Raw genomic sequence first — 57,671 nt, 5'->3', positions numbered from 1 at the left:
CAGCTGCGCGGCGCGAAGGATCCGCAGGGCGACGGGGGCGCTCATGGCCAGCATGCTGGCGTCACCGGCATCGAGGTGGTCAGGGACGGCGGCGAGCCATAGTGCTTCGGCGACGACGTAGTCCGCGTACGCGTCCTCGGCGAGCGCGGCGACCCGCCGGCCCACAAGCTGCGGTTCGACGCCGGGTCCCACTCGGGTGACCGTGCCGACCACGTCACCGGTCGGGCGGCCGGGCAGAGGGCGATGGAAGATGCTGCCGCTGCCGGGTCCACTGCGAAACCGGGTGTCGACGAAGTTGACGCCGATCGCCTCGGCTCGCAGCAGTACCTGTCCCGCCTGGGGGACCGGCTGATCGACATCTTCGGCGGTCAGTACCTCCGGCCCGCCGTACTCGTAGTACCGGACGCGTCGCATGGCCACCCCTCGCCTAAACTGGACCGGCAGTCAACTTCGGTCCGGGACGTTACTGGACCGACGGTCCAGTTGTCGAGGTGTGCCATGACCGAGCCCGAACGACTCCGCGCCGACGCGGTCCGTAACCGCGCGGCCATCCTGCGCGCCACCGAGGAGTTGCTGACCCGGCATCACCCGCAACAGATCTCGATGGAACAGGTGGCCACGGCCGCCGGCGTCGGCAAGGGCACGGTGTTCCATCGGTTCGGCAGCCGGCACGGGCTCATGCGCGCACTCATGCAGGAACGCGCGCAGGACCTGGAGATCGCGATCACCACCGGCCCGCCGCCGCTGGGTCAGGGCGCCCCGCCGCGCGCACGACTCCTGGCCTTCCTCACCGCTGTGGTCGAGTTGGTCGCCCGCAACAAGGGCCTGCTCGCCGCCCTCGGCCCCGCCGCGCCCGTCACCGCCGCGTCGGAGCAGGAACCGCGTGAGGAGCATCCGGTTTACCGGTCCTGGCACGACCACATCAGCCAACTGGCCCATCAGCAACGGCCGGACCTCGACGCTGACATGCTCGCCCACATCCTCCTCGCCACCCTGCACAGCGAACTGATCCTGAACGCACTGGAGCGTGGCGACGGAAACCGCCTCGACCGGACATTGCGCGACCTGGTGACCGCCCTGATGCCCGAGTAGCCCTCGCAATCCGCTCATGCCGCGATCCGCGCTCGTCGGTCGCGGTGAGCGCTGCTAGTAGCGATCAGTGCCGCAGTGACTCGGTAGCTCTTGACGGCGGCGCAGGCTCATCGGTGAGCTTTCTGATCGAGGGAGGCGTGGCCATCCGCCGCCGGTACTGCCATACCGCCGGCGCTGAGTCTCACCGCCGCCCAGACGCAGAGGGCGAGCGCGGCGAGCAGGTAGGCGTTGCCGATGATGTGCTCGATCGGACCCCAGCGATACTCGCGGCTCTGACCCCATGGTGGCCACACAAACGGGCGGGCCACGAACACCGCGGTCCACACGATGCTCGCCCACCAGTTGTACGACCACAGTGCCAGCCCGATGGGCGCGGCCCATACCCAGTGGTGGGACCAGGAGACCGGTGAAGCGAAAAGCATGGCCAACGCTGCGAAGCCGGCGCCGAGTACCCGGTCGCCACGGCGCCACCAGAGGGCGCCGACGACCACGATCGCCAGTGCGAGCGGTCCGGCGACCGCGAGCCACAGCAGAGTCGGCGCTGGGACGTCGAGCAGCCGGGTGAGCGCGCCGAACACCGACTGGTTGTGGGCCAGTTCCGGGGGACCGACCCGGCCCGCCTCGATGAGATTGTCGGTCCAGTACGCCTTTGCCGAGCCCGGGATGACCGCGAACCCGATCGCAATGGTGGCGAAAAAGGCCAGAAGCGCTCGACCGGCCGCTGCACGACGATGGATCAGCACCAGCAGGACGACGAACACGAGCGGGGTCAGTTTCACCCCGGCTGCGATGCCTACGAGCACGCCCGACCAGCGCCGATCCGGGTGGACCAGATCGATGAGCACTGCCAGCATCAGCAAGAGGTTGATCTGGCCGAAGGTGAGGTTCTGCCACACCGGTTCCAGGGCAAGCGCACCCACGGTTAGCAGCGCGACCAGCCGGTGCGGAACGGGACGGCCGAGCGCATGCCCTGCTACCAGGATGGTCCCGGCCATCGCGCCGACCGACGCCGCCGTCCACCAGGCCGTGGCGAGCCAGAACGGAACCGGCTCCAGCGCCACCAGCGCTACCGCCGCGAAGGGCGGATAGGTGAAGGCCAGACCGGTTGCCGGGTCACGGGAGCCGTAGAGCGGCAGACCGTCAAGAATCAACCGGCCGCCGTACCGGTAGACGGAAAGGTCTACGAACTCCCCATGGACACTCAGCTTGGCGGGTATTTCGGCCCAGGCCGTCGCACCTGCCAGGACGGCGGCGGCGCCGATCACGGCCAGGATCGGACCGAGCCCTCGCATCGCGCGTGGCTGCCTCACCGGATGCACGGCCTGCGACATCTAACCTGCAGCGGCTCCTTCGCGACCGCTGTCCGAAGGCAAATCATGATCGAACCTTTCAGGCGGTGACAATCCCCCCAAGCACCGCCCACTGAGCTGGAGGTTTCCACCCTCCCGTGACCGTTCCGCGCTGTGCCGGGGCGCGCCGATGGGGCCGGGGCTGCGGCGTACCCGGAATGGCGTCCACGAATCGTCCTCGTCCGGTCGAGCTCGTGTCCGTCGGTCGGGAGATGCCGGCGCGGAAGGTGCGTTCCTTCGCTTCAGGCGCGCCTCGTCCTCGCCGCCCAGATCAAAGCCCCCGCAGCAATGAGGAGCGCCGACTCGGCGACTCGAGGGCTCAGCGGTTTGCGTTACACGGATCGCACGGCGTCGATGAAAGCCTGTCCACGCGTCGAGGGCGGACCGTCTTTCGTGGGAAACAGCAGCATGCGAAGGTCGGTGGTGAGTTCGAATTGGACCCCGGCGCCGTCGGCGTCCTTGTTGACGAAGTTGTCGATCGAGGTCCCGGCGATGTCAGCCGGCGCAGGCTGTTGAACGCTGAAGCCAGCCGATCGCAGAGCCGCCCCCAGGTCGGCGCCCGTCGCGGTGTCACGCCCACCGATGTAGGCGATCTCACCTGGCTTCGACGCGCCGTGGATCGACAGGGCGTGGGGCCGCTGACGGATCAGGATCAAGCACTCTTCGGTGTCCCAGTTCTCGCTGGTCACATGCAGTCGCGGAAAGTTCTGCCCCGCAGGCAGCTTGCCCTTGAACTGACACTGCGTGTGGTCCGCACCCGCGACCGCGCTCGCAATTTCGCTGGTACGCAATTCGATCGCGCCACCGTGCGGAGCAACGACGATCAGCGGTGAGTCGGTGACCGTCCACGTGAGGTCAAAAGCGACGCCGGCCTGTTCGACCTTGCGCAGCGCCGTCATCGACGGATATTCCGCGACCTTGCCGGACGTGGCGGCCGCCGAAAGACCCGGCGTCTGCTCGACCGGTGTGACGCCGCATCCGGTCAGGATCCCGAGCGTGATGGTCATCCCGGCCAAGACCCATCCTGCATTTCTCACGCGGTTTTCCCCGTTCCGGTGGTCGATCGATCCAGTGCTGCCGATACGTTTCGGGATCCTACGCAGTCCCGTCCACCGAGAACCGTCCGCTGCCGTCGGTGGGCGGGCGAGCCGTTGGCCCGTTCCGCAGCACGCCGGTAGGCCCATAGGTGCGATCAATGTGCCAGAGCAGCTTCTGCATCGCAGGCAAACAGCGCGGGTGTCACCCACCGGATGCCGGTTACGCGCCGAGGTCGCTGACCCAGCACGAGTGCGCCGTCAACGGGGGCACTCGTAGTCCGGTCGAAGGCCGACAACGGCAACCGCTGGCCGACTGGTGCGCTCTCATGCCGAGTTGAGCGCATTCACATGAAAGGCCGCGGCAAACCACGACGCCGCGGAGGTTGCATGGGGATGGGTTGTAGTAAGAGATACTTGCAATGCGACGAGTTCAGCCGAGAGGATTTACGTGAATGAGTTTCGTTTTGCGATCGACGGCGTCGGCGACCCGGGTTCGTCTTTGCTGAACTGGCTACGGCAGGAAGAGTTGATCAAGGGCTGCGTCAGTCGACACATACCGCCGATCCAGCCGGGCGAACTCGGTGCGTTCTCTGAACTGGCCGTCGCGATTCCGACCATCGCTGGTGCCGCAGCAGTCGTCGCCCGATCGATTGCCCTATGGATGGCACAGAATCGATCGGATGTGACGCTCACTGTCAAGGCGGAGGATGGAACTGATCTCGTCACCCTGGAAGCCAAGCGTGTTCGCGATCCGCAGCGCCTTATCCAGGCGGTGCTGGAAACCGCACGTCCGATCGAAGGAAGCCCAGATGAAGCGATCGAGGAGTAAGGGTGCGACTTCCCGATCCTGAAAGCTCCCGTGCCGTCCTGATCGGCGTGAGCCGCTACGATTCGGACGGCTTTCCGGATGTGCCCGCGGTAAAAAACAACGTGTCCGCTCTCGCGGATATTCTGATGAACCCCTCACTGTGCGGCCTGCCGCGAGCCAATTGCATCAGCGTTCCGGATCCGAGCAGTCCCGCATTGCTCTACAAAACCCTCTTGGACGCCGCGACATCCGCTCTGGACACTCTCATATTCTACTTCTCCGGGCATGGTGCGACCGGGGGAAACTATAACGAACTCTAACTCGCGCTCAAAAACTCCGAAAAGGATGTGATCGAGGCCAGCGGTTTCTCCTATAACCTGATTCGCCAGGTCTTGGCCGAGTCGCCCGCCAAGAACAAAGTGGTTATCCTCGACTGCTGTTTCAGTGGCCGTGCCATCGCTGATCTGGGCGGGCTCGATGAGGCCATCATCGCGCAGGTGGGCATTCAGGGTTCTTACATTCTGACCTCGGCACCACCGAACCATTCTGCGCTCGCTCCGCTCGGTGCGACCTACACGTCCTTCAGCGGCCATCTACTCAATTTGCTGCAGGAGGGCGTACCGGGTGGACCCGAGCTCCTTTCGTTCGCCACCATTTACCCGCGTGTCCGGCAACATCTCGCGGAGGTCAATTTCCCCCTACCACAGCAGCGGGGCACCGGTACGGTCGAGCATCTCGCGCTTACCCGGAACAGGGCATACCTCGGTGCGGTTCCCGACGTAACCTATCCACTCAGTCGAGCACAGCCTGGCGCGGACGCGATCCTGCGACTGGAGTTGGACCTACCTGAAACGGTTTACGGAGTCGACGCACCAGTCACCGTCGACACGGCGGTATTGTGCCCGACGTGCGAAGGTGCTTTACACGCCCCGGGATCGACGCTTCAGGCATGCGGGACCTGCCGGAATACAGGGCTGGTCAACGGCAACCAGTGTCTCGAATGCAGAGGATTCGGCAACACCATTTTCCAGCCTTGCGCGAACTGCGACGGCGACGGCCGCATACGGCTCACTCGTGCCCTCACCGTAGACATCCCGGCCGGCGTCGAGGACGGGATGCGTATCCGCCTGGCGCGTCAGGGCGAAGTCGGTCCCGGCGGTGGCACTGCCGGCGATCTTTATATCGAGATAGCCGAGTTGCCGCATGACGTCTTCAGCAGGGACAACAACGACTTGCATTGTCAACTCAGCGTCGACGTGACCGACGCCATTCTGGGCTGCGTCGTATCGCTGCACACGCTGGACAAGCAGAAATTGTCAATTCGCATTCCAGCAGGCAGCCAGCCGGCCACCAGATTGCGCCTCAGGGGATACGGCGTGCCGCACCTCAGAGCGGATGGTGCCGGTGACCTGTACGTACGCTTGAACGTCGTGATTCCCGCAAATCTGTCCCCGGAACAGCAACGCATGATTCGACAATTTGCCGACAACCGCGGTACTACTCCCTGATCGAGCTGAATTCGCCATACTCATTTTGCCGCGAGGCGAGCACCGCAGCTGTCTGTGCTGTCCTCGGCCGGCGGGCGCCGCAACGATGCTAGTGTTCGACTACCCAACCCCATTCGGAATATCGATCAGCTCCCGGTATGCGCGAAGGACAGCGTCCATCTCGTCGGCCAACGCCGTGCTCGGCTCTGGTTCAAGCCGCGAGGTCAAGGTTTCTTGATCCAGTTCGGCCAGCATCTGCTCTGCGTGTTGAGTCGCCCGGCGAAGTGCCTCCTCGTTGACAAACATTTCGCCCACCTCGGCCGTTTTTTCCAGCGCAGCGATTCTCCGGGAGATCTCCGCGTCGACTTGTGAATACGCACGATTGATCCGATCAATCTGGGCTGTTAACGACCGCACGGCAGGATTACTCGCCGGCAATCCGCCGTTTGGCAGAGTCTGGAGATCGTCCCTGGTTCGGCGTAGTCGCTCCCGACGTTCGAGAAGACCCGCGAGATCAAAAGTCGCGCGCGCCACGGCATGTTCCGCGGACACGACGTCGATCATCACGTCGAGTTCTGACCAAGTGGCCGAGATGCGTCCGACCACCTCGACGACTTCTGACATCGTCTTCCGCTCCTGGCTGGCTACGAGCAGCCGATGCTCCTCTGGTTGTACCTCGAAGTTGGGCGCGAAAACGGTGCCAGGTTGGCGCCCGGGACGAACAAAAACTGAGACGACTATCAGCACCGCGCCCAGGGCGGCGAACATCGGCCACCACTCGCCTCCAAGGCAGTTGACCATGCTAGCCACCAGCAAACCGAGCACCCCGAACCCGCGAACCTCACGGGCCGTCCATCGATGTGAACTCAACTGAATCGAAGAAGTGATGGCCAGCGGACCCTTCCGCTGGACCTCCGTTCGGCCGGCAGAAGGTTTCAGCGGCCGGGACGAGACGACGACAACAGTGTCATCCTCGGCCAAAAACAGCAGAGGCGGCCTAACAGAACCCACGCTTAGTGCTCCCCTCTGGGGATAAAGATTCGCATGTCTAACCGACGCAACTGCGGGACCGTAATGGCCTAAAGGGTGCACGTCCAGCCATCGGGGCTGACGCCCCTCATTTGCCGCCGAGAAGGCGCGCCTGACGGCGCAATGCCCGAAGGTTCAGAGCCGTTCGGCAGCATCGAGAGCCGTTGTGCGAACGAGTGCGGTCGCGCCAATAACCTCCACCCCGAGCAGTCGTCCGGCAGCATCGAAGTCGAGGATGATGTCGCCTCTTCCCGGACGCTCAACGACGACGTTCTCGACGGCAGTCCCCTCGGCGATGTCCTCGATCTCGAGGTAAGCAGCATTAGCTTCGTCGTCGTACGTAAGTCGCATGCGGCATTTGACCACGTTCCAGGGTTGCCAGGCCGTGCTTGACGCACTGATCTGCCGCGCTCCGGGCGGACCAGGAACGGCGCACCACCACGCAGCGTACGGGCTGACCGACTGGCGCTGGGTTCTGCATCCCGCCGATCCCGGCGTGAGCGGCTTGGTGACTACATCCCCTATTCGTTGGCGTCCGTTCCGGAACGTTCGGAGAGGTCAGCAAGCCGAGCGGGTGACAACCATCACCGTCCGGCACCTACGCCTCGCCCTCCCGGGCTGGAGGACGGATCATGAACACATCTGCAATTCCACCCTGGTTCACGCAGTCACGGGCGAGGTCATGGACCTGCCAGTAGAAGTCAAGGTCGGGGCCGGCGGCGTTCGCAGCGGTCTCCACAGGTGCGTATCGGTGAAGAGGGACCGACCCTGCGTCATACACGTGGCCCATGTGATCCCTGGTCACCAGCAGGAGCGGCTGCCCACCGGTCCATTCGACTTGGACACGCACGTCGTACTCGTCGTTATCGGTCGCTTCCGCGGTGGTTCGGATAAGCGCCATGAGGTCGGCAATTGCGCATTCGATGGCAGCGGATTCGATCTGCCAGCCGTCGAGGTACTGGTCGTGGCTCAGGGGACGCCCGCCAACCGCGGAAGCCACCGTGACCGAGCCGTCATGGTGAATGCTCACCCACGCCTCCTTCCATAACGAATGGTCGCCTATCGGTAGGCTCAAGGCGACCCATCGGCGTAGCCCCGGTCGAGGGTTTAACCGGTCCACGGATTCCAGAGGATGATTGCCACCGCGCCCCGCGTAGTGCAACGCCAGGGGCTCGGCTTCCGACAAGATCAATCGGGCGGCATCGCGGGTCATGCGTTCACGGAAGCGAGGGATCCGGGGGTGAGCGACAGCGATCAACCAGGCTCGCTTGCTGGCGTCGCGGCCGGCGGAGGCATCGCTCGACAATGCGTCCAATGCCTCCGTCGCATGGCGGCGTTCCTCGAACCTAGAGCGGTACATGGCCTCGATCTGCCGCTCTTTCATCCACACGGTGTCCGAGTCGTTGCGTACGGGTGCACCGAAGTAGTCGTTTCTGTAGATCAGATGCGGTCCGGCGACGCTCGCGGGAACCTCCACTACGACGGTGCGCTTCTCGCCTCCGAGGCGATGCACGTTCAGCCCAAACACGGGCGGGGAGATTGCGGTGATCGCGGCGCTGCGCAGTGAGCGCTCGTAGGTCTCGTCGAAGTCGCCCACGTCAACGCGCTCGGTAGCCGCCCGCTGAGCCTCGCGAACGCCGTAAACGATAACGCCGCCACCGCTGTTCGCCATCGCCGCCACGTCCTTCGGAAAGTCCGTCTGCGGCAACCCCTTGGCCGGCGGCAGCTCCGACTTCCAATCCAGGTCGCTTGTTTCAGCTACGCCCGCCGTTATCGCTGCGTCGAGGAGTTCGTCGGTCAGTGGTCCTGGTCCGACACCGAGAGCGCGGTGGATTGCCGTGAAACTCATGCGCCAAGCCTAGTGCAGCCCCGTATTCACCCACACCGTCGACGACGGCGACGGGTGAGGCGCAGTGCTCAAATCGGCCAATGATGACATGTCGACTCAGGCACAACCGCGCCAAGGAATCGTCAGAACTGCCGAAGGGATTCAAGGCCGGCTTGACTTATTATTCCGCAACCGGGTCGCCAGGAGCAAGGGTTCAGAGTTACCGGCTCTTCCGGTCTCGCGCTTTCTCGGGACCGTGCTGGGCCAGGCGCTTGCTTCCGCGAGCATCAACTAGGATGTCGCTATGAGTCGCATCTCGCCTCGCCCGGTCTGCGTCGTAATCGACTGCAATACTTGGACCTCGCAATATTGGCTTGGTAGCCCGGTTGGGCAAACGTTTATCGCAGCGGTTAGGCAATATCCGCAGCTCTGGCTGGCAATCCCTGAGGTGCTTGAAACCGAGCTAAATAAACACCGATCGCGGACCGCGTCCGAGTTTTTAAGTAAGCTGATCAAGGCTACACGCGATGTAAATACAGTGATGGGCGAGCGAGGCGCTAGGATCGTAACTATCGATGAGGCCGAGATTGAGGTAGGAATTCGCAACCGGATCGCGCCCATTCTCGACAAGATCAAGTACCCCGAGATTACGCTGGGCGAGGTTAGGCGCGCACTCGTGATGGTCAACGCCGAGGTCCCACCTAACGGACCAAAGGGCCAGCAGATGAAAGACAGCCTGCTTTGGGAGGCGTGCGTTTCGCTGGCGGACGAACACCACGTCTACTTTGTTTCTGCTGACAGCGACTTCTACTCAGGCAAGGACCCTAAGAGCCCCCTTGCCCCCAACCTTGCCGAATCCGCGGCCGTATCAGAGGGCCGTCTTAGGGTTTTCAGGTCACTCAATGAGGCCCTTCGCGAGATTGCGCCGGATTTTGCGGTCGACTCGACCGTTGAGCTTCAGGGTGTAGATATTGACGGACCGGCTACAGGACTTGCAGAGGAGGCACTGAGTCGAAGCAGCGTAGCCGCCACGATCGAAGGCGTACGCGATCTGAGAGGAGTGCACAAGGATTATCTGAAGACCGGGAACCGATCGTCCTTTGCCGTCTCTTTCACCGTATTCTACGACTTTCGCCAACACTCCGGTGACGCGAATATCCAAGATGAGGTCGCCGTCTCCGGCGAGTGCATGCTCGATATGCAAAACGGAACGGTAGATAGCCTGACGCTGAAAACGGTGAATTGGAAGCGGCGAGACCCTAGCGGGAAGCGCACCTGGGTTGAAGAGGATCTCGCGGGCCTTGAGTCAAATTCTGGTGACGCTTAGAGCGATTCGTGACGATAGCCGATGGGCAGCGGAAAACTATAGAACCGACGCGATCCGTGACTTCACTCTTCTGCCGCATTACGCGCGCGTGCCCTCTGCACCGCCGCCGGCGACCGCAACGCTCACGCGGCAGCGGTGGTCGGGTCAGCCGACGTTCCTATTTGGGGTTCCAAGTTTGAAAAACTCGACGGACCTCTTGCGGCCACTCTCGACTCCCGTTGGTCCAACCAGCACCCGGCTCGCCCGTCTCCTTATTGACCACGAGGGCAGCGAGCGAGCAGTCCTAGCCTCTGGTTCGGCAATCCTCCGATAAGTCGTCGAGTACGCGTCGAAGGTGGTTCCGCAGGCTGACGCCCTCCATGTCCAGAGCCATTCTAAGTTCACCGTAGGTAAGGAGGGTCCGCCGAGTCGCAGCGATGATCAAGGCCGCACGTGCTTGTGAGACCCATAGGTCCCGCTTTTCCGAAGGCATTAAGCGACGATGTCGCACCGCATGCTTGAGCGCATCCTCAATGAGGCCAAGCTGGGCGACCGATCGTCCGAGGTGTTTACTGTCATGCCGCAGACAGCGCGCGTCGGCTGAAAAGTGGAGGTCTTGGGCGAGCGAGTAGCTGATCTCTCGTCGGGTCGACTAACACCATAAGTGCCCTAGTGGCGATAGACCGCGCCGCCGTACACCATCTCGCCCACGAAAGGGGTCCCGTCCGCCGAAACCCAGACTGCCCGGCGCTTCGTCCATAGGATCTGACGGTCAGCCGGCATTGCCAGGAGTCGAGGATGCATACCCCCAAACCCCATCACGAGTTCTTCAAGGTTTCTCGGCTCGTGCCCGAGGACCAGAACCTCGCGACCGTCGACACCCAGACAAAGGTGCGGGACGCGCTGACACTGATGGCCGGGTCCGGCTTCGACCAGGTCCCGGTCACACACGGCTCACGAGTTGTTGGCGTGTTCAGTCATCGGTCCTTGTGCGCAGGGTTGAACGCCGTCCGTCGCACCGACGACCCGCAGGACCATCTCGTCGTCGACTTCCTGGAGGATCTGTCATTCGTCCGGACGGGCACCGACTTCGGCGACGTGCTGCGAGCCATGGAGAAGACCGACGTTGCACTCCTCGGAGACGAGGAGAACCTCTCGCTGTCATCACCAGCGGCGACATTGCGCGGTTTCTCTGGAACGCCTCACGACCGTTCATCCTCCTGCAGGACGTCGAGCTGGCCCTTAGAGCCCTGATGCGCCGAGCCTGCCCTGACCAAGCGGTGCTCGCACAATGCATCGCGGCGGTCATGCCGGGTCGAGACACGACCAAGACCAAAGACCGGCTCGAAGATCTCACGCTGTACGAGCAGATCCAGGTCGCCACCCACCCTGAGTCGTACGGGAAGATTTTCACGAAGACGCTCGGCGGAAGCCGGCAGATCGCCTGCTCCGTGCTAGGCCAGCTCAGCGAGATCCGGAACAAGGTCTTCCACTTCCGCGACGAACTCACGTTGGAAGAACTCGACTCCGTCCTGGCAGCCCGGGTCTGGCTCCACCGGAAGATGGCGATCGCCTCATGAGAGAAGCGAGTATCGAGACGCTGCGCGACGAACTTGCGGTGGCCGCAGACACCGCAGTTCAGAGGCCGGTCCTCATCCAGTCGCCGGGTCGGCAGACCATCCGAGCTGCGCTCGCACCGTGGGTCAGGGAAGCGGCCCGCCAGAGGCAGGTGACGATCATCGCGTCGGCGAATGAGAGCCTGATGCGGTGGGTCGACTGGTTGTCGGACTACGAAGACGTCAGCCTCCACAAGCTGAACGCCGCCACCGCGCTCGAATCACTTGACGAACACCTGGACTCAGCCCGAGTCACCCTCGCGACCTTCGCCGCCCTCCGGCGGCAGGCGGTCAAGGAAGGCCTGGCCGCGAGTCATCGCGATGTGGTCATCGTCGACACTCTCCCTCTGCCCGGCGGCCAGGCGTACCAGCTGGTCGCTGAGCTCACGGCAGGAGCCCGGTACGCTGTCGCGATCAGCGACTCTCAGGCGCCCGAGTCGTTGCCCGGCGCGGAGACGATCGTCGTGCCGGCTCAAAAGCTCTATCCAGGGCACCGGCACGATGTTGTAGTCAAGCCGATCAATGTGCTGCAAAGCACTGCCGAGAGGCAGATCTTGGCCGAGGCCGCGCCGCTGCTCGCCGGTGATGCCGACGTCAGCCGATCGGCTGCACACGCGAAACTGTTGGTGGCGGCTGCGCAGATCACTGATGGTGACTTCGGCCGTACCGATGCCATCTGGGGACTGATTGACCGGATTGAGGCTCTGACCGCCGACGAGCGACTTTCCGCCTTCACCGACCTGGTTGCACAGTATGCCGATCGCGGCCCGGTCGTCGTTCTTACCGGCCCGCTGCGCGCCGAGGCCGAATATGTGCGGAGTTATTTGGAGTCGGCCGGGATCGCGGTCGTCGCTCAAGGGCGGGCTGAACTCCGGTTGGGCCGGGTCACCGAAGAGATTCCCGACCATGTCAGGCCCGTCATCATCAGCTCCTGGCAGTCCATCGAGCCTGATGAGGTGTGGCTACGGGATTCGACGGTCATCTTCTGGTCACAGCCGGCTATCCGGCAGGCCCCTCTCATTTCGCTGCTGTCCGATATAGGCGCGGTCCGGGAAATCATTCATCTGGTGGACACGCCGGGCTGAGGCTAGAACTGCGCCGCTGGCTACGATTCGGGTTGACCGAGTCCGCTTGTGTGACCACCCTTGTACGCTAGGTGATGGCTCCGCATCGATCGCTGGCGATGCTCCATCTGCGGCTGGCGGAGGGCCGATGGATCTCACGCGGTTCGTCACCACCGGCGCTCAGTCGGTACCGCTAAACCGATAGCTTCCCGTCTACGCGGGGACGAGGTGTGGTTGTGGGAGCAGCACCACACTGTCATGCCGCAGACAAGGCTCGTTCCACCTTCGGCGTTCGAACCGGGCTCCCTGGGGTGTAATACCGCACAGCTCAGGCGTCGGTCCTGCCAAAGTGGGCCTTGCCGAACTTGCCCGCCAAGAATCGGTCGCGCCTGGAAAATCGTGACGGCCGACTTGTCCTGATGAAAGGCCGGATGAACGAGATTGCCGGCTAGCATCCGATCGACGCACCGCATGCCCGGCCACGCCAAGCCCCGCGCCCAACCCGATCAACGCCCTGATTGCCCGGCCACGCTAACCGCTTCGAGCAACTCGATCGCGAGCGCTGGTCCGGATCAACATGGACCCGCCTTCGTATCCTGAGTCGCGATGCTCATCCATGCTGCTACCGCTGAAGCGCCGAGCTGGACCGACAAGCTCGAAGCCTGGTCCACCTTCGGTGCGGCCATCTTCACCGCCACCGCCGTGGTCGTCGCCTTCTTGGTCTGGCGACATGACCAGCGTCTGAGGCGCGAGGACAAGCAGGATGCCGACGCTGCTCAAGCGCGCCTCGTCTTCGTCACCATGATCCAAGCCTTGGGGAGCAAGGAGGAGGGCTGGCTCGGCGTCAAGGTGGCGATCAGGAACAACAGCCCAGGCTCGATCTCGAGTGTGCGGCTGAAGGCCGAGGCTGCGGCCAGTTCTACGCTGATCCGCCTGGTCAGGGCGATCGGCCCCGGTGAGGCACCGCAGCAAGAGCTGATGTTCACCACACCGCGCCCTTGGCCTGCTGCGACGGTCAGGCCCAGCTCCGAGAAGTTCCGGCGACGCGTCCGGTGCCGCCTGAGTTTTCATGACAGCGCCGGGCTGTCCTGGACCAGATGGGACCGCGACGAGCCCTTCCGCGGTTCCTCCACGGTGAGCACGCAGCTCAGAGTCCTCCCGCTGCTGGCCGAGTATCTACGCCTCATGGAGCCGATCGAGTGGATCAAGACTCGAATCTGGAAACTTCACACGCTGGCGGCGATGGCGCTCCAGCACAAGATCAATGCCCGATGGGAACTCGACATGGACGACGAGGAACTGTCCTCCGCCAAGCCGGAACAGATCCAGGCGCCGCAGCTCTGACACTCTTCAGACCCGCGGGCACGTGGACCGAAGTCAGTTCCTGCGCCAGACCGCGAGGATTTCGGCCAGACGCCGGGCGGCCCGCGGATCGCGGCCGAAGACCGCCGCGGTCACCAGCGCCAGCAGACCGGCGCTCCCACCGGCCAGAGCCCATTCCGGTACGCCCACCGCAGCCCCCGCCCCCAGCGCCGCAGCCACCTCGGAGGCCAGCCGTGGATCCGCCCTGCGCATCGCGGCCAGCACGCGCAGGCGCCGCGTCTCGGCACTGTCGCAGGTCAGGGCGTCCAGCGTCGCGCAGGCCAGGTCGGCCAGTTCGGTGGCCAGGGCCGGCTCGTCGAGGCGCTGGGCCAGCGGCACGTGGAACACCAGGGTGTCGAGCGAGGCCCGCTGCCGGCTGGCCGCAGGCTTGCGCCGCAGCGTGCGCATATTGTGCAGCCGGTCCGCGATGGTGACCAGCGTCAGCTCCGGCGCAGCGGTCTCATCCTCGCGAACCACCTGGTCGGTCAGCGCCTCGACCAGCGCGGCGATGTCCGGCCCGAACTCATGGCGCAGTTGCGCGGCAGTGAACGGCGTGTCCTCGATGACATCGTGCAGCAGCGCGGCGCAGACGGCGGGGACCGTCCCGCCGTGCCGGGCGACGATCGTGGCCACCTCGATCGGGTGACTGATGTACCGGTCGCCGTTGACGCGGCGCTGCCCCCGATGGGCGCGCTCGGCGACCTCGTAGGCGTTCCAGACCAGCGGGATGTCCTGATGGCGTTCGGTGTCGCTGAGGACACGGACCAGAGAACCCATCGCGGCACTCATCTCTCCACTGTAGGGAGCCGTGCACACGACGCAGAGTGAGTGAATGCCGCATATGATCAACTCCGGGAGGCGACGCGATGCTGCAGAGTTATGACGAGCGCAATGCCGGGATCAAGTACTGGGTCAACGGGGTGCTTCGGCACCGTGACGAGCCCGGGATCTCGCCGTTCGACTCGGCCGTGCAGGGCGGGGACGCGGTCTGGGAGGGCCTGCGGGTCTACCAGGGGTCGATCTTCGGCCTCGAGGCGCACCTGGCCCGCCTGCGGCGCTCCGCCACCGCCTTGAACTTCGCCGACATCCCGACCGACGACGAGATCATCGCCGCGGTCGTAGCCACGCTGCAGGCCAACAACATGGTCGACGGGGTGCACATCCGGCTGACACTCACCCGCGGCGTGAAGGTCACCAGCGGGATGGACCCGCGGCTCAACCAGGCCGGCCCCACCCTGATCGTCCTGGCCGAGCACAAAGCCCCCGTGTACGACACCAGCGGCCTGAGCCTGATCACCGCGAGTGTGCGGCGACCCGGACCCGACGTGCTGGACCCCAAGATTCACCACGCGAACCTGCTCAACTCGATCCTCGCCAAGATCGAGGCGACCGTCGCCGGCGCCGACGACGCGCTCATGCTCGACGGTCGGGGGTTTGTCGCCGAGACCAACGCGACCCACCTCTTCGCGGTGATCAACGGTGCGCTGGTCACCCCGACCACGGCCGCCTGCCCGGAAGGCATCACCCGCCAGACCGTCCTCGAACTGGCAGAAGCAGCCGGGATCGCAGCGGAGGTCCGCGACATGTCCCTCGCCGAGATGTACTCAGCCGACGAGGTGTTCTGCACGGGCACGATGGGCGAGATCGCCGGCGTCACCCGCATCGACGGCCGCACGATCGGCTCCGGTCAGACCGGCGAGCTTACCGCGAGGATCGCCGCGCTCTACCAGCAGCATGCCCGCACCCATGGCACCCAAGTGCTCAGCTGACGGAAACGTAAACGAGACGTCGGTGCCGCCGTTTTACGGAAGCGGTCCGCCAGATGTCGGCTCCCGTCGCGGAGAGGTTGCAGCCTTGCTTGCTCTGCGCCGCAATTCAAGCGCAAACCCGTTCCGGCGACAGATCGGGAAGTTCGGCCACAGGCTGGATTTCCACCATGTCCACCAGCAATACACCGTCGATAGTAACAACAGCACTAAGATCAATTATCGATAGGTGACCGAGGTTAGAGTGTGTCGGGAGCTTCAGGAAGGGATTCAGATGCGCAAGGTGATCCGTCGATCGGTTCGAGGGCTGCTCACCGACGACACCGGACGCCTTCTGCTGATCCGGAGGACCAGGCCTGGCCTCGCCCCGTATTGGACGGTTCCGGGCGGTGGCGTCGAGCCAGGTGACGCGACATTGCAGGACACCTTGGCACGCGAGCTTCGCGAGGAGCTCGGCGCAGTCGCAGATGATCTCGAGCAGGTGTTTTTGCACAGCTCGTCGACACCGGAAGGTCTCGCGGTTCAGCACTTCTTCTGGTGCCGGCTGGTCAGTCTGGACGAGGAAGCACGCACCGGCGAGGAATTCACCGATGCGTCTCGAGGCGGCTACGACCTTGAGCGAATTTCTCTCGATGAGGTCGAGCGGGTGGATCTGAAGCCGAAGGAGTTGAAGGACTTCGTTGTCCGCAATGCTGAGGCCCTGCTGTCGGTTCGTGTTTGACCTGAACGACCGCAAGATCATCAGGCCGGTCAGGCGTTATCGAAACTGCGGCCAAGGCAAAAACCTGCCTGAGGTATGCACTTGCCGGAGTCATCCATCCGGATTGCGCCATCGGGATATTCGGCTTTCATCAGGATGGGCGCCTCCTGCTGAGGTCGAGCCCGTGCGGCTGCGAGCTACAGCCGGTGCGCAGCCAGCTCGTCGTAGTACGGCTGCGCGGCTTCAACCAGCGGCCGCAGCCGCGCAGGCACCACAGGCGGTGCCGGGTTGTACGGCGCGAAACCCGTCGACGCCTCAACCGTGGCGTACCAGTGCGGCGCCCACACCCCGTCAGTGGCGCGCGGCCCGGCCGCCCAGTGCAGCATGGCCGGGTCGAAGCCGATCCCCAGCGCCGCACACAGCCGCCCCAGCACCCCCGCTGGATCACGCAGCACGTCAGCCGCGTCGACCACCGGCCCGCCGTACGCACGGAAGATCTCCACCTGCTGCGGGTAACCGAGGTCCTCCAGGGTGGGCTCACCGCGGACCCGGGCGTACGAGGCGACCACATGCGCCGGGTCCCGGATCAGGTACGCCTGGGTGAGCGAGCCGAGCCACGACCGGCCCATCTCCGGCAGCAGGTGATGCGCCATGTGCTTCTGATAGAAAACATCGCCGGACACCGGCCCGGTCAGCGAGGCGGCGACGTCTTGCCAGCGGTTGGGCTGACTGGCCAGCACCGCGTCGCGGCCCGGGTGATCAAGCCCGGTCACCGCCAGATAGTGCGCGTAGAACGGCTCGTCCACCACGACCGTGTCCGCGCGCGAGCCGAAACTGCGCATCATCGCGGTCGAGATGTTGCGCGGGCCGGACCACATCGCCACCCGTGTTGTCATCGCCTCATGATCACACCTTGCGGGCCACCGCGCCGTATGCGTCGATGCGCTCGGGGTTGGGTTCCTCCGCGCGCCACCGGGTGATCTGCTCGAGCCCGGGCTCGACCATCGTCAGGCCCGCGAAGACGCTGGCCAGCTCGTCCGGGCTGCGCAGGATGTACGGAACACCACCCATCTCAGCCAGCCGCTTGGCCCCCTCGACCACCGCGGGTGTGGTGTTGGTGCCGTCCCACAGCACCAGCGCGCTGCCCGGCACGGTGGCCGCCATCGTGTGCCCGACCAGCGAGCGCACCACGTCCAGATCGGGCTCGTAGCCCATCACGCCCATGTACATCACCGCGACCGGCTTGCTGAAGTCGAGGATCTTCGCCGCTTCGTCGAGAATCGTCTGCGGCGAGTGATAGTCGGCCTGCACGTACGTCGTGGCCGTACCCGCCGGCAGCGACTGCGCGTGGGCCAGCACCATCGGGTCGGCGTCGACGTAGACGATGCGGGACTCAGGCGCGAGCGCCTGCGCCACCTCGTGGGTGTTCTGCATCGTCGGCAGACCCGTACCGATGTCGAGGAACTGCCTGATCCCGGCCTCGGCGGTCAGATGCTGCACGACCCGGATGAGAAAGCGCCGCGACTCGCGCGCCATGTCGACGATCTCGGGATAGACCTGCGCGACGGCGTCCCCGGCCGCGCGGTCGGCGGCGAAGTTGTCCGTGCCGCCCATCCAGTGGTTCCAGATCCGCGCCGCGTGCGGCACCTCGGGCTGCAGATGGGCCGATCGGGCCTCGTCCGGGTAAGTCATGGCCCATTCTGGACCTCCGCGCCGTGACACTGTCCACACCCGACAGCAATTCGCTTCAGAAAGATCCGCTCGCCGGCACGCGGGGCGCGCTCACCTGTCGCCAGCCCGAACCGGTCAGCGCCGCCCACCAGTCGGTGAAGGTCAGCGTCGACTCGCGCTCGGCGCACTCACGCTCCACCGCGGCCCTGGCCGCCGCATCCCAAAGAATCCGCCGCCCCGGCGTGCGATGCAACCTCAACAAGGTCTTCTCCAGCTGGTACGCGTCCTGCGCCGCACTGTGCGCCGCCACCGGCGCCGCCGGATCAGGGGTGACGTCGCGCCGCCAGACCCAGACCACCGGCCCGTCGTCGTCACCGGGCGCGTAGAGCCACACCCGCTGCTGAGCTACCTCTTTGATCACGGACGCGCGCAGTTCCTGCCGCACCCGGCGCTGCTCGGCCTCACGTTCCAGCCGGGCCCGCAAAGCACGCTGCTCCGACTGGTGCTCGGCCAGGCGGCGCTCGATCTCCGTGCGTACCGGATCATAGGTGGCGTCCGCGGCCCGGACCCGGGCCAGGAAACGCTGCTGGGCCTCACGGGAACGCCGGGCCAGCCGGCCCGCCCGGCCCGGCCATTGGGCCGGCTGACGGGCCCAGGTCAGCGAGGTGGACCCGGTCTTCAGATCGATCTGCGCGTCGGGGGAGCCATGGTCGCGCAGCAGCGCAACATAGGCCGCGGAGATCTCGTCGAGGCAGCGCGCCCCGGCGTCGGTCCACCGCTGCCACTCCTCGGCGGTGCAGCAGACACCGTCACGCTGCGACTCCAGGCAGTAGACGGTGTGCGGCTCATCGATCGGCAGGTCGTCGGCGCGGACCAGCCGGGCGCCGAGCACCCGGTCGAGATCGAGGAACTCGGCCGGGTTGCGGACCCGGACGCGGGCGTGGACCGTCGACTGTGACATATCCACCTCCCCGGGCCGATCTCGTCATGATGTCACCGATAGTCAGGGCGCCACAACAAATCGTTGCGACGGTGGTGGGACGCGTACCGAAGCCATGCCGGCGGCGGTGGCGGCCTGGATGCCCAGGTCGGTGTCCTCGAAGACCACACAGTCCGCGGGCGCGACTCCGAGGAGCGCGGCCGCGGTCAGGAACGCCTCCGGATCCGGCTTGGGCCGCACATAATCGCCCGCACAGACCAGAAACTCAAACTTCTCCCGCAACCCGAGGGCGTCCAGCGAGGCGGTCACCGACTCCCGCGTGCTCCCCGAGACGACCGCACACGGTACGCGGCCAGCAGCGTCGACGATGTGCTCGAGCACGCCCGGCACCGCGCTGATCTGCGGCAACAGGGCCCGGAAGATGCGTTCGCGCTGCTCGGCGACCTTGGCCACAGGCATCGCCAGACCCTGCTGGGCGTTGAGATCGGCGATGATGTCGGCCACCGTGCGCCCGCCCCAGGCATAGAAGAGGTCCTCGGGAAAAACGGCACCCCAGGGCTCGAGCGCCTGCCGCCACGCGACGTGGTGCAGCGGCATCGAGTCGGCGATCGTGCCGTCGCAGTCGAACAGGTACGCCTGGAAGTCACCCGGAGGCAGAGGCAGGATCACCCCAGCAGGATAGTGAGCCGTGCGATCCTGACCCGATGTGGGAGATCGTGACGACGGGCCAGTCGGGTGCGACGGTCAGCCGGCGTGACGGCGTCTACCGCAAGACCTCCAATGATCCGCGCGACGACCTGCCCGGTGAGGCCGCCCGGCTGACCTGGCTGCGCGCCCACGGCATCCCGGCGGCGCAGGTCCTGTCCAGCGCACCCGGCCTGCTCGAAACGGCCGAGGTCCCCGGCCTGCCCGCCTCCGACTACCGCCACGGTGTGGTCGACGCGCTCGCTGACTTCACCCGGGTGCTGCACGCGCTGCCGATCGCGGACTGTCCCTTCGACCGCCGGCTCGCCGTGACGATCCCCGCGGCGCTCGCTGCTGACGTCGACCTCGACGACCTGGACGACGAACGCGCCGGCTGGACCCGTGACGAGCTGGTGGCACAACTGCACGCGACTCGTCCCGTACAGGAAGATCTGGTCGTCTGTCATGGTGATCTCTGCCTGCCCAATGTGGTGCTCGACCGTGAGGGCTCCCAGGTCACCGGCCTGATCGACGTGGGCCGGCTCGGTGTCGCGGACCGCTGGACCGACCTCGCGCTGATGACCCGGTCGCTGTCCGACCCCGGCCTCAATCCCGGCTACGGACCGTGGGCGGCCGATCGCTTCCTGACCCGCTACGGCATCGCGCCGGACCCCGCCAAGAACGACTTCTACCGGCTGCTGGACGAATTTTTCTAGCCCGAGTTACCGGATGATCTCCGCAGCGTTGACCTTGGGGGGAGTTGTTCTTGAGCGTGCGGGGGTAAGGCAGTGAGCCAGGAACAGCTTGTCGGACCCGTGGACTACCGTCATCACGTGCCTGATCAGCCTGTCCCTGCCGTGCCCGCCGACGTCGAGATGCCCGACGCCGCGGTCCCCGAGGTCGACTCCGGCAAGTTCACGGTCCGGCTGACCAACTTCACCGGCCCGTTCGACCTGCTCCTTCAGCTGATCGGCAAGCACAAGCTCGACGTCACCGAGATCGCCCTGCACCAGGTCACCGACGACTTCATCGCCTACATCCGGGCCATGGGCGACGACTGGGACCTCGGCGAGACCAGCGAGTTCCTCCTGGTCGCGGCCACCCTGCTGGACCTCAAGGCCGCCCGGCTGCTGCCCGCCGCCGAGGTCGAGGACGAGGAAGACCTCGCCCTGCTCGAAGCCCGCGACCTGCTCTTCGCCCGCCTCCTGCAATACAAGGCCTACAAAGAAGCCGCAGCCGTCATCGCGGACCTCGAGGGGATCGGCACCCGCCGCTGGCCGCGCGCGGTCTCCCTCGAGCCCCGGTACGCCGAAGCCCTGCCCGACCTGGTCCTGGGCATCGGCGCCGAACGCCTCCTCAAGCTGGCGCTCAAGCAGTTCCTCCCCAAACCGGGTCCGCCCGAGGTCTCCATCGCCCACATCCATCAGGTACGCGTCAGCGTCCGCGAACACGCCACCCTGATCCGCGACCGCCTGCGCCGCGCGGGCAGCGCCACGTTCAGCCTGCTGATCGCCGACTGCGAGAACACCCTCGAAGTGGTGGCCCGCTTCCTGGCGCTGCTGGAGCTCTACCGCGAAGGCCTGGTCGACTTCGAGCAGCCGGTCTCCCTCGAGGAGATGACGGTCCGCTGGATCGGCGGCGACCACGTCGAAGGCGACCTCGACATCGACGACTACGAGGGCACCCCCGCCGAACCTGACACCGCGGCCATGGACCTCGACGACCTGCCCGTCGACCCGGACGACGAGCGCCGCCCGGGCGCGGTCCTCGAGGAGGAAGAAGAGGTCGACGACGACGCTGACCTCGACGGCTTCGAGGTCAAGCCGATCGTGGAGTTCGAGGACCGAGACCAGGGCGACGAGCGTCGCCCCGGCGCCGCTTTCGACGAAGACGACGAGGTTGATGACGACGCTGACCTCGACGACTTCGAGATCAAGCCGATCATCGAATTCGAGGACCGGGACCGGGGTGAGGCGGGCGAGCCGGCGGACCCGGATTCGGATTCGGATTCGGATTCGGACGACCTTGAGTCGGCGCCGACGGCGAGAGGCTTGGCCGTGTCTGGCGGCGTTGATCTCGATGCCGAGCTTCGGGCCCTCGAGACCGAGGCGGGTTCCGACGTGAGCGATCTTGCTGAGGCCACGCCGGCTCTGACGGATCTCGACGCGGACGTCGATGACCTTGACGCCGACCTCGCCGAGCCCGGCATCACCGACCTCGATGCCGACGACCCGGCCGAGGTCTACGAGGAGCGCCCCGCGGTGGAGCGCGACGTGCTCGCGGCGGCCGTCGACGAGCTCGAAGCCCGCGCCGAGCTGCTCGATCTCCACGAGCCGGACACTGGCTTCCCGGACACGGCCTCACCAGCAGGGACACCCGCCGACGGCATCACCGTCGTAGAGCCGTCCTTCGGTGACCCCGACCGTGCCCCCGCCGCCGATTCCACCGACCCCGGAGCCGATCTTGCTGGCGCCTCCGACGTCGGCTCGGTGCCGGATGCTGTCCTCACTGATGCGGCCGGTGCAGGCCCAACTTCATTGATGTCGGGGCTTGAAGCGGCCGAGGGTGACGCGGTTGCTCTCACCGACGCGGCCGGAACGGGCCCAACTTCATTGATGTCGGGGCCTGAGGTGCCCGAGGCTGACGCGGTTGCGGACGTTGCCCCCACCGACGCGGCCGGTACAGACCCAACTTCATTGATGTCGGGCCCTGAGGCTGACGCAGTTGCGGACGCTGTCCTCACCGATGCGGTCGGTGCCGATGATGTTCGCGAGACCAGCACCGACGGTGAAACGGCCGTGGGTGGCGGCACTGACAGCGGCCGCGCCGATGCTGAGGCGCCTCACGGGGCTGAGGCCGGGGGCATCGGTGGCGATGAGTTTGGCCCTGATGGGCACGGGCAGGAAAACGCGATCACAGCTTCGAGCGACGAGGAACAGCGATGAGCGACGAGCGTCCCGAGTCCCTGGCCGCGCAGGCGGCTTCCTGGGTGCCGCCCTGGGAGCGGACGCAGCGCCCGCCCGACCAGAACTACGCCGCCGAGCAGCGGGCTGCCGCGGGGGAGAGCGACGACGAGGCGCGCTCCGAGGCCAATCTTTCGGATGACGACGACGACTTCGATCCCGCTTTCGAGGGACCGAACCCGGCGCCGGCCGAGTTGCCGCCGTTCCCCGAGGAGACCGGTGGCTCGCCGACCGTCGATGCGCCGACCGAGGTGCCCGGTGAGGAGGAACTCGACCCGACCGACGTCGGTGTCGGGCCCGAGGTGGCGATCCCCGGGGCGATCGAGGAAGCTGCCGAGAACGAGATCGGTTCGGCGCCCGTGGTCGACGCGCCGCTGCCCGAGGACGGCGACGATGCCGGGGACGTGTTCGACGCCGCTGCTGATGACGATGTCGCTGATGACGACGAGGTGGACCTGCCGTTCACCGAAGAGGTCCCCGGTCCGGAAGCAGACGAGCCCGAGGACGGCGACGGCCCGGCCGCGTCGCTGACCACCGCGTTGCCGGGCACTGATGACGTCGGCGAGCTGAGTGCTGAGGCTGCTGCGGCCATCGGGGCTGCTGATGTTGACGCGGCGGTCGCCCGGGGGGAAGCCGTCGCTGGAGCGCGGCCGAGTTCGGGGATTCCTGCGCAGGGGAGGCGAAGTAAGGGCGCCCGTGCTGCTTCTGAGGCGACCTCGACCCGTACGGAAGAGGAAGCGGAAGTAAAGCCCGAGCCGGAGCCGATCGCGGACGAGGAGTTGCGGGCGGCTCTCGAGGCGATCTTGCTTGTGGTGGATGAGCCGGTGGCCGAGATGCAGCTCGCGCAGATCATGGAGCAGCCGACCGAGCGGGTCGGGGTCATGCTGGAGGACATCTCGGCGCGTTACACGGCGGCGGGGCACGGGTTTGACCTGCGGCGGGCTGCGGGTGGCTGGCGTCTCTACACCAGGCCGGAATATGCGCCGTATGTGGAGCGGTTTGTACTGGACGGGCAGTCTGTGCGGCTTACGCAGGCCGCTCTGGAAACGCTCGCTGTAGTCGCATACAAACAGCCTGTGACGAGGTCACGCATCTCGGCCATCCGCGGTGTGAACTGCGATGGCGTCATGCGTACGCTTAACACTCGCGGCCTCATCGAGGAATGCGGCACTGAGGGCGAGACCGGGGCATTCCTGTACCGCACCACGGCGCTGTTCCTGGAGAAGCTCGGCCTCAACTCGGTCGACCAGCTCCCTCCGCTGGCCCCGTTCCTACCCGACGACGTGGAAGAAGTGCTCGATGCCTCAGGCTGATCAGGATACCTCCATACGGCTGCAGAAGATCCTCGCAACCGCCGGAGTCGGATCCCGCCGCGGCTGCGAAGACCTGATCTTCCGTGGCCGCGTGACCGTGAACGGCAAGGTCGCCAAGCTGGGCGACAAGGTCGACCCCGCCACCGCCGAGATCCACGTCGACGGGTCGCGGATCGTCACCGACACCAAGCTGGTCTACCTCGCGATGAACAAGCCGCGCGGTGTCGTCTCGACCATGGACGACGAGAAGGGCCGCACCGAGCTGGCCGACTTCCTCGGCACGTTCGAGCAGCGCATCTTCCACGTCGGCCGGCTCGACGCCGACAGTGAGGGCCTGCTGCTGCTGACCAACGACGGTGCGCTCGCCCACAAGCTGATGCACCCGTCGTACGGCATCGCCAAGACCTACCTGGCCGAGGTCGCCGGCCCGCTGCCGCGCAACGTCGGCCGGCGGCTGCTGGGCGGCATCGAGCTCGAGGACGGCCCGGCCAAGGTCGACGCGTTCAAGCTCATCGACGCCATCGGCAAGACCGCACAGATCGAGCTGGTCCTGCACGAGGGCCGCAAGCACATCGTGCGGCGGATGATGGACGAGGTCGGTCACCCGGTCTCGCGCCTCATCCGCACCGCGGTCGGCCCGATCCGGCTCGGCGACATGCGCCCCGGTGGCTTCCGCCGGCTGTCCAACGCCGAGGTCGGCGCCCTGTTCAAGGCCGTCGGCGACTGAGCTTCACCCGCCCGGCACAATAGGTAGGTCTGTTCTTCGGTTTCAGGTTCGGTCTTCAAGGAGGTAACGGTGGCGGAAGCAGTGCGGCCCGAGCGGTGTGTGGTGGCCGTCGACGGTCCTTCGGGGTCGGGCAAATCCACCGTCTCCCGGCGACTCGCCACCGCGATCGACGGCATCTACCTCGACACCGGCGCGATGTACCGCGCGATCACCTGGGCGGTCCTGCAGTCCGGTGCTGATCTCAGCGACGTCGACACCGTCGTGAAGATCGCGATGGAGACCGACCTGTCGATCGGGACCGACCCCCAGGCCCCGCACTTCGAGGCCAACGGTGTCGACGTCGACGCGGCCATCCGCGGCCCCGAGGTCACCGGCGCGGTCTCGGCCGTCGCCGCGATTCCGCAGGTACGCGCCATGCTGGTGCAGTTCCAGCAGGACATCATCTCGGGCGCTCCGCGCATCGTCGTCGAAGGCCGCGACATCGCCTCGGTCGTCGCGCCCAACGCCGACCTCAAGGTCTACCTGACCGCGTCCGCCGCCGCGCGCGCCCAGCGCCGCAGCGCCGAGGACGCCACCGACGTGGTCGCCACCGAGGCAGACCTCGCCCGCCGCGACCAGCTCGACTCGAGCCGCGCGGCCGACCCTCTGCGCCAGGCCTCCGACGCCACCACCCTCGACACGACGGGTATGGGCATCGACGAGGTCGTCACGCAGCTCTTGAGCATGTTGAACAGCAAGGTGAGTCCGTGAGTTCCGAGTACCTGGTGGACGCCCCGGAGGAAATCTCCCCCGAGGGTCCCGTTCCCGTGGTCGCCGTCGTCGGCCGCCCCAACGTGGGCAAGTCGACGCTGGTCAACCGCATCATCGGCCGCCGCCAAGCGGTCGTCGAAGACAAACCCGGCGTCACGCGCGACCGCGTCCCGTACGACGCCCAGTGGAGCGGTCGCCGCTTCACGGTGGTCGACACCGGCGGCTGGGAGCCCGACGCCAAGGACCGCGCCGCCGCCATCGCCGCGCAGGCCGAGATCGCCGTGCAGACCGCCGACGTGGTCATCTTCGTCGTCGACGCCATGGTCGGCGCCACGGACGTGGACGAGAAGGCCGTGCGGATGCTGCGCCGCAGCAGCAAGCCGGTGATCCTGGTGGCCAACAAGGCCGACAACCAGAACATCGAGAACGAGACGGTGTCGCTCTGGGGCCTGGGCCTGGGGGAGCCGTTCCCGCTCTCCGCCCTTCACGGCCGCAACGCCGGCGACCTGCTCGACAAGATCCTGGCAGCCATGCCGCCCGCGCCGGGCATCATCGAGGACGGCCCTCGCGGTCCGCGCCGGGTGGCGCTGGTGGGTCGCCCGAACGTGGGAAAGTCGTCGCTGCTGAACCGCCTGGCCCGCGAAGAGCGCGCCGTGGTGGACTCGGTGGCCGGCACCACGGTCGACCCGGTCGACAGCCTGGTCGAGATGGACGGCGAGGTCTGGCAGTTCGTCGACACCGCCGGTCTGCGCAAGCGGGTGAGCCACGCGTCGGGCACGGAGTACTACGCGTCTCTCCGCACCGCCGGCGCCGTTGAGGCAGCTGAGGTCGGTGTCGTGCTGCTGGACTCCTCCGAGGTCATCAGTGAGCAGGACCAGCGGGTGCTCACGTCGGTGGTCGAGGCCGGGCGTGCGCTGGTGATCGCCTTCAACAAGTGGGACCTGGTCGACGAGGACCGGCGGATCTACCTCGACAAGGAGATCGACCGCGAACTCAAGCGCATCCCCTGGGCGCTACGGGTCAACATCTCGGCCAAGACAGGCCGTGCCGTCGACAAGCTGGCGCCGGCTCTGCGTAAGGCGCTGGCGTCGTGGGAGAAGCGCATCCCGACGGGTGCTCTGAACCAGTGGCTGACGGCGTTGACTCAGGCCACGCCGCACCCGGTGCGGGGTGGGCGGGCGCCGCGGATCATGTTCGCGACGCAGGCTGGGGTGGCGCCGCCGCGGTTCGTGCTCTTCACCACCGGGCCGCTGGACGCCGGCTATCAGCGGTTCATTGAGCGCAAGCTCCGCGAGGAGTTCGGCTTCGAGGGCAGCCCGATCGAAGTGTCGGTCCGCCCCCGCAAGAAGCTCGGCCCGGGTGGCCGCGGTAAAGCCCACGGCTGAGGTCGGCATGCCGGTGTGAAGTCGCTTGAGCGACTGGGGTAAGGTTTGGTTGTTGCCGCGCACTGGGGTTCCGGGGCGTGGCATCGGGCTGTAGCGCAGCTTGGTAGCGCACTTGACTGGGGGTCAAGGGGTCGCAGGTTCAAATCCTGTCAGCCCGACCAGTGTTTTGAAGCCGCTGATGAGGATGAAAGTCCTGGTCAGCGGCTTTTTTCATGGATGCACGTCGTTCGGCCACGATCGCTCTAGTGGATCTTGTGGTCACGGCCGTGGCCACAGTCACGGTTTCTCGTGGTCATATAGAAAGCCGTGAAACGGGCATAGGTTCTAGGCACCTGGACTTATGTCCGATACTTCGCTTCGCGCAAGCGGCACTTGACAGATTCGCAGGTGCGCTCCCTGACCCAGCTGCCGTTAAGTGCCGGCTGACCCATTCGGGGACGGGGCGCGGGTTTACGCCTCATCAAGTACGCCCTGCGCGGCCTCTCGATAGTCTCCGCCGCACTCTGCCCCTGCGCGGCAGGTGGGCGTGGTGTCGTCTCCGGCAAAATTGACGGAGCGGGATCAGTGCGCGCGGCCCTTGCCTTCGTGGTAATCGTACGCAGGCAGACGTGCTTTCTCTCCTGCGAGGGCGTCAGTGCGATGATCAGCTGGCGATGAAATGAACGGCCGACAACTCGGCCTCTCGGGCCGTCGGAGCCGAACACTTGCATCGGTAGATTGAGGGCGTCGGCCTTGGACGGGTAGCAGAAGTAGAGGATCTCCCCGCTTGCCACCGCACCGTCCGCATGCATGGAGCCTGCCACCAATAGGATCCCTGTCATGCAGGAGGGCCGGTGGACCACGATCACGCCGTCGCAGTTTGCCCATGAGCGCGAGGCGCTGGCGTACGTACAGCAGCTACTGCCGGACACCGAGCCGTACCGGGCCTGGTCGAACTTCACGTTCACCGCGCAGACCGGTCACCCGTACGAGGTGGATCTGCTGGTCGCAGCGCCGAGCGGCCTCTACCTCATCGAGATCAAGAGCTTGAACGGGCGGCTGGTCTCCAGCGGCTCCAACTGGATCCAGCACGGTCCCAGCACTACGCGCACGTTCGACAACCCGTTGCACCTGGCCGATGCCAAGGCGAAGAGGCTCAAGTCGCTGCTGCAGGTGGCTGCCTCCAGGCGGCGGGGAATGCCGGTGCGGATCCCGTTTGTGCAGGCGGCGGTGTTTCTGTCGAAGCCTGGCCTGCAGGTGGAGCTTTCCGAGCATCACCTGCACGGGGTCTACGGGCCGGAACCGGTAGGCACCAACCGGCCGAACCGGCTGCCGACGATCGGTTCGCTGCTGCAACGCCCGCCGCAGGACGAGCGGCAGCGGCTCACCGCCGAGACGTCCCGAGCCCTGCCCGATCTGCTGGCCGAGGTCGGCATCGCCCGTAGCCGCCGGCACTACCAGGTCGGGTCGTGGGAGCTGGAGACCCGCCCGTTCGATGTGGGCCCGACCTGGCAGGACCATCTTGCCAAGCACCGGGACCTGGAGCGGGAGCGCCGCCGGGTGCGCATCTACCTGGTCGAGCGCAACGCGGTGCAGGCCGAGCGGGCCAGCATCGAGCGCGCGGCCAAGCGGGAAATGCTGGTGCTGCATGGCATCAACCACCCCGGCATCGTCCAGGCCGACTCGATGGAATCGCACGAGGCCGGCCCGGCGCTGATCTTCCGGTACGACCCGCGCGCGATGCGGCTCGACCATTACATGGCCCAGTTCGGTGATCGTCTGGACGCGCCCGCCCGGCTCACCATGATCCGCCAGCTTGCGGAAACGGTGGCGTACGCGCACGGCCGTCGTCTGCATCACCGGGCGCTATCGGCCCGCAGTGTTCTGGTCAACCCTGGCCGGAAACGTCGGGGCGGCACCGACGAGGAAGCCTGGCTGTTCCCGCAGTTGCAGATCAGCGACTGGCAAGCGGCCACCCGGGGCGCGGATTCGGCAGCCGGCAGCGACGGCAGTGGTGGATCAGTCGCTTTGTCGTCACACGCGGCGTCGCACCTGGAGCGGTCGGCGGAGGCCTACCTCGCGCCGGAGATGATCGCGCCCCGGCCCGACCCGGTGGCGATGGATGTCTTCGGGTTGGGCGCTCTGGCGTACCTGATTCTCACCGGTCAGCCGCCTGCCACAAAGCGGCCCGAGCTGCTGGCCCGCCTCGCCCGGGACAACGGTCTGCGGGCGGCGTCGGTGGCCGACTCGGTGTCGGAGTTCGCGGACGAGTTGGTGCAGGCGGCGACGGCCCCGGTGCCGGCGCAGCGGCTGACGACGGTCGCCGAGTTCGTGGAGATGATCGAGGTCATTGAGGAGGAGCTGACCGCCCCGTCGGCGCCGTCCTCGGTGCATCCGGTGGATAAGCCGGAGCCGACGGATCCGTTAGAAGCCCGCCCCGGCGACCGGGTCGGCGAGTGGGTCGTCCGGAAACGCCTTGGTACCGGTTCGACGTGCCGGGCCTTCCTCGCCGACAACGAGCGGACCGGCCGCGCCGAGGTGTTGAAGGTCGGCCTGTCCGACGAGAAGGACAACCGGCTCCGCCATGAGGCACGGGTGCTCGGACCGTTGACTGACTCCCGGGTGATCCGGCTGGCCCGGCCTGAGCCGGTTCGGATCGCGGACCGGACCATTGTGGTGCTGGAACACGCCGGTGACTTGACGCTGGCCCGCAAGCTCCGCGACGACGGCCGGCTCACCGTCGACGAGTTGGAGACCTACAGCGACTACCTGTTCGGAGCTCTCGACTATCTGGAGGGCGAGGGCGTCTACCACCGCGACATCAAGCCCGACAACATCGCGATCCGGATCCGCCCCAACCGCACCCGGCAGCTGGTGCTGTTCGACTTCTCCCTGGCCGGCGTGTCGGTCAAGGAGATCACGGCGGGCACGCCGCGCTATCTCGATCCGTTCCTGGGCAGCGTTAACCGTCCCGTGTACGACAAGCACGCCGAGTGGTACGCCCTGGCGGTCACTCTGCACGAGATGGCCTCCGGTGAGCTGCCGGACTGGGAGGACGGCTCTGTCCTGCCGGAGTTCTCCGACGGACCACCGGTCCTCGCCGCCGAGGCGTTCGACCCGGCGATCCGCGACGGCCTAGTCGACTTTTTCCATCTCGCACTCCACCGCGACAGCCGGACCCGGTTCGCCTCGCTCAAGGACATGCGCGACGCCTGGCAGAAGGTATTCCGGCGCTCCGATGCCAGCGCACCGGTCGGCACCGACCACCCGGAGCCCCAGGAGGAACCGGATGCCGAAGGCGCCGAAGCCGCCCGCGACGAGGCTGCGGCCAAGGCGACCCGGGCAACCGCGCTAGAAGCGGCTGGCCTGACGCCCCGAGCGGTCTCGGCCGCCCACCGGCTGGATGCCACCACCGTCGGTGACCTGCTCACCGTGGCGAACAAGCTGGCCCACTTGCCCGGCCTCGGCGCGAAGACCCGCCAGGAACTGCAGCGGCGGGTCAAGGAGTGGCGGGCTCGGCTCGGCGAGCGGGAAACCCTGCCAACCTCACCGAACGCCCGTAGGAGCGCCGCCGCCGAGGCGGCCACCGAGACGACCGGCGACTCCGCCGACGCCGAGCTGGTCCGGGTCGGCCTGGACGCCATCGCCACCCTGCTGATCCCGGCCAAGAACGGCCGCAACGCCACCGAAGTCGAGGGCACCCGGATCCTGCTACGCCTGCCCGACGACACCGGTGTGCTGCCCGGCCTGACCCCGTGGCCGCAGCAGCCCCAGGTCGCCACCGCCCTGGGCGTCACCCCGGGCCGGGTGGCGCAGATCCTCGGCAAACAGCGCAAACGCTGGAACGACCTGCCGGTGGCGTCGAGTGTGCGCGCCGAGCTGATCGAGCTGCTGCGCGACGGCGGCCGGGTGATGGGTGTCGAGGAACTGGCCACCGCCCTGCTCACCAGCCGAGGGTCAATGCGTACCGGCGACGATCTGCGGCGCACCGTAGCGCTCGCCGCGGTACGCGCTGCTGTCGAGATCGACGCGCTCGCCCACGAGCCGAGGCTACTGCTGCGCCGCCACGGCGATCGGCTGATGGTGGCGCTGGAGGCGGCCGAGGACGACGCCCCCGACACCCCCGCCGCGCCGGCCCTGCTCGACTACGCCGATGCGCTCGGCAAGGCAGCCGATCGGCTGGCCGGCAACGAGGTGCTGCCTAGCCCGGCGACGGTGTTGCGTACCCTCGGCGCGGTAACCGCGCCGGGCGGAGCCGCCGACGCCATCGACGAACGCCGACGGGTCGTGCTCGCCGCAGTGGCCTCGGAGAACGCCGCCGCGACCGCCCGCCTGGAGATCTACCCACGTGACCTCGACCCGGTGCGGGCACTGCGCCTGGCGCAGGCCGGCGTGCTGCCCCCGGCCGGACCGCCCGGCCAGCCACGCGGCCTTACTCCGGCGCAGATCGCCGACCGGGTCGCGGCCCGTTTCCCGGACCTCGCCCCACTACCCGGCCACCCCCGCCTCGACGGCCTGCTGACCGACGCCGGGTTCGAGCTGATCTGGAACCGGGACCACTACGCGGCGCCGGCCCGGACCGCCGCGTCCTCGTCGATGACCATCGTGCGGCGTCGGTCGTCGGCGTCCACGCCACCCACCCGGTGGACCGCCGACTCCCCGGTTCTTGCGTCGGCGCTGCGCGCGGAAGAACGCCTGACCGGTGCGGCCTCGGCCGGAGGGTTCCGGGCTTTGACGGTACGGTTGTCGCGGTACGCCCTGGCCCGCGAGGAACTCGTCCGTCGTTTCTCGGCCCGGCCGGTCAACGTGGCCTCCCGTTTTCTGTCCCACCTGCACGGACTGGTTGACGCTCGCCCGAAACCGACGTGGGAGACCGTGCTCGGCGCCGATATCGCCGAACCCGGTTCCCGCCCGGCGATCAAACTCGGTGAGTACGTCGACGAGGCATGGTCGCAGGCCGCCCCCGCATTGCTGACCCAGCTGGCGGCAGGCAGCGGCCCGATCCTGCTGCACGACGCGGCCGTGCTGGCGCGTTACCGGGCGATGGAGCGACTGTACGAACTGGCGGACGCAGCCCGCGCCGGGAACGGCGACGTGTGGCTGCTCTGCCCGATGGACGACCCGGACCTGCTGCCCAAGCTGGACGGCACCGTGGTGCGGGTCGGGGACAACGAGTGGATCGCTCTACCCGACGCCTGGGTCGAGAACACGCACCGTAGCGCCTCCGTCGCTTGATCCGGCAGGATGGCTGGATGCCGCTCCTTGCGGGAGCTGTCGACGTCGATGCGGTCATGGCAAGCCTGAGTTCGGCACGGCGGGTGTTCCACTCGGAAGCCGACTTCCAGCATGCCTTCGCCTGGGTGCTGCACGAGGTGGAGCCTTCGCTAAACATCCGCCTGGAGGTCCGGCAGGACAAGCGCGAGTACGTCGACTTGTTCTGCTTCGGGCCGAAGGGCCGGACGGCGGTGGAGTTCAAATACTTCACCGCACGCTGGGACGGCACGGATTCGGCCACAGAGAAATTCCATCTGCGCGGGCATGCGGCCACCGATCTCGCCCGGCGGAACTTCGTGTTCGACATCGCCCGGCTGGAGAGGTTCTGCGCGTCTGGTCGCGCCACGAACGGCTTTGCGATCATGGTGAGCAACGATCGAAGGCTGTGGGAACCGATCGTTTCTCGTCGGGTGGCCCGTGACCAGGAATTCCGCATCGACGAGGGCCGGGCGTTGAAGGACGTGTTGCGCTGGGGCACCGAGGGCAGCTACTTCGACGCCAACCAGCGCGAACTCGCAGGCAGTTATTCGGTGGCCTGGCGCGACTTCTCCGAGCTCAACGGACCGGCCGGAGACTTCCATCAACTCATCTTGCCTGTCGAGCAACGTGCTCAAGGTGTGACCCGCCAAGATTGATTCCCGGTCGCCTGGCATCGCTCGCCACGCCGGGCGGCATCTTTCGCCGAACGGTGGACATCTCGGCCAAAGGTTCCTCTTGGCTGGCCGGCGCGCCCGATAAAGTCACTGGGTGATCGACCGCAAACTGCTCTTGAGCGATCTGCAGAAGCAGGTCAAAACCCTGGAAAAGGACCTGCGAGAGCAGGTCGAGTCGGTCGAGGAGGTGCGCCTGAGGCTGGGTGGCGAGTACGACCGTGCCTTCAAGGTCGGGCGCACTTCCGGCACCTGGGTCGTGTGGCGGGACGAGCGGGTCACGCAGGCCGCGGTGGCGTGGGTGCTCGGCACGGTCTTCGTCCGCTTCTGCGAGGACAATGGGCTGCTGCAGGAGCCGTTCCTGGCCGGGCCGGGGGACAGGCTGGTGCTGGCCGAGGAGGCGGAGGCGCAGTTCTTCCGCGACCAGCCGGACAAGACGCTGCGAGATTGGCTGAGCCAGGGTTTCGAGGCGATCGGCGGAACTCAGGCCGGCAAGTCGCTCTTCGACAAGCGGCACAACCCGCTCTACCAGATCCCCCTTTCGCATGACGCGGCCAAGGGGTTGATCGGTTTCTGGCGCCGCCGCGGCGAGCAGGGCGGCCTGGTGCACAGCTTCCGCGACGAACTGTGGGACACCCGGTTCCTGGGAGACCTCTATCAAGATCTTTCCGAATACGCCAAGAAGACGTACGCCCTGCTGCAGACCCCGGAGTTCGTCGAGGAGTTCATCCTCGACTTGACACTGACCCCGGCTATCGACGAGTTCGGACACGACCAGGTGAAGATGATTGACCCCACTTGCGGGTCGGGCCACTTCGTCCTCGGCGCGTTCGACCAGCTACTCAAGCAGTGGGAGCGGCACGCGCCAAACCGAGACGCCCACGAGCGAGTCAAGTTAGCGCTCGACGCAGTGCACGGTGTCGACATCAACCCGTTCGCGGTCGCCATCGCCCGTTTCCGCCTGCTGGTGGCGGCGCTGCGTGCCAGTGAGATCACGACGCTTGCCGACGCGGCCGGCTACGTCTTCCCGATACACCTTGCGGTCGGTGACTCACTGATCAAGCACCGGGCCGGCACGCTTTTCGGCGGGGATCAGATGACCGACTTTGCCTACGCGACCGAGGATGTCGCCGAACACCCGGGCATCTTGACCGCCGGGAGCTACCACGTCGTGGTCGGGAATCCGCCCTACATCACGGTCAAGGACAAGGGCCTCAATGAGGCATACCGCAAGATGTACGACGCCTGCTCCGGCAAGTACGCCCTATCGGTGCCGTTCGCGCAGCGCTTCTTCCAACTCGCGAAGCAGGGCGACGGAGAAGGCAAGGGCGCCGGCCACGTCGGGCAGATCACCTCCAACTCGTTCATGAAGCGCGAGTTCGGCAAAAAGATGATCGAGAAGCTGTTCGCGCTTGATGTGGATTTGACCCATGTCATTGACACCTCCGGCGCCTACATCCCTGGACATGGAACCCCCACTGTGATCTTGGTTGGGCGTAACACCAACCGTGGTCGATCAGGTGTGATCCGAACGGTTATGGGCATCCGCGGTGAGCCCAGTGCACCGCCCGATCCCAGTAAGGGCCAGGTCTGGCATGCGATTCGGTCGCAAGTCGCCGATCCTGGAACGGAAAGTGAGTGGGTTTCGGCCTCCGACACTCCCCGAGTGGCGCTGAGCAGGTATCCCTGGAGCCTGAGTGGCGGCGGTTCATCCGAGGTGTTTAAAGCTATCGGGTCCGCGAGTCCGTCTACGCTGTCAGTAACGCTCGACGGCCTCATCGGATTCGCGAGTTTCCCAGGCGCAGACGAACCCTACTTCTTGCCATCCCATTGGTGTGCGCGTGCGGGAGCAGGCGATCTCGCGAAGCCGCTCGTGACCGGTGAATTCATTCGTGACTGGTGTGTTGTTCCAGAGACCATGGCGCTTGCACCCTATGACGGCCAAGGAAGCGTGGTAGCCATCGATATGCGGGCCGTGTGGGGTCAGCATTTTTGGTCTATGCGTCAGATACTTCGTCCTGAAGCAAGAGATGCTTTTGGCACCTCAAAGGGCGATACCTGGTGGGCCTGGTATCGATGGATCAAGGATCGGTATGTCGCCGACCATCTACTGTCCTTCGCGTCGGTCGCCACCCATCCGCACGTCTACCTGGATCGCGGCGGCCACGTATTCAACCGCCACGCGCCGGTGATTAAGTTGCCGGTCGGGGCGTCGGAGGACGATCACTTGCGGCTGCTCGGAGTCCTCAACAGTTCGACCGCCTGCTTCTGGCTCAAGCAGGTCAGCCACAACAAGGGCAGCACGGTGGACTCCCGCGGAGCGCGCCAGACCACAATCCCTTGGGAGGATTTCTACGAATTCACTGGTACCAAGTTGCAGGAGTTTCCGCTGCCGACGGCATACCCGCTGGATGTGGGCCGGGAGATGGATGGTCTTGCGCGTCGACTCGCTGAGGTAAGGCCCACGGAGATTGCGGCTTCTGGGGTGCCGAGCAGGGAGCGGATGTTTGTAGCTGAGCGGGAGTGGCATTCGGTTCGGGCGCAGATGATCGCGTTACAGGAGGAGTTGGACTGGCAGGTCTACTCGCTTTACGGGCTGCTGGAGGACGAGTTGACCGCCCCGGCTGACTCTGTACCGGAGTTGCGGTTGGGGGAGCGGTCGTTCGAGATCGTGCTGGCCCGCAAGATGCGCGATGAAGGACTGGAGTCGCAGTGGTTCGCGCGGCACGGGTCAACGCCAAACACCGAGCTGCCGGGGCACTGGACGGCGGAGTATCGGGCGGCCGTGGAGCAGCGGATCGCAGTCATCGAGAGCAACCGGAACATCGCGCTGATTGAGCGGCCGGAGTGCAAGCGCCGCTGGGCCACCGAAGGCTGGGACGCGATGCAGGCCAAGGCGCTGCGGGACTGGCTGCTGGACCGATGTGAGGCCCGAGAGCTGTGGTTCCACCACGTCGACGGGCTGGAGCAGCCTCGCCCGCTGACCACCGCACAGCTCGCTGACGAGTTGCGGCGTGACGAGGACATACTTTCGGTGGCCGGTCTATATGCGCCGGGGCAGGATCTCGGGAAGGTGATCGCGGACCTGGTTGCCGACGAGCATGTGCCGCATCTAGCGGCGTTGCGGTACAAGGATTCCGGGCTGGCCAAGCGGGCCGACTGGGAGCAGGTGTGGGATCTGCAGCGGCAGGAGGACACGCTGCCAGACGAGGCAGCTAAGCGGGAATTCCGGAAGAAGATCCCGGTGCCGCCCAAGTACGCCCCGGCGGACTTCCTCAAGGCCAGTTACTGGCGGCATCGGGGCAAGCTTGACGTGCCCAAGGAGCGGTTCGTGTCCTATCCGGGGGCCGGGCGTGACGGTGACCCGTCGCTACTGATCGGCTGGGCCGGCTGGGGCCATCGGGAGCAGGCGCAGACCCTGGCCACCCTGATCGTGGCCCGCGAGCAGGAGGACGGCTGGGCCGGCGACCGGCTTACACCCCTGGTAGCCGGGTTGCGGGAGGTGCTGCCGTGGGTGCGGCAGTGGCACGGCGAGTTCGATCCCACCTGGGGTGAGTCCCCGGCCGACACCTACACCGGTTTCCTGTCCGAGACCGCCGGGCGGCTGCACCTCACCGACGAGGCGCTGACCTCCTGGCGCCCGCTGAAAGCTACCCGCGGGCGGCGTGCCCGAGCCTGAGCAGCGTGACCGGCGGGCCGAACGGTGGTCCGGCCCGCCGGTTGGGTCAGACGGCCGGTGAATCTAGGACGATCAGGATCGCCGCCGCCACCTGTTCGATGTAGTCGATAGCCTGGGTGGCGGTCGCACCGTCGATCGGGCGTTTGTGGGTGGCGTCGTCCGGGTCCTCGTCGTACTCGTGGGCGATCTTGTGTCGTCGTTGCACGAGCTGGCGCAGCTCCAACTGGACTTGTTTGCCGGTGAAGGCGACACCGTCGTCGCTCTGCCGGGTCAGGACGAGCGCGACCCGGTTCCAGAATTCCTTCGTGTCGTGGACAAGCGCAAAACCTTCGCGGATCTTGTCAGGGTTCTGGTAGACGAGATGACCCTGCTCGCGCAGCCGCTGGTCGAGGGCGTCGACCAGGGTCTTCTCGCCGGCCTGCACCTGCTCGACCAGGCCGAGCGGCATCTCGAAGGCCGAGAAGGCGCGCGGTTTCGGTGTCGCTGGCTGGGCTGCCAGGGCGAGCATCCGGCAGCGGATCTCTTGGCGTACCCAATGGTCGAGGGCGGCGACGCTCTGCACCCAGGCCGCCCGGTAGACGTCGGAGACCTCGAAGGATCCGACCTTGAGCTGATCCAGGTGCTGTCCCGCGGTGGCCAGGCTGCGTGCGTAGCTGAGGTTGCGCTGCAGGCCGGTGAATGGCGCGGAACCGTCGGCCGCGACGGGCGGCTCGGGTGGCGACGGCAGCGGCTTGCGTGCGGCGAGCAGCTGTTCCAGCCGGGCGATGCTCTCCGCCTGGGTGATCCGGTAGACGGTGGTCAGCGACGGCAACGCGCGTACCTCGGCCTCCAGGGAGGCTCGTGGTACGTCGGTGCGGGCCCACTGCACCGGGCGGGTGTGCCGGATGCCCGCGGGCAGGTCGGTCCGGTAGCGGTAGTCCCCGGTCAGCCGGCCGACAGCCACGTCCGGGCTGGTGCGCCGGAGGAAGAGCACGATGTCCCCGACGGCCATCTTCGAGCGGAACGCGATCAACTGGATCGTGTAATTGTCCACGGTGCGCCGGTCGACGTCCGGGTAGGCCGCCTGCACCCGCTCGCGGGTCTCGGCCTGGGTGGTGACCGTTGTCAGGTCGCCGGCTGCGGACCAGCCGAGCGCGATCAGTTCCCGTTCCAGGGCGAGTTCGTCGTAGCTGTCGTCGCGACCGGCCCGCACGACCCATGCTGTCGTCACTTGTTGTCCTCCGTGGCCGCGGTGTCAGTCAGTGCTGGTAACGGGGAACTTGGTGACCTCGCCGTGCCACTGCTTCGTCTCCATCGTGGGGAAAGCGGACAGAGGCCGTGCGGTCTCCAGTTCGCGGTCGAACACCGCCCGCCATTCCTCCGGGGTGCCGGTGACCAGGAACGGCCCGATCGGCACCTGCAGCGACTCCTCGATCATTTCGACGGGCATGGACTCGCCGGCGATCGTCACGTCGCTGTCCAGGCCGGCGACCCGGGCCGACTCGATGGCGCTGTCGAGCTCCGCCATGGCGGCCCAGCCGGCCCAGGAGATGCCTTCGCCGGAGGCGGAGAAGCCGATCCGGCCACCGTCGCGCAATGTGCCGTAGAGCGCGAGGTCCAGGGCGAGCCCGGCGCTCGGGTCGGCATTTTCCGCCGGCCCCTCGTCGAGGAAGCTCGGGCGGAAGCGTTCCAGCAGCGCGTTCATCGCCTCAGCCAGCAGCGCGCGGCGAGCGTTGAGGAACCGCGCGTAGTTCTCGGTGTCGTGCAGCGCATCGTCCAGCGGGATCAGGTGTGCGCGCAGGTCGGCCTCGCTCAGCGATGCGAAGTATTCCCGGGGGCTGCGCCCGCTGATCCGCTTACTCGCCTGCGTGGAGATGAAGACGAGGTTTGCGAGATCGTTCACCATCGCCTTGTCGAACCGCGTCGAGTCCAGCGTGGCAGGCGGGTGAACGTGGTGGTGTTCGAGCTTGGGCAGCTCGTCGGTTGGCGGCAGCAGTTCGGCGCCCGACCACCAGTCGCGTGCGCCGTTTGCCAGTGACACCAGCAGGCTCAGGAAGAAGTAGGGGCTCTCCTTCGTCCGGCCGCGCAGGGCGCGCTCGGTCACCTCGGCCCGGGAGGTGTCGATGTCGAGACCTTCGAGCAGGGATCGGATCGGGTCGTCTTGGCGGACCGCACGGATGTCCTGGCTCAGCCGGGTATCGGTGGAACCACTGTAGCGGGTGCGGATGGTGGCCAGCAGCAGCCAGTAGACGACGCCGTTGGAAGTGTCCTGATCCAGGTCGTCGCCGCTGCGCTCGCCGAGCAGGACAACCAGCGGGATAAGCACGATCATCGAGGGCAGCGGGTCCGAGCGGGTCAACCCGAGACGGCTCTGCAACAGCGGGATCAGCCGCCGGAGCCCGCGCTGGACCACCTTCCACCCGCGTTCAAGCTCATCGTCGCGGGTCTGGCGGAGTTTGCTGTGCGACCAGATCGAAAGGCCGCGGCCGAGGACGACGCCGGCCAGAGCGCGGGACAGGAAGTTGACGTCGATGCCGCCGTACCCCTCGCGTAGCCAGTGCTCGGACTCGCTCTGTAGCTGCGTCAGCACTCCCTTCCACCGGGTCGACAGGGTGGCCATGGCCAGGTCGAGGGTGCCGAGACGGCGGCCACCGCTGTTAACCCGGACGAAAATCTCGGCCACCTCTTCGTACGGGAAGCCCTTCAGGACCTCCATGACGAAGCGCCGGTCACGCAGTGCCTTGATCTTGCTCAGTCGTTCTTCGATCTCGTGGTCGGCGAGCGCGGAGCAGGCGTCCAGCAGTCGCTGCGTCAGGCGCAGCATGCTGGCCTTCGGGTTCAGCACGTCGGACACCTTGACCCACTTGGGGTCGCGTCCGGTCGCGGCGCTCTGATTCTGGAACTTCTGGTTCTCGACGTGGAAGACGACCTGCGCATCGGGGTGGTCGGTGAAAACCCGGTGCAGCGAGGTCAGGCGCTGCTGGCCATCGAGCAGGAACAGCGGCGGCTTCGTGGGCTCCGCACCGGCACCGTTGACGGACATCGCCCGGGTCTCCGGGGCCTCGTCGGTCTCCCAGAACAGCAGCGAGCCGAAGGGGTAGCCGCGATAGATGGAGTCCATCAGCTTGGCGACCTGGGTCGGCTTCCAGACATACTCCCGCTGGATCTCGGGGAGCAGGATCTCGGCGTCCGAGATCTCGTCGATCAGTTTGCCGATGGATCGCTCGATCCGGTCGACGTGCATGAGGCAGCCTCTTCGTCGCGACGGTCTGGAAATGCCAACTGGGCCGGTCCAGATCTACAAACGCGAACCCGACTGATGTCTACCTGGCCGGTAATATCCTGTCCACCCCGAAATCGGGTCGACCATGCCTCCAACCCGTTAACCCGGCGGGTATGGACGCTTTGTGGCGGCCGAGCGACGTCTGGTGTGCGCGTTGCGCGCCCGAACCGATCCTGAGCCTTCGAGCTCGGTACGGTAAGCGGCATGTCACAGCCCAGCGTCATGCCGCTGCTCCGTGAGGTCATCGAGATTCCGGAGCGCACAAGTACCAGCGACTTCGTGCTCCACCTTGCCGACAGCGTCTCCGACGTCGATGCCACGCTCAAGGAGTACGTGGTCACCGAGCAGCTGCTGGGCAACTTCGACGAGGCACTCGGGCTTATCCGCTCCGCGGTCGAAGGTCACGCCTCCAAAGCCGCCTATCTGCACGGCTCGTTCGGTTCCGGCAAGTCGCACTTTATGGCGGTGCTGCACGCGCTGCTGCGGGGCGAGCAGGCAGCCCGCAGCCGGGACGAGTTCGCTCCGCTGCTGGCGAAGCACAGCATGTGGCTCGACGGGCGGCGGTTCCTGCTGGTGCCGTACCACCTGCTGGACGCCCGTTCCCTGGAGCAGCGGGTGCTCGGCGGTTATGTGGACCGGGTCCGGGCGCTGCACCCGGAGGCGCCCATTCCGGCCGTGCACCGCACCGACGCACTGCTGGAACAGGCCGCTGACCTGCGTGGGCGGATCGGCGACCCGCAGTTCATCGACGGACTGCCGGGCGGTGACGACGAGGACGAGTGGGGCGAGAGCGAAAAATTCTGGACCGGTGAGCGGCTGGACCAGGCGTTCGTCGGGGCGTACTCCGACAGCCTGCGGCGCAAGCTGGTCAACGATCTGCTGACGACCTGGAACAAGGGCTTCTTCAGCAACGCCCGAGAGGACGCCGAGGCGTTCATCTCGCTGGACCGCGGCCTGACCGAGATCAGCCGGCACGCCAAGGAACTCGGGTACGACGGGCTGATCCTGTTCCTGGACGAGCTGATCCTGTGGCTGGCGAACTCGATCGGTGACCAGCAGTTCGTCTCCCGGGAGATCCAGAAGATCACCAACTTCGTCGAGGGTGGCGACACCCGCCGGCCTATCCCGGTGGTCAGCTTCATCGCTCGGCAGCGTGACCTGCGGGAACTCGTCGGCGAGGAGGTCACCGGCGCAAACGAGCTGACCTATCAGGACACCCTCAACCTGGCAAGTGGCCGCTTCGACACGATCAAGCTGGAAGACCGGAACCTGCCGGAGATCGCCCGCCGGCGCATCCTCAAGCCCCGCGACGACGAGGCCGCCGCCGCAATCTCCCGCGCGTTCGACGCCACCACCAAGGTGCGCCGGGAGGTCTTCGACACTCTGCTCGGCACCGACGCGGCTAGCGGTGCCGACATCGACGCCTTCCGGTCGACGTACCCGTTCAGCCCGGCCTTCCTCTCCACCCTGGTGCATGTCTCCAGTGCGTTGCAGCGGTCCCGCACCGCCCTGAAGCTGATGCGCCAGCTGCTGGTTGACCGCCGCGACACGCTGCGCCTCGGCCAGCTGGTGCCAATCGGCGACCTCTACGACGTGATCAGCAGTGGAGGTGACCAGCCGTTCACCGAGAAGCTCAAGGCCGAGTTCGAGATGGCTCAGAAGCTGTACGCCCTCAAGATGCGCCCGCATCTGCTCGGCCAGTACGGCCTGACCGACGACGACCTGGACGCGGCCCGCCGCGGCGCGGTCCAGCCACCCGAGGTGACCGGGCGGGTGCGTGCGTTCACCGGCGACGACCGGCTGATCAAGACGCTCCTCCTGGCCTCGCTGGCGCCCAGCGTGCCGGCACTGCGGAACCTCACTGCCCGCCGACTGTCGGCCCTCAACCACGGCAGCATCACCAGCCCCATTCCCGGTGGCGAGGTCGCGCAGGTCGCTCGAAAGCTAGGCGACTGGGCCGGCGAGTTCCCGGAGGTCCGGATCGGCGAGGGAGACGATCCCGTCGTCTCGCTCGAGTTGGTCGGCGTCGACGTGGGCAGTGTGCTGTCCACCGCGAAGCACTACGACAACGACGGCGCCCGCAAGCACATCGTCCAGCGACTGCTGTGGCAGCAGTTTGGCGTGCCGTGGACCGACTCCTTCTTCGCCGAGGCCGGCCTCACCTGGCGGGGCAGCCGGCGCACCATCGAGCTGGTCTACGGCAACGTGCGCGACCCGAACGACATTCGCGACGAGTCGTTCCACCCGGACAACCCTGACAACTGGCGGATCATCGTCGACTACCCGTTCGATGACGGCAGCCACGGCCCGGCCGACGATCGGCAGCGGGTGCAGGGCCTGCTCAGCCGGATGACCTCCCGTACGGTGTGCTGGATCCCGGCCGCGCTCACCGTGGAGCGCCTCAACGAACTCGGCAAGCTTGTGATCATCGACAAGCTGCTCGAAGGTCAGCGTTTCGACAGTCATGCCGAGCACCTCAACCCTGACGATCGGCGCCGCGCCCACGCCGCCCTCACCAACCAGCGCAGCGCGCTGCTCACCAAGATGCAGAACGTGTTGCGCCAGGCGTATGGCCTGGCGGGTAAGCAGCCGGCGGACGTCCGGCTCGGGTTCGACGATCATCTGCATTCGCTTACCCGGGTCCTGGAACCGAGGCTCCCGATCGGTGCGGCGTTCGCCGACGCGCTGCGCAGCCTCGGCGACCAGATGCTCACCCAGCAGTACCCGGCTCACCCCGACTTCGACCCTGATCGTAAGGGTGACCTGATCAAGGCGACCGACGTCAAGATCGTCCTCGACTACGTCCGCCGGGCCGTCGAATCGTCGGAGGGCCGCGCCGAGGTGGACCGCCCGCACCGGCAGGTCATGCGCCGCATCGCCAACCCCCTCGAACTCGGCACCATGCACGAAGCGGCATTCGTCATCGAGGGACGCTGGTCTCAGCACTTTCAGCAGAAGGCCGCCAGCGAGGGCATCCAGGGCGAGATCCGCGTCGGTGACCTGCTGCCTTGGATCGACGACCCGAACCCGCGCGGGCTCGATCCGATCGTGGCCCAGCTCGTCGTGGCGACCTTCGCCGAGCAGGGCGACCGGGCGTTCTTTTTGCACGGCGGCGAGGTGACGCCGCCACCCGAGCCAGGACGCATCAATGCCGACTACACACTCCGGGAACAGCGGCTACCCAGTCCGGAGGAGTGGGAGCTGGCGCAGAGCCGCGCCGCCGCGATTTTTGGCTTCCGCTCGCTCGCGCTGCGGCGGGGCCGGCTGATGACGATCTTCGGGCGGGACCTCGCCCGGCAGGCCACCCAGCACCGGGCCGCCGCGGTCGATCTCATCGCGCATCTGGAACAGCACGCGAAGTGGCTTGAAATCGACCTGAACGCCGGCCCCGGACGACTGGCAACCGCACGTGCTGCAGCTGACCTGCTCGCCGCGTTGGAAGAGCGGCTGCCCGCTGTGGAGGTCATCGAACGTCTGGCCCGCGCCGACCTCGGCGGTCCTGCGGACCGCACCGGCCGCAGCGTCAAGAGCGCGGCCCAGGTCGCCGCCGCGTTGGCCAGCGCCCCCTGGGACACCTTCGAGATCATCGCGGGCCTGCCAGGTCCGCACGCCAGCGAGGCCACGGTGATCATCTCGGAGATACGCGCCGCTGCGCGAGCCGATGAACTGACCATCCCGCTGGCACCTGTCCTGCAGCGCGCTCGGAGCGCAGCCACCGACCTGTTGCGCCGAGCGACCCGCAAACCGCCTGCGCCTCCGCCGTTGCCGCCTGTCATCCAGCCACCCCGGCCGGGCGGTGGCGGTGGCGCTGCGTCCGCCGGGGGTGTCATGGTGCCGGCAGTTGACGTGGATCAAGCGGTAGAACAGGTGCGTGCCTTCGCCGCCGAGCACAGCGCCGGCACCATCGAAGTGACCTGGAGAATCGTGCCGTGACTCAGGCTTCCGTGCCCGCTCGGGCGCTGCGGATCAGCCCGGTCGCCCTCCGGCAGAAGGTTGCGCAGCAGCTTGAGCGGCATCGCAACGGCAGCGCGCACCCAGTGATGCTGCTCAGGGCGGAACCGGTCTGGCCACACGACCCGATCATCCTGCTGCCGGACGGGCGTACCGCCCACGTCGTTGCTTGCGAGTCGCCGCTGGCGATCTGGGACCAACTGGTCGCCGACCGGCCCGACGAGGTGCTGGTCCTGCTCGCCGACCTCGCCGAGTCCGCTCTGGGGGACGGCGTCCGAAGCCGCGTTTTCCGTCACCGGGTCATCGCTGTGGAACCGTGGGACCTTGTCGTCGACGCGTTCGGCGCCCGGCAACCCGACAGCGCACTGGAACAAGAGGCGTGGGCCGGAGAAGCACTCGTCGACGCGATGCCGCCCGCTGGCTGGCCGAAACTCGCGACGCCGGTGCTGACCCGCGACGTCGCACTACGACACCTCGCTGCCGTACGTCTCGGTCTGGACCGGCGTGGCGGCGGTCCCGATGATCTCGACGTCGAGGCGCTGTTGCGGTGGAGTGCCGAACCCGGGGCAGTTGAGGCTTTCGGGCTCCTGCGTGCGGCGGAACGCGACGGCCTCACAAAATGGCTCACCAGCCAGTATGGAAGTCCAGCACGGGCGCTCTTTGCACTCGTCGCCGCCGGACATGGCGATGAAGCCCTGCCCCTCGGCCTCGTCTGTCACGCGGTCTGGCGCACCAGCGATACCGATGCCATTCGCGCACGGGGACGCATCGACCAGTACTTCGGCAAGCTGGACGATGACACGACCATCATCGGTTTCGCCGACGCCGTCGTACAGGTGGTCCACGGAATGCTGTCGGAGCCGGAGGCCCGGCGGCATGGACACGCCGTGCTGGACCGGGCCGAAGAACTCCTCATCCAATTCGGCGCGGTCTCCAGCGCCGCTGACAGCCCCATCCTGCGTACCGGATTCACCCGGCGGATCGGAGCTGCGGCAAACGCGTTGCTGGCAGCGATGCGCAATCCTGCGGAGCAGGCGCTCGACGCCGCTGTCCGTAGCCTGACCGAACACGAACTAGCCGCGTCGGAATTGGAGCGGGTCCGCCGGATCGAGATGGCGCAGCGACTTGTGCGCTGGCTCAATGGAGACGTCCAGCCTCCCGCCAGCGTGGCCGACGGCGTGGACCGGCAGATCGCCGACTGGGGCTGGGTGGATGTGGCGATCGATCATGTCTGGGCCGGCGACGACGCACACCCCGAGCTGCAGGCTGCGTTCCGGGAGATCTACGGACGGGCCCAAGAACGGCGGCGGGCCTTGGACGAAGCGTTCGCGGGCAGGCTGCAGGCCTGGGCCACCGCGGGTCCCGGCAACGACGGCGGCCTGCTCACGGTCGAGAACCTGCTTCCGCGGGTCGTGGAACCGCTTCTCCGGACCGATCGTCGGGTCCTGCTCGTGGTGCTCGACGGCATGAGCGCAGCCGTCGCCATCCAACTTGCCAACGAGTTGTCGCAGCACTGGGTCGAGTACGACCCGCTCGCAGGCTCGGAAGCCGGCCGGCGGCGCGGCGTCGTGGCGGCTCTTCCCACGCTGACCGCGGTTTCCCGGACGTCACTGTTCGCCGGCGCGCTGCGCAGCGGCACTCAGGACAACGAGAAGCGTTTCTTCGCGGGTGGCCGGTGGGGCAAGGATGCCAAGATCTTCCACAAGGGCCCGGCACGTGGTGGAGCCGGCGAGATGTTCGCCGGTGAGCTGGCCGACGCGGTGGCCGACTCGGGTTCCCTGGTCGCTGTAGTGATCAATACGGTCGACGAGTCGCTCGCCCAGGGGCGGGAAGGCAGCGAAGCCGGATGGCAGCTCGGCGACATCGGCTTCCTGCGTAGCCTGCTGGATCTCGCCCGCTCGTCGGGCCGGGCCGTCATCATCACCAGCGACCACGGGCACGTGCTGGAACGCGGCGGCGAGAAGGTACGGGCGGCAGATGTTGCCTCCGCCCGGCATCGGACGGGCGCGGGGCCAGCCGAGTCGGGCGAGGTCGAGTTGTCCGGTCCCAGGGTCGTCGCCCCGGACAATCGGATCATCGCCTTGTGGGATCCGCTGCTGCGCTACCAGTCCAGCAAGGCCGGTTACCACGGCGGTGCCTCACTGGCCGAGGTCACGATTCCGCTGTTGGCTTTCCTGCTACCTCACGTGACTGATGTACCGGCCGGTTGGTCCGCCGTCGAGGTGCGCAGGCCGCAGTGGTGGCAGTCGCAGTCCGCGCCGACCGCGACGGCCGCTGAGCTGCCGTCGCCCGCTCCCAAGTCACGCCGGCGGCCCACCGTCGCGGCCGGCGAGACGTTGTTCGATATTCCCGAGCCCTCGGCAGCACCCACCACGCGGGACGACCGCGCTGACCTCGTCGACGAACTGAAGGAAAGTGAGCTGTTCGCTGCCCAGCATGCGCTGACGCCCCGTCGTCTCGACATTAAGAAGGTCGAGGCAGCATTGCGTGCGCTCGTGGAGGCCAAGGGCGTGCTTCCGGCTGCTGTCCTCGCCGAACGCGCCGGCGAAATCCCTGCCCGGGCGACCGGATTCGTCAGCACGCTGCAGCGCATCTTCAACGTGGACAACTATCCCGTGCTGACCCTCATCGACGGCGGGCGCACCGTGCGACTGGACATCCGCCTGCTGCGTGAGCAGTTCCGGCTTTCCGGAGAAACGTCGTGAGCGGCGTCAGCCCGCTGCGGCGCCGAGAGGTCATCGATGCGTTGCGGCGTGGCGCCGTACCCTCGGCGGGCCTCGACCTGCTCGCTGTCGGTCTCGACCGGTTCCACCGGGCCATCGACGAAGACCTCGACGCGGTCGCTGCCAGCGGCTCGGTCTTCAAAGCCGTCCGCGGCGAATACGGCTCCGGCAAGACCTTCTTCGTACGGTGGATCGCCGAACGGGCCAAGCGCGCCAACCTGGCCACAGCCGAGGTGCAGATCTCTGAGAACGAGACTCCGCTTCACCGGCTGGAGACGGTCTACCGCAGGCTCACCGAGCGGCTCACCACCACGACCTTTCCGCCCAGCGCGCTGCGCCCGGTCGTCGACGGCTGGTTCTACGCCCTCGAAGAGGACGTGCTGGCCGCCGGAAAGGTCGACTCCGACGACGCGGCGGTTCTCGACCGTGCGGTGGGTGTCCTACTGGATCAGCGACTTGCCGAAGTCAGCCGAAGCGCACCGGCCTTCGCCGCCGCCCTACGCGGCTACCGCACCGCTGGCCTGTCCGGCGACGCCGCGACCGCTGATGCTGTGCTGGCCTGGCTGGGCGGCCAACCACACGTCGCAGCAGCCGCGAGACGAGTGGCCGGCGTCAAAGGCAATCTTGATCATTTCGCCGCCCTTAGCTTCCTCCAGGGACTGCTCGCCGTGCTGCGCGACAGCGGCCATCCCGGCCTGCTGCTCGTGCTCGACGAGGTCGAGACGCTGCAACGAGTCCGCTCCGACGCCCGGGACAAGGCTCTCAACGCGCTGCGACAACTGATCGACGAGGTGTATTCCGGCCGCTTCCCTGGACTGTATTTGATCATTACTGGCACGCCCGCGTTCTACGACGGGCAGCAGGGGGTGCAGCGCCTCGCGCCATTGGCACAGCGGCTCGCCGTCGACTTCGACACGGACCCGCGGTTCGACAACCCGCGTGCTGTGCAGATCCGGCTGCCGGGCTTCACCGTCGATTCGCTGGTCGAGCTGGGCGGCCGGGTCCGCGACCTGTACGCCGACGGATCGTCCGCCGCCGAACGGGTCCGCGATCTCGTCGATGACGCGTACCTCGATAAGTTGGCCCGCGCGGTTGCCGGCGGATTGGGTGGCAAGGTCGGCATCGTGCCTCGCCTCTACCTGAAGAAACTGGTCAGTGACGTTCTCGACCGGGTCGACCAGTTCCCCGACTTCGATCCCCGCCAGCACTACGCGCCCACGATGTCGACCGCCGAGATGACCGACGTAGAACGCAATGCCGCCAGCGCTGACGAGATCGCTCTCGACCTGTGACCGCCGACCTGTTGCACCCTGTCCTGCTGCACCACATCGTCAACTCCCTGCAGTGGCCCGGCCTTCGTCCACTACAGGAAGACGCGGTTGAGCCCCTACTGGCCGGCGAAGACGCCCTACTGCTGGCGCCCACCGCGGGCGGCAAAACCGAAGCGGCGGCCTTTCCGCTGCTGTCCCGGATGACCGCTGAGGGCTGGTCCGGTACGTCTGTGCTCTACCTCTGCCCGCTGAAGGCCCTGCTCAACAACCTCCATCCCCGACTGGAGAGGTATGCCGACTGGCTCGGCCGGAAGGCCGCCCTCTGGCACGGCGACGTGACCGCGTCCCGGCGGCGGGCAATCCTGGCCGCCCGCCCGGACCTGCTGCTGACCACGCCGGAATCTTTGGAATCGATGCTGGTTAGCCAGAACGTCGACCATCGGGCGTTCCTCGCTGGTCTGCGGGCCGTGGTGGTGGACGAGGTCCATGCCTTCGCCGGCGACGACCGAGGCTGGCACCTCTTGGCCGTACTGGAACGACTCACCCACCTGATCGGCCGACCGGTCCAGCGGGTCGGTTTGTCGGCGACCGTGGGCAATCCGAGCCAGCTCCTGACCTGGTTGCAGGGCTCAGGCGCGGGCACCCGCCCGGCGCGTGTCGTCGCGCCGGATGCTCCTGTCTCCGTACCGGGGAAATCTGCCTCCTCCGTGCCGCCCGGAGAGATCGAGCTCGACTACGTCGGCTCCCTCCACAACGCTGCCAAGGTCCTCGCTGCTCTCCATGCTGGTGAGAAGCGCCTGGTCTTCTGCGAGTCCCGGCAGGCGGTTGAAGAACTTGGCAGTCTCCTGCGAGGCCGAGGCATCACTACCTTCCTGTCGCACGCTTCGCTCTCCGCCGATGAACGGCGCCGCTCGGAGGAAGCGTTCGCCGAAGCTCGCGACTGCGTGATCGTCTCCACCAGCACCCTGGAACTCGGTATCGACGTCGGCGACCTCGACCGGGTCATTCAGATCGACACGCCCGCGACGGTGGCATCGTTCCTCCAACGACTCGGGCGCACCGGTCGACGGCCCGGCATCACCCGTAACTGCCTCTTCCTCGCCCGTGACGGCGACTCCCTACTCGAAGCCGCCGCCCTGCTGCTGCTCTGGGGCCGTGGTTGGGTGGAACCCGTGGTTGCGCCGCCCGAGCCTCGGCACATCGCCGCCCAACAGATACTCGCTCTCTGTCTGCAGGAGCACCGGGTGGGCGACCAGACCTGGTCGCAGTGGTGGAACGGGCTCGCCCCGTTCGACCGAAGCTCCGACCCGATCCTGCGCTACCTGATCGAGCAGGGCTACCTCGACAGCGACAGCGGCATGCTGTTCATCGGACCCGAAGCCGAACGGCGCTTCGGGCATCGGCACTTCATGGGCATGACCGCCGTCTTCACCGGCGCACCCGAATTCACTGTGCTCGTCGGCCGCGACGAACTGGGGCGAGTCGACCCGGCTCTGCTCACCGAAGAGGTCAAGGGCGATCGTCGGCTCCTGCTCAACGGACGCAGCTGGCGAGTCACCTACATCGACTGGCGACGCCGGCGCTGCTTCGTCGAACCCGCCGACGGCGGCGGTAAGGCCCGCTGGTCAACGGGAGCCGGTGGTTGGTCCGGACTTGGCTTCGAGTTGAGCCGCGCTATGCGCGAGGTGCTCCTCGGCGCTGATCCGCCAGTGAACCTCACCCGGCGAGCCATCGACCGCCTTGCTCAGGTGCGTGAGAAAGCATCGTCGCTGGTACACCCAGGCGGCAGCGTCATCCTGCGCGACAACCGCGGTGACGACCTTAGATGGTGGACTTGGGCAGGCTTCCGCGCGAACGCCACACTCGCCACCACCCTCACGGAGGTCGTCGACCCGATCCAACGCTTCGATGACCGGCACATCAGGCTCCGGGAAAACGTCACGCCCGGAGAATGGCGGACCCTCATCGCCGATGCAGGGCAGCGACTCTGCCTCCCCGAGATCAGCAAGAAGGCACTCGACGGGCTCAAGTTCAGCCAGGCACTACCGGAGCGGCTCGCGATGGCGACGTTGGCCGCCCGGCTCGCTGATCTTGACGGCGCGGCCGCAGTTCTGCGGCAGCCGGCACGCTTTGTGCAGGTGTAGCAGCAGGTTACTTTACGGCTGCCCTGATGTCGAAGAGTTGCTATGGCTTAGTCACTCTGGATTGAGGTATCGGCGTGAGGTCTGGTCACTTGACTCGGCTTGCCTCAGCTCAGATCGTTTCTACCCACGCATAGGGGATCCGGGCAGGGGCCCGGGAGATGAGGGGCGTACAAACCTCGCGCTGTCGACGGCTCCAACGATAGAATGCTTTTCCTATGGGAAGCCTGGACGAGAAGCACTCTCGCATGCGGCGAATCTTCCGCGGCGAGGAGGAGTACGGCGGGGGCACGGCGGCCGAGCAGGCCCAAGCCTTCCGGCTAGCGGAGATTTACGATGAAGCCGTCGAAGTCGCACAAGCGAACTCCGCAGACGTCGAGCGGCCAGAAGTTGATCTACTGATCAGCCTTTCCGGGTTCTCCCCGGAGACGACGCTGCTCGCCTTCGCGCTGACCCGGCCGACGAGGATCTTGATCATTACGTCGGAGGGCACCCAGAAGACGATCGACACGATCTGGGAGAAGCTCGCTGGCAAGATTAAGTTTTCCGAGGCCCGGCATGTAACCTGCGATCCCGTCGATCCGACCAGCATTTATGACATCGTGCTGAAGGAGGTCCGCTCTCTGCTGGCCGCCGGGCGGCCGCCGCGAGTGATCATCGACATCACCGGCGGGAAGAAGGCGATGAGTGCTGGTGCGGCGCTGGCCGCTTCCCAGTTGGACCTCCCGATGTGCTACATCGACAGCACCTTCGACCCCGAGATGCGCCAGGCTCTTCCCGGCAGCGAACGGCTGTGTGTGCTACCGAATCCGACGGCACTGTTCGGGGACAAGGACCTGACCGCTGCGATGGCCATGTTTGGCAGCGGCGTGTATTCCGGCGCGCACGCGTTGTTCGAGAAGCTGAGCGATTCGATCGCCGAGCCGACCCAGGTGCGGTTCCTCCGTGACCTCGCCGCCTTGTACGAAGCCTGGTGCAATCTCGATGTCGACGGGTTGCCGGAGCTGATCGCTCGCGTTCGGGAGCACCTTCGTGAAAATCGGATGGCACTCGCTGTCCCCGTCACGCAAAGGATCGCGAAGCAACTTGAGTTCGCGGAGGCGCTCGCGGGCCGGGACGGACCGACGATGCTGCTCAACTTCTTCCTTCTGGGCGAGCACTATCGAGCCCAAGGCCGTCATGACTTCGCCGCGCTTCTTTACTACCGAAGCATTGAGAAGGTGTTTGAGGAACGGCTTTCCAGCGAGTTCGGGCTCGACCCGGTCGATCCCGACTACACCAAGCTGGGTGACGTGGAGGACCTGACCACTAGGTATGCCGCGTTGACCACCGAGGTGTACGGGGCACCGACAGACACCTTGCCACGCAAGATCGCACTGATGGACGCGATGCTCCTGCTGTGTCTCAAGGATGACGCGGTGTTGAAGCGGATCGGTTGGACGACGCCGTCCTCAATCAGCAGCATGCGCGGTGTCGTTGACACCCGTAACCGGTCGGTTCTTGCACATGGCACCGCATCAGTGTCAATGGATCAGAGTGCCCAGCTCAGCGGACGGGCCGGTGCTCTGTTACGGTACTTTTTGCAGGTACACGCACCAAACCAGGACATTACCGAGCGCATCAAGACGCTACGGTTCGTCAGCGAGCTTTAATGGCACCGCCTCTACTCGAGCCTGATCAACCGAACACCGGCCACCCTCCGCCCATGAGGATTGCGGAGATCCTGCTGTCCACACAGCAGAGGCTGGCTCCACCGGACGGCACCACGCTGGACCAGGTGATTGACGACATGGCCGGCGGAATCTGGATCGCTCGATACCGTACTTCGGGACAGCAGGGTCCTCTGACCTACCGGCTCGGCGGCTCTCGATTCGAGGCCCGGGTCCGACGTCGTAAAGGCCAGTCTTCGGGGGCCTGGTTGGCCGAGGTGACGACCATCGAGGTGACATCCTCGATGCCTCGCAGGTATGACCGCATCGTGCCGACCGTTGTCTCCTTCGAGCCGAACTATCGCGAACTCGCCTTCGACATGGAGGACTTGCTCAGGCAGCTGGAACAGTGGCGCCAGATTTACCGGGGTCGCGTCGGAGCGCCCGCCTCCGAACAGCTCAAGCGCGCGGTCCACCTGGAGTACGGCCGTCTGGAGCGGCTCCTGGAAATCGTTGAGCAACGTCCGGAAGTCGCCGAGCAAACTGTCGAGGGCGTCGTCCTCAGCGTCGAGGAGGGCCTCGACGGAGCGGGCACGGTGGTTCTCGATGTCAAGCCTGTCACTGACTTGGCCGACTTCGACCGCCGCCGGGTGACGATCACCGCCTCAAACGGCGTCACGTTGAACACCAGCGTCCAACGAATTCGTGCCGGGCGCATCGCGATTCGGCAACCCGGTCACTGGTCGCCCAAGCGCGGGACCGAAGTGACCGTCAATCTCGTCAAACCATTCGGGATGCGCCAGAACGCTCTGGCGCTCAAAAGCTTTCTCAATGGCGAGGTGGAGGGCTCCTGGGACGATCTTGCCTGCCTGTTATGCCAACCCCATGGCCTCGCCGCCCAGGAACCGCTCGCGCTGCCCCAGCGGTTCTTCTGCGACGACAGCGACAGCAGTGTGCCCCTGAACGAAGAGCAGCGGCGAGCTGTCGCCGGGGCGATGTCAACACCACACGCGTTCGTGGTACAGGGTCCGCCGGGAACAGGCAAGACCGAGGTCATCTGCGAGATCGTTAGGCAACTGACCGCACGGGGCGAGCGGGTGCTGCTCCTGGCGCCGACTCATGTCGCTGTAGACGAGGTGCTGGGCAGGATCGGGCACAAGCCCGGCGTCCGGCCGCTACGCATTACCTGGGACGACGACCGGGTGCACGAGTCCGTCCGCGACTACCTTGAGCCCAATGTCGGCGCTGGCCTGACAGGTCTAGTCGTCCGACCCGCGAAGGGTGCCCGAGACCCACTGTGGGCCGGAGAGTTGACTCGGGTCGAGGAGCGCATCCAGGACGCTCAGCAAGCGATCTCCGCCATCGCGGACAAACGCCGCCAGGCGACTGCCCTGGCCCACACGCGGGTCGCGCTCGCGGCGGCCGCCGAACGCCTCGATCTCAGCCGCTCCAGGGCCGATCAGGAGTTGGCCAATCTGAATGATGCGACGGAGTCGGCGACAGCTCGCATCGATGCTGCCGCTAGCACCCTGAGCCGGGCCGTACGCATCCACGATGCACTGCTCACGACGGCTCGTCCGATACTCGAGCCGCTCCCCCCGCTCGCGCGGAGCTGGCAGGCGGCAATGCGGGTAGCCGCGACCGCCGCGAGCGCTCTTGACGCCGTGAACACCGAACTTGGCCGGGCAACAAGGCTGATGAGCCACGATGTGGCAGAGGCAAAGAACGCCGTAGCACGGGCCGGCCAGGATAACCGCGTTGCGATGGCACGGCTGGAGGGCGCCCTCGCAGAGTTGCGACGGGCGCAACTCGACCTGAATAACGCGGTCTCCCATCAAAACCAGCTCGGTCGGATGCTGACGGCAATGAATCTCGGCCGCGTCTCTGCCGCCCGTCGCCGGGCGGCTGAGGCAGAGGCAGCGGTCACCTACTTGCGGAACCGGTCACGCGCGGCCATAGAACGGCAGCGCACGGCCGAAGATCAGACGGCCGCTGTCGAGGCCCTCCGCACCAACGATGTCGTGGCCGCACGAGAACGTGCCGGCAACGCCCGACAGCAGATGGATGCGGCTGTGCGGCAGAGCACCTTGCGATGGATCTGGCTCGCGGAGGCCGCCGGTGACGCTCGGACTTCCATGACACAGGTTGCTGACATGAACGAGAGGCGGAGAGTCGCTGCGTTTCTGGCTGGAACGGTCCCTGCTCTCCTCGCCGGGACGCTACCAGCAGGCGCGGACCATGGGGAGCTGGCCGCACTGGGATCGATCGCTCAGATCGCCGGGCAGTTGTCACAGGCTGTGGCGGACCTCGTTGCGGCAGAGCAGGAGCAGCGATCCGCCCTGGAAGACCAGACCTGGTGTCGGCGGGAACTGGAGGTGGGAAGAGATCGCATCGAAAACTCGCTTGCCGCCGCTGAGCAAGATTTCACCAATGCTCAGAGCCGCCACGATGCCGCAGCCGAACGAGTCGGGAAGATCAGCCAGATCCTTGCCGGGCAATCCGAGGATCCGGCGGACCACAGCCGGGACATTGAGCAACTCGAGCGTCGCCTGCACGTACTACGACGACTTCCCGCACTGCACCAGCGATGGTGCGAGCTGACCAGCGGCCAGTCCGACGACCTGCTCTTGGCCGACATCCGCGAGTCGCTGGTCCGGGCCGCGAACCTCGTATGTGCCACCACCAAAGGGATCGTCGGACGAGGCAGCCAGGTCGTCCGGTACGCAGACTACGACACCCTTATCGTCGATGAGGCGAGCCGGGTCACCGAGAGCGAGTTCCTCATCGGCGCCACACGGGCGCGACGGTGGATTCTCGTCGGCGACGAGCACCAACTGCCCCCGCATGTCGACCAGCGCGACGAGCACTTCCTGCACGCGCTGACCGCTCTGCACCGCTTCCACCGCGGCGCCGGCGAGAGCCTCGAAGCCTCCGTGCAATACCTCGCACAGGTCTGGGCCGAGGACGAGGAACTCCATAAGTTCCGAGCCGAGAGTGTATTGGCCGTCGCGGAGGAGCTGAACTCCAGCGGTTTGTGGGCCGCGAGCTTCCGGGACCCCTTCGACTCGGCGTACCGCCGCGTCCAGTCATCTGGCAACGGGAACGATCCGGATCGGCAAGTGCTAACGGCCATGCTTCGTCACCTGGTGCAGAGCCTGTTCCAGCGGGTGGCTCCCCGGGTTCCCGCCGGGCTGCGACAGGAACTCGTCTGGCAGCGGCGCATGATCGAACCATTGGCCCGGATCGTTGCCCAACCAGTCTATGGAGGGCGATACCGTACTCCGCCTGCCGCCGATCTCGCTGCGATCGGGCTTACTCCGCTGGTGCTCGCCGAGACGCTGACGAAACCGGTGACGTTTGTCGACACCAGCCACTTTCGGGACTCCGGCGATACGCCACAGGATCACGGCTTCGTCAACGAACGGGAGCAGGACTTCGTGGAACGTGTCTGCCGCCTGTACAACGAAGATCTCGGGCGAAGTGGCTCCAAGCCTGTCACTGTCAGCGTTCTGGCGTTCTACCGGGCTCAGGCACAACAACTGTCACGCCGGCTACGCGGCCTGGACCTGCCACACCTGCAGTGGGAGGTCATCGACGTGATCGACCGTATTCAGGGCCAGCAGAGCGATCTCGTCATCATCAGCTTTACCAGGGCACACACCGGGCGAATCGGCCCAGGGTACGGTCAGTGGCTGCAAGACATCCGGCGCCTCAACGTCGCCTTCACCCGGGCGCGTCGCGCCCTTGTGTTCGTCGGACATGGCCCTACCCTCAGCGGGCTCGGTGCCCCTTCCGCCGGCGCATCGCCCGGTCCCGCGCGGATCTTCTACGAGAACCTCTTCAGCCTCGTCGACCAGGACGACGACTTCATGCGAGTTCGCCGGCTATGACGGTCCGCTTCGAGTTTCAGGCCGCACGGCAAACCGAAACCAAGGCGACCGTCGTCGTACAGGAATCGCTCATTGGTCTCGACGTCTGGCCGGATGTGCCGATGGTCCGCAAGTTCGAGGAGGACCTGACCGCAATCGACCGGCTGGTTCTCGAGGCGGCTATAGCCCTCAATCCCGTCCACGCTGCCGACATCGAGGAAATCACCGGCATTCCGGCCGAAGCCGTGGACGGTATCATCAGTAGGCTTGTGAGCCTCGGTCTGCTCCAGACCGACGGGTACGGCGCGGTCGCGACGGACTATGCCCAGCCCGCATTGGACCGGGCGGCTGTGGTGAGACTGCGTCAGACTCCAGTCACACTGCTGTATCTCGCGGACACCGACGAGATCGTGGCTCTTTCCTCCAGTGAGGGCCGGCGGGCACCGCGCCTGCACCATACGAAACCGGCCGGTTTCGTCGATGTACAGCGTGGCGCCAGTCTGACCAGCCAGCACAATCTCATCGCCGAGCGCATTGCGGGACAAGCAATCCGCGGGCTCTCGCAGGACATCGTGAGTCCGGTAGTCACCGAGACGGAAATCGCCGACGTGTGTAAGCAGTACCGTTGCAGCGGATATGTGCGAATCGGCTCCGACGGCACGTTCCGCGCCTACCTCAAGATCGAAGTAGGGCCCTCCAAACGCCTCACCCTGCAGATCCCGTACGCGAACCAGCTGGCCAGTCGGTGGGAGGACCTCGCCGAGCAGGCGGTCTCGGCCGCCGACGCATGGGGACCCGTGGTGGCGACGAGAGCGGACGGGAGTTGGCGCTACGAGCTGGGCCAGGAGGCGGCTGCTTCTGCGGCTGCGGCCAGGATCCGGCTCGGTCACCCCGGTGGCTTGCTGATCCACGGTGAACGTGACGTCGTTTACGTCGATGTCGAGTTCGTTCCGGGCGACGAGCGAGCGTCACACATCTTCGCGCTCCAGCACGCTGTGGCCGAAGTCTCGGCCAGATCGGTCGCCAACATCGATTCCGAGGAGCTGGCAGCCATCACGACGGCCAGCACAGAACGGTACGACCTGCCGCCGAACGGTCTGACCGTGGCCGAGGTACGTAGCGCGCTGTGGACCGGACAGCACTACCAGCATGTCTATGCCCTGCGCCGACAGGAGGACTTTCCCGGTGAATGAGCTTCTGGCAGGCAGCCCGGGCCAGGTCATCGACCTGGGAAGGCGAACTGTGGACGGCGCCTTCTTCCTCAGGCGCCAGGACGGCCCTCCCATCCGTAGCCCTTTCATCCCCCGCGATACCGGATCGCAGGACGGCGTACGGCACTGCCTTACCTACGAAGGTGGCGGGTCGAACATCCGCGAGGAACTGGTGCGCCTGATCGACTCGGCGACCCGCAGAGTGTTCGTGGCCACCCTGTTCCTCGGTGACGAGCAGGTCCGGCAGGCCCTCGAACGGGCGGCCGACCGGCTTCAAGGTGGCGTCTATGTCGTCTCGGCGCTCGACGACCGCGGGCTGAACAAAGCCATCAACGACGCATCCGACACTTTGGACGTCGACACCCAGATCGAGTTCCGCAACTTCACCCGACTAACGACCAGCGGCATCTACGTCCGCGGCTATCCAGGGCTCCACGCGAAGTTTGCTGTCGTAGACGATGCTCGCGCCTTGGTCTCCAGCGCCAATCTGGTCACGCGGTCGTTCACTTGCGTTGGCGAGAACGGCGTGGTGCTGGAGGGAGTCGACGAGGTCGCCGTGCTGGCCTGGGCCTTCCGACGCCTGTGGCGACAAAGTCCATGGGACATGCCGCCGGCACCGTCCTATCACTCCGTAAGCGACCGAAGCCCGGCCGACGATGCCCTGAATGGCGTCCCCGAAACTAGCCGCCTCCTATGGACCTGGCAGGAGCAGCATCGCATTCTCGACGACATACGACGAACCATCGACCAGGCCGAGCATGAATTGATCCTGGGTACTTTCAGCATCGGCAATATGACGTTCGACATGCCGAAGGCCCCCGCGCGACCCGAGATCCTGTACGACCCTGTGTGCCGCGCCATCGAACGTGGCGTACGGGTGCGCATGCTGTTGCGCGGCCGCAACAACGCCGAATCCTCACGAGCCGAGGCAGCCGCGTTCCATGCGGCCGGGGTAGAGGTCTACGCCGACACACTGACGCACGCCAAAGGATGCCTCGCAGATCGCCGTATCGGTTCCCTCTTCTCCGCCAACTTCATGACCACGATGGGCCTAACCGGCGGCATGGAACTCGGTATGCGTCTCGACGGTACGGGTGCACTTGGCGAGGCCTGGCGCTACTTCGAGCACTACATG

Annotated in this window: 40 protein-coding genes, 1 tRNA gene and 1 pseudogene (2 of these 42 running past the window's edge); 29 read left to right on the top strand and 13 right to left on the bottom strand. The window is 66.3% G+C overall.

All coding sequences use genetic code 11. The annotated features are described in order from the left end of the window. Positions 1–414 carry the beginning of a quinone oxidoreductase family protein gene (locus AFR_RS29870; RefSeq protein ID WP_023560546.1) on the bottom strand. The gene continues 576 nt to the left of window position 1, outside the view, so the window shows 414 of its 990 coding nt (coding positions 1–414); its start codon is at positions 412–414; the stop codon falls past the left edge of the window. An 84-nt stretch (positions 415–498) separates the two neighbouring features. Here AFR_RS29870 and AFR_RS29865 point away from each other — a divergent pair, with 84 nt between their 5' ends. Continuing rightward, positions 499–1,092: a TetR/AcrR family transcriptional regulator gene (locus tag AFR_RS29865; RefSeq protein WP_023560545.1), complete on the top strand. Its 594-nt coding sequence runs from the start codon at positions 499–501 to the stop codon at positions 1,090–1,092. A gap of 107 nt (positions 1,093–1,199) precedes the next feature. On the opposite strand, the gene AFR_RS29860 is transcribed toward AFR_RS29865, so the two are convergent. Together AFR_RS29860 and AFR_RS44120 are read right to left on the bottom strand one after the other, a co-directional pair. Next, on the bottom strand, positions 1,200–2,423 hold the full coding sequence (locus AFR_RS29860) for a glycosyltransferase 87 family protein (protein ID WP_023560544.1): 1,224 nt from the start codon (positions 2,421–2,423) through the stop codon (positions 1,200–1,202). Positions 2,424–2,773: 350 nt separating this feature from the next. Further along, positions 2,774–3,448 (bottom strand): poly-gamma-glutamate hydrolase family protein, encoded by a 675-nt coding sequence (locus tag AFR_RS44120; RefSeq protein WP_023560543.1) that lies wholly within the window; start codon positions 3,446–3,448, stop codon positions 2,774–2,776. Positions 3,449–3,926: 478 nt separating this feature from the next. Here AFR_RS44120 and AFR_RS46330 point away from each other — a divergent pair, with 478 nt between their 5' ends. The 3 genes from AFR_RS46330 to AFR_RS45430 are packed head-to-tail and all read left to right on the top strand — an operon-like array spanning position 3,927 to position 5,794. Then, the gene (locus tag AFR_RS46330; RefSeq protein WP_148308105.1) at positions 3,927–4,307 is read left to right on the top strand and encodes an effector-associated constant component EACC1; all 381 of its coding nucleotides are present in this window, start codon (positions 3,927–3,929) and stop codon (positions 4,305–4,307) included. Between the two features lie 2 nt (positions 4,308–4,309). Next, entirely contained in the window at positions 4,310–4,606 is a 297-nt protein-coding gene (locus AFR_RS46325) for a caspase family protein (RefSeq protein WP_148308104.1), read from the top strand. Positions 4,607–4,633: 27 nt separating this feature from the next. Continuing rightward, positions 4,634–5,794: a DnaJ C-terminal domain-containing protein gene (locus AFR_RS45430; protein ID WP_238547152.1), complete on the top strand. Its 1,161-nt coding sequence runs from the start codon at positions 4,634–4,636 to the stop codon at positions 5,792–5,794. 99 nt (positions 5,795–5,893) lie between these two features. Here the strand turns inward: AFR_RS45430 and AFR_RS29850 are convergent, their stop codons facing one another. The 3 genes from AFR_RS29850 to AFR_RS29840 form a co-directional block, all read right to left on the bottom strand. Continuing rightward, positions 5,894–6,541 (bottom strand): hypothetical protein, encoded by a 648-nt coding sequence (locus AFR_RS29850; RefSeq protein ID WP_148308103.1) that lies wholly within the window; start codon positions 6,539–6,541, stop codon positions 5,894–5,896. Positions 6,542–6,937: 396 nt separating this feature from the next. Next, positions 6,938–7,153, bottom strand: coding sequence for a DUF2283 domain-containing protein (locus AFR_RS29845; protein WP_023560540.1), 216 nt, complete (start codon positions 7,151–7,153; stop codon positions 6,938–6,940). A 247-nt stretch (positions 7,154–7,400) separates the two neighbouring features. Further along, positions 7,401–8,651, bottom strand: coding sequence for an AlbA family DNA-binding domain-containing protein (locus AFR_RS29840; RefSeq protein WP_041841243.1), 1,251 nt, complete (start codon positions 8,649–8,651; stop codon positions 7,401–7,403). A gap of 283 nt (positions 8,652–8,934) precedes the next feature. Here AFR_RS29840 and AFR_RS29835 point away from each other — a divergent pair, with 283 nt between their 5' ends. The 5 genes from AFR_RS29835 (at position 8,935) to AFR_RS29815 (ending at position 13,960) form a co-directional block, all read left to right on the top strand. Continuing rightward, the gene (locus tag AFR_RS29835; RefSeq protein WP_148308102.1) at positions 8,935–9,957 is read left to right on the top strand and encodes a PIN domain-containing protein; all 1,023 of its coding nucleotides are present in this window, start codon (positions 8,935–8,937) and stop codon (positions 9,955–9,957) included. Between the two features lie 777 nt (positions 9,958–10,734). Continuing rightward, positions 10,735–11,190, top strand: a complete 456-nt coding sequence (locus AFR_RS29830; RefSeq protein WP_023560538.1) for a CBS domain-containing protein — start codon at positions 10,735–10,737, stop codon at positions 11,188–11,190. Between the two features lie 53 nt (positions 11,191–11,243). Next, positions 11,244–11,516, top strand: coding sequence for a hypothetical protein (locus tag AFR_RS29825; protein WP_023560537.1), 273 nt, complete (start codon positions 11,244–11,246; stop codon positions 11,514–11,516). Then, positions 11,513–12,637 (top strand): hypothetical protein, encoded by a 1,125-nt coding sequence (locus AFR_RS29820; RefSeq protein ID WP_023560536.1) that lies wholly within the window; start codon positions 11,513–11,515, stop codon positions 12,635–12,637. The genes AFR_RS29825 and AFR_RS29820 overlap by 4 nt, the downstream gene beginning before the upstream one ends. Positions 12,638–13,222: 585 nt before the next feature. Further along, positions 13,223–13,960, top strand: coding sequence for a hypothetical protein (locus tag AFR_RS29815; protein ID WP_023560535.1), 738 nt, complete (start codon positions 13,223–13,225; stop codon positions 13,958–13,960). Between the two features lie 33 nt (positions 13,961–13,993). Here AFR_RS29815 and AFR_RS44115 read toward each other — a convergent pair whose 3' ends face one another. Further along, on the bottom strand, positions 13,994–14,767 hold the full coding sequence (locus AFR_RS44115) for an HD domain-containing protein (RefSeq protein ID WP_084298192.1): 774 nt from the start codon (positions 14,765–14,767) through the stop codon (positions 13,994–13,996). Between the two features lie 77 nt (positions 14,768–14,844). Here AFR_RS44115 and AFR_RS29805 point away from each other — a divergent pair, with 77 nt between their 5' ends. Both AFR_RS29805 and AFR_RS29800 read left to right on the top strand, forming a co-directional pair. Beyond that, on the top strand, positions 14,845–15,747 hold the full coding sequence (locus AFR_RS29805; RefSeq protein ID WP_023560533.1) for an aminotransferase class IV: 903 nt from the start codon (positions 14,845–14,847) through the stop codon (positions 15,745–15,747). Between the two features lie 271 nt (positions 15,748–16,018). Then, entirely contained in the window at positions 16,019–16,465 is a 447-nt protein-coding gene (locus AFR_RS29800) for an NUDIX hydrolase (protein WP_023560532.1), read from the top strand. A gap of 176 nt (positions 16,466–16,641) precedes the next feature. Here the strand turns inward: AFR_RS29800 and AFR_RS29795 are convergent, their stop codons facing one another. The 4 genes from AFR_RS29795 to AFR_RS29780 are packed head-to-tail and all read right to left on the bottom strand — an operon-like array spanning position 16,642 to position 19,724. After that, positions 16,642–17,340: a sulfotransferase-like domain-containing protein gene (locus tag AFR_RS29795; protein WP_041841241.1), complete on the bottom strand. Its 699-nt coding sequence runs from the start codon at positions 17,338–17,340 to the stop codon at positions 16,642–16,644. A 10-nt stretch (positions 17,341–17,350) separates the two neighbouring features. Next, positions 17,351–18,136, bottom strand: coding sequence for an SAM-dependent methyltransferase (locus tag AFR_RS29790; protein WP_023560530.1), 786 nt, complete (start codon positions 18,134–18,136; stop codon positions 17,351–17,353). 55 nt (positions 18,137–18,191) lie between these two features. Continuing rightward, entirely contained in the window at positions 18,192–19,076 is an 885-nt protein-coding gene (locus tag AFR_RS29785) for a hypothetical protein (RefSeq protein WP_023560529.1), read from the bottom strand. 42 nt (positions 19,077–19,118) lie between these two features. Then, entirely contained in the window at positions 19,119–19,724 is a 606-nt protein-coding gene (locus AFR_RS29780) for an HAD family hydrolase (RefSeq protein ID WP_023560528.1), read from the bottom strand. Between the two features lie 35 nt (positions 19,725–19,759). Between AFR_RS29780 and AFR_RS29775 the strand changes: the two genes are divergently transcribed. The 10 genes and pseudogenes from AFR_RS29775 (at position 19,760) to pglX (ending at position 36,459) form a co-directional block, all read left to right on the top strand. Then, the gene (locus tag AFR_RS29775) at positions 19,760–20,455 is read left to right on the top strand and encodes an APH(3') family aminoglycoside O-phosphotransferase (protein WP_023560527.1); all 696 of its coding nucleotides are present in this window, start codon (positions 19,760–19,762) and stop codon (positions 20,453–20,455) included. 159 nt (positions 20,456–20,614) lie between these two features. After that, positions 20,615–21,448 (top strand): annotated as a pseudogene (locus tag AFR_RS29770) (segregation and condensation protein A); the annotation flags it as partial. Positions 21,449–23,076: 1,628 nt separating this feature from the next. Next, positions 23,077–24,015, top strand: a complete 939-nt coding sequence (gene scpB, locus AFR_RS46320) for an SMC-Scp complex subunit ScpB (RefSeq protein WP_438829947.1) — start codon at positions 23,077–23,079, stop codon at positions 24,013–24,015. Next, complete coding sequence (locus AFR_RS29755) at positions 24,002–24,742, top strand: pseudouridine synthase (protein ID WP_023560524.1); 741 nt, start codon at positions 24,002–24,004, stop codon at positions 24,740–24,742. Before scpB ends, AFR_RS29755 begins: the two co-directional genes overlap by 14 nt. Positions 24,743–24,811: 69 nt before the next feature. Continuing rightward, positions 24,812–25,492: a (d)CMP kinase gene (cmk, locus tag AFR_RS29750; protein WP_041841240.1), complete on the top strand. Its 681-nt coding sequence runs from the start codon at positions 24,812–24,814 to the stop codon at positions 25,490–25,492. Continuing rightward, positions 25,489–26,877: a ribosome biogenesis GTPase Der gene (gene der, locus AFR_RS29745; RefSeq protein ID WP_023560522.1), complete on the top strand. Its 1,389-nt coding sequence runs from the start codon at positions 25,489–25,491 to the stop codon at positions 26,875–26,877. The genes cmk and der overlap by 4 nt, the downstream gene beginning before the upstream one ends. Before the next feature lie 84 nt (positions 26,878–26,961). Next, a tRNA-Pro gene (locus tag AFR_RS29740) sits at positions 26,962–27,038 on the top strand. A 658-nt stretch (positions 27,039–27,696) separates the two neighbouring features. Further along, the gene (pglW, locus tag AFR_RS29735) at positions 27,697–32,091 is read left to right on the top strand and encodes a BREX system serine/threonine kinase PglW (protein WP_023560521.1); all 4,395 of its coding nucleotides are present in this window, start codon (positions 27,697–27,699) and stop codon (positions 32,089–32,091) included. Between the two features lie 17 nt (positions 32,092–32,108). After that, positions 32,109–32,765 (top strand): hypothetical protein, encoded by a 657-nt coding sequence (locus AFR_RS29730; RefSeq protein ID WP_023560520.1) that lies wholly within the window; start codon positions 32,109–32,111, stop codon positions 32,763–32,765. A 112-nt stretch (positions 32,766–32,877) separates the two neighbouring features. Beyond that, on the top strand, positions 32,878–36,459 hold the full coding sequence (gene pglX / locus AFR_RS29725; RefSeq protein WP_023560519.1) for a BREX-2 system adenine-specific DNA-methyltransferase PglX: 3,582 nt from the start codon (positions 32,878–32,880) through the stop codon (positions 36,457–36,459). Positions 36,460–36,505: 46 nt separating this feature from the next. Here the strand turns inward: pglX and AFR_RS29720 are convergent, their stop codons facing one another. Then, on the bottom strand, positions 36,506–37,669 hold the full coding sequence (locus tag AFR_RS29720) for a restriction endonuclease (protein ID WP_148308101.1): 1,164 nt from the start codon (positions 37,667–37,669) through the stop codon (positions 36,506–36,508). 24 nt (positions 37,670–37,693) lie between these two features. Further along, positions 37,694–39,682, bottom strand: a complete 1,989-nt coding sequence (locus tag AFR_RS29715; RefSeq protein WP_023560517.1) for a DUF262 domain-containing protein — start codon at positions 39,680–39,682, stop codon at positions 37,694–37,696. A 243-nt stretch (positions 39,683–39,925) separates the two neighbouring features. Between AFR_RS29715 and pglY the strand changes: the two genes are divergently transcribed. The 8 genes from pglY to AFR_RS29675 all read left to right on the top strand — a co-directional run. Further along, the gene (gene pglY / locus AFR_RS29710) at positions 39,926–43,654 is read left to right on the top strand and encodes a BREX-2 system ATPase PglY (protein ID WP_023560516.1); all 3,729 of its coding nucleotides are present in this window, start codon (positions 39,926–39,928) and stop codon (positions 43,652–43,654) included. Continuing rightward, the gene (gene pglZ, locus AFR_RS29705; RefSeq protein WP_023560515.1) at positions 43,651–46,377 is read left to right on the top strand and encodes a BREX-2 system phosphatase PglZ; all 2,727 of its coding nucleotides are present in this window, start codon (positions 43,651–43,653) and stop codon (positions 46,375–46,377) included. Before pglY ends, pglZ begins: the two co-directional genes overlap by 4 nt. Next, positions 46,374–47,687, top strand: coding sequence for a BREX system ATP-binding protein BrxD (gene brxD / locus AFR_RS29700; protein ID WP_023560514.1), 1,314 nt, complete (start codon positions 46,374–46,376; stop codon positions 47,685–47,687). The genes pglZ and brxD overlap by 4 nt, the downstream gene beginning before the upstream one ends. Further along, the gene (locus AFR_RS29695) at positions 47,684–49,810 is read left to right on the top strand and encodes a DEAD/DEAH box helicase (protein ID WP_023560513.1); all 2,127 of its coding nucleotides are present in this window, start codon (positions 47,684–47,686) and stop codon (positions 49,808–49,810) included. Before brxD ends, AFR_RS29695 begins: the two co-directional genes overlap by 4 nt. Before the next feature lie 215 nt (positions 49,811–50,025). Continuing rightward, entirely contained in the window at positions 50,026–51,459 is a 1,434-nt protein-coding gene (locus AFR_RS29690; RefSeq protein ID WP_023560512.1) for a TIGR02710 family CRISPR-associated CARF protein, read from the top strand. A gap of 53 nt (positions 51,460–51,512) precedes the next feature. Further along, positions 51,513–55,346, top strand: coding sequence for a DEAD/DEAH box helicase (locus tag AFR_RS29685; RefSeq protein WP_023560511.1), 3,834 nt, complete (start codon positions 51,513–51,515; stop codon positions 55,344–55,346). Further along, positions 55,343–56,518, top strand: a complete 1,176-nt coding sequence (locus AFR_RS29680) for a hypothetical protein (RefSeq protein ID WP_023560510.1) — start codon at positions 55,343–55,345, stop codon at positions 56,516–56,518. Before AFR_RS29685 ends, AFR_RS29680 begins: the two co-directional genes overlap by 4 nt. After that, positions 56,511–57,671, top strand: partial view of a phospholipase D-like domain-containing protein gene (locus AFR_RS29675; protein WP_023560509.1) — the 5' portion only. It continues 387 nt past the right edge of the window; only the first 1,161 of its 1,548 coding nucleotides appear in the window; its start codon is at positions 56,511–56,513; its stop codon lies off the right edge, out of view. Before AFR_RS29680 ends, AFR_RS29675 begins: the two co-directional genes overlap by 8 nt.

Source organism: Amorphoplanes friuliensis DSM 7358 (genome assembly GCF_000494755.1).
In the GTDB taxonomy this organism is placed as follows: domain Bacteria; phylum Actinomycetota; class Actinomycetes; order Mycobacteriales; family Micromonosporaceae; genus Actinoplanes; species Actinoplanes friuliensis.
This window is presented reverse-complemented; position numbering and strand designations above follow the sequence as displayed.

Excerpts from the sequence above, each read along its gene's own strand:
- AFR_RS29690 (WP_023560512.1), top strand. The coding sequence starts at position 50,026 with ATGGGAAGCCTGGACGAGAAGCACTCTCGCATGCGGCGAATCTTCCGC.
- AFR_RS29845 (WP_023560540.1), bottom strand. The coding sequence starts at position 7,153 with ATGCGACTTACGTACGACGACGAAGCTAATGCTGCTTACCTCGAGATC.
- AFR_RS29830 (WP_023560538.1), top strand. The coding sequence starts at position 10,735 with ATGCATACCCCCAAACCCCATCACGAGTTCTTCAAGGTTTCTCGGCTC.
- AFR_RS29785 (WP_023560529.1), bottom strand. The coding sequence starts at position 19,076 with ATGTCACAGTCGACGGTCCACGCCCGCGTCCGGGTCCGCAACCCGGCC.
- AFR_RS29730 (WP_023560520.1), top strand. The coding sequence starts at position 32,109 with ATGCCGCTCCTTGCGGGAGCTGTCGACGTCGATGCGGTCATGGCAAGC.
- AFR_RS29790 (WP_023560530.1), bottom strand. The coding sequence starts at position 18,136 with ATGACTTACCCGGACGAGGCCCGATCGGCCCATCTGCAGCCCGAGGTG.
- AFR_RS29680 (WP_023560510.1), top strand. The coding sequence starts at position 55,343 with ATGACGGTCCGCTTCGAGTTTCAGGCCGCACGGCAAACCGAAACCAAG.
- AFR_RS29755 (WP_023560524.1), top strand. The coding sequence starts at position 24,002 with ATGCCTCAGGCTGATCAGGATACCTCCATACGGCTGCAGAAGATCCTC.
- AFR_RS29715 (WP_023560517.1), bottom strand. The coding sequence starts at position 39,682 with ATGCACGTCGACCGGATCGAGCGATCCATCGGCAAACTGATCGACGAG.
- pglY (WP_023560516.1), top strand. The coding sequence starts at position 39,926 with ATGTCACAGCCCAGCGTCATGCCGCTGCTCCGTGAGGTCATCGAGATT.
- AFR_RS29865 (WP_023560545.1), top strand. The coding sequence starts at position 499 with ATGACCGAGCCCGAACGACTCCGCGCCGACGCGGTCCGTAACCGCGCG.
- AFR_RS29685 (WP_023560511.1), top strand. The coding sequence starts at position 51,513 with ATGAGGATTGCGGAGATCCTGCTGTCCACACAGCAGAGGCTGGCTCCA.
- AFR_RS29840 (WP_041841243.1), bottom strand. The coding sequence starts at position 8,651 with ATGAGTTTCACGGCAATCCACCGCGCTCTCGGTGTCGGACCAGGACCA.
- pglW (WP_023560521.1), top strand. The coding sequence starts at position 27,697 with ATGCAGGAGGGCCGGTGGACCACGATCACGCCGTCGCAGTTTGCCCAT.
- AFR_RS29795 (WP_041841241.1), bottom strand. The coding sequence starts at position 17,340 with ATGACAACACGGGTGGCGATGTGGTCCGGCCCGCGCAACATCTCGACC.
- AFR_RS44115 (WP_084298192.1), bottom strand. The coding sequence starts at position 14,767 with ATGAGTGCCGCGATGGGTTCTCTGGTCCGTGTCCTCAGCGACACCGAA.
- AFR_RS44120 (WP_023560543.1), bottom strand. The coding sequence starts at position 3,448 with ATGACCATCACGCTCGGGATCCTGACCGGATGCGGCGTCACACCGGTC.
- AFR_RS29825 (WP_023560537.1), top strand. The coding sequence starts at position 11,244 with ATGCCGGGTCGAGACACGACCAAGACCAAAGACCGGCTCGAAGATCTC.
- AFR_RS29775 (WP_023560527.1), top strand. The coding sequence starts at position 19,760 with ATGTGGGAGATCGTGACGACGGGCCAGTCGGGTGCGACGGTCAGCCGG.
- AFR_RS29815 (WP_023560535.1), top strand. The coding sequence starts at position 13,223 with ATGCTCATCCATGCTGCTACCGCTGAAGCGCCGAGCTGGACCGACAAG.
- AFR_RS29850 (WP_148308103.1), bottom strand. The coding sequence starts at position 6,541 with ATGTTCGCCGCCCTGGGCGCGGTGCTGATAGTCGTCTCAGTTTTTGTT.
- AFR_RS29860 (WP_023560544.1), bottom strand. The coding sequence starts at position 2,423 with ATGTCGCAGGCCGTGCATCCGGTGAGGCAGCCACGCGCGATGCGAGGG.
- AFR_RS29820 (WP_023560536.1), top strand. The coding sequence starts at position 11,513 with ATGAGAGAAGCGAGTATCGAGACGCTGCGCGACGAACTTGCGGTGGCC.
- AFR_RS29805 (WP_023560533.1), top strand. The coding sequence starts at position 14,845 with ATGCTGCAGAGTTATGACGAGCGCAATGCCGGGATCAAGTACTGGGTC.
- AFR_RS29835 (WP_148308102.1), top strand. The coding sequence starts at position 8,935 with ATGAGTCGCATCTCGCCTCGCCCGGTCTGCGTCGTAATCGACTGCAAT.
- AFR_RS29800 (WP_023560532.1), top strand. The coding sequence starts at position 16,019 with ATGCGCAAGGTGATCCGTCGATCGGTTCGAGGGCTGCTCACCGACGAC.